Here is a 55480-nt window from a genome sequence, read left to right on the forward strand (position 1 = left end):
CGCGACATCGACCATCATGATGCCATTCTTCTTGACGATGCCGATCAGCATCAGAATGCCGATCACCGCGATCACCGACAGATCCATGCCTGCGAAGCGCAGCGCAACGACGGCGCCAAGCACCGCCGATGGCAGGCCGGTGAGAATGGTGAGCGGGTGGATGAAGCTCTCATAAAGAATGCCGAGCACGATATAAATGGTCAGGATCGCGCCGCCGATCAGCATGCCCTGATTTGCAAGCGAGTCCTGGAAGGTCTTGGCCGTACCGGCAAAGGTCGTCGAGATCGCCGTCGGCATGCCGATCTGCTCTTTGAGCGCGTTGATACGGGTCACGCTGTCGCCGAGCGCCACGCCTTGCGGCAGATTGTAGGAGATGGTCACGGCCGGAAGCTGGCCGAGCTGGTTGACCGTCAAGGCGCCGGCCGTGCGGTCGACCCGGGCGAAGGCGCCGAGCGGAACCAGACTGCCGCTCGCCGTCCTCATCTGGATGGCGAGCATCCGCTCGGGCGACCATTCGATCTTGGGATCGAGCTCGGTGATGACTTCGTAGCTGTCGGCCGAACCGAAGATTGTCGAAACCTGGTCGGTACCGAACCCGCCATAGAGGGCGGAGCGCAGCGTGTCGGTATCGATGCCGAGCTGGGCGGCTTTATCGCGATCCACCACCAGCGTCGCCTGCAGCGCATTGTTCTGCAGGTCGCTGGTGACATCGGCGAAGGTCGCATGGTCGGCCGCCATCGCGTCATTCATCTTCTGCGCCCAGATATCGGTCTGGCCGGTATCGAGGCCCTGAACCACGAGCTGGTAGGCGCTGGCGGAGGAGCGCGAGCCAAGCCGCAGGTTCTGCACCGGCTGCATGTAGGTCTCGATACCCGCCACGCCGGCCAGTTGTCGCCTTAGATCCGAAAGCACCTTCTCGATATCGGGACGCTGGTCCTTCCCCTTGAGCTGGACGAAGAGCTGCCCCTGGTTGAGCGCATTGTTACCGCTGCCCGCCGACCACGCCACATGGTCGACATAGGGCGAATGGGAGAAGACATTGGCCACCTGCCCTTGCAGCTTCACCATGGCGTCAAACGATATGTCCTGGCGCGCGATGGTCGTCACCGATATCTGGCCGATATCCTCCTGCGGGAAGAAACCCTTCGGCGAGACCTGGATCAGCCACACCGACGCTGCTGCGGTGCCGACAAAGACGAGGAACACCAGGAAGGTGTGCCGCAGGCAGAAGCTCAAGATCCGGTCATAGCTGCGTGTGACGAGGTCCTGCTTATGGCCAGGGCCATGCTTGTCGCGATCGGCCTTCGTGACCGACAGCAAACGCGAGCACAGCATCGGTGTCAGCGTCAGCGACACGAACATCGACGCCAGGATGGCGACCGTCACCACGACGGCGAACTCGTTGAAGATGCGTCCGATGACGCCGCCCATCAGAAGCACGGGGATAAACACGGCCACCAGCGAAATCGAGATCGAGATGATGGTGAAGCCGATTTCGCGCGCGCCCTTCAGCGACGCATCGAAAGCCGACAACCCGTCCTCCTCCATATGGCGGAAGATGTTTTCCAGCATCACGATGGCATCGTCGACGACAAGGCCGACCGCAAGCGTCAGGCCCATCAGCGATATGTTGTCGATGGAAAAGCCGAACAGGAACATCGCGCCAAGCGTGGCAATCAGCGAGATCGGCACCGCCACGGCCGGAATAATGGTCGCCGTCACCCGGCGCAGGAACACGAAGATCACCATGACCACCAGCGCGATGGTCAACAGCAGCGTGAACTGCACGTCATCGACGGCCTGACGGATCGAGGTCGAACGGTCGTTGAGCAGCTTGATCGAGGCGGCGGCCGGCATCTGGTCCTGGAAGGACGGCAGCATCGCCTTGACCTTGTCGACGACATCGACAGTGTTGGCGTCGGGCTGGCGCTGCACCGCCATGATGATGGCGCGGGTGCCGTCATACCAGCTCGCCGTCGTCGTGGTCTGCACCGAATCGACAACGCGGGTCACCTCGCCCAGCCGTACCGGGTGACCGTTTTTGGTGGCGATGATGAGGTTGGAAAAGCCGGCGGCGTTGTCGAGCTGCGTGTTGGCGGTGATAGTGAGCTGCTGCTTGTCATTCTGGAGCACGCCGAGCGGCGTGTTGCTGTTTGCAGACGCGATCGCCGCCTGCAGCTGATCGATCGAGATGCCGCGCGCCGCAAGCGCGGTCGGATCGATCTGGATGCGCACGGCATATTTCTGCTGTCCGAAGATCGAGACCTGCGCCACCCCATCGATGGTCGACAGCGAAGGCGAGATGACGTTTTCCGCGAAAGCGTCGAGGTCGGTCAACGGAACCGTGTCGCTGACCAGCGACATCAGCAGGATCGGCGCATCGGCCGGATTGACCTTGCGATAGCTCGGCGGCGCCGTCATCTGCGGCGGCAGTGATTTCTGCGTGCGCGCGATCGCCGCCTGCACGTCGGCCGCGGCCGCGTCGATATCCCGGTTGAGCACGAACTGGATGGCGATCGAGGTCGAACCGAGCGAGTTCGTGGTCGAGATCGAATCGATGCCGGCGATGGTGGCGAACTGCTTGATCAGTGGCGTCGCCACCGATGTGGCCATGGTTTCCGGCGAGGCGCCGGGCAACTGGGCCGAGACGTTGACCACCGGGAATTCGGCGCTCGGCAATGCTGCCACCGGCAGGAACTTGTAGGCGAACAACCCGCCCAGCACGAGGGCGAACGACATGAGAAGCGTGGCGACGGGCCTGCGGATGCAGAATTCGGAAATCATTTGGCGGCCTCGCCGGTAGTGGTGGCCTCAGCCACCTTGGGAGCGGCTTGACCGCCGCCATCGGCCGGGGTCTTTCCTTCGTGCACTGCAGCGCCATTCTTCAGCCTTGTCTGGCCCTCGACGACGACACGCTCGCCGCTTTTCAGCCCCTGGCTGATGGCGCTGTTTTCGCCTTCGGTCAGCGCCACCTGCACCGGCCGCATCTCGACCGTGTTGTCGGGCTTGACCACATAGACGAACGGCCCCTTCTGGCTGGGCTGCACCGCGACCGTGGGAACGGATGTCATCTGCGGCATGATGCCGGCGTCGAGCACGACATTCACATACTGGCCCGGCCATAGCGACAGATCGGCATTCGGCACGCTCGCCCGCGTCGCGATCGTACCGGAAGCGGTGTCGACGCTGGAATCGACGAAATCGAGCGTACCCTTGCCGATCGGCGTCGGATCGCCGTCCTTGGTCAGCGTCACGGCACCCTGCTGCGGCGCGGCAAGCGCCTTATGCAGAAGCGCCAGGTTACTTTCCGGCAGATTGAAGTTCACCTGCAACGGGTCGATCTGGGTGATGGTCACCAGCGGGGTCGCCGTGCTGCTGTTGTTGCCACTGCTGGTGGTGACGAGGTCGCCGACCGCGACACTGACGGCGCCAAGCCGGCCGGAAATCGGCGCCGTGATCGTGGCAAAGCCAAGCTGGACGTTGTCGGCGTCGATTGTCGCCTTGTCGGCATCGACGGTCGCTGCCGCCGCCTTTTGCGCCGCCACCGCCTGATCATAGGTCTGCTGCGTGCCGGCCTGCTTGGCGACGAGGTCCTTGGCGCGCTGGAGATCGGAATTCGAGCTGGCGAGCATCGCCTGGTCCTTGGCCAGCGTCGCCTGGTCCTTGGCGAGCTGCGCCTTCAACGCGCGGTCGTCCAGCGAAAACAGAACGTCGCCGGTCTTCACCATCTGCCCGTCCTTGACGTCGATCGATACGATCTGGCTGGATACCCGTGCATTGATGCTGACGACGGCCGGAGACGAGACGAAACCGATCGCATAGCGCCGGACCGGGAAATCGGCCGTCGAAGCGACGGCCGAGAGGATGGATGCGGAGCGCGCCGCGCTGGCACCCTTCTTGTCCGAAGCGGAGGCCGAGGCCGCAGCCGGTTGGTCCGCAGCGGCAACCTGCTTTTGGCCGATGATCTGTTCAACCTTGCCCAGCGCGTCAGGCGAAAGATAAAGCCAGGCAGCCCCGCCCAGGCAAGCGACGGCTAGCAACGAAAGAACGACTTTTCCACGCATGGTCAAAAGGCCCTCTCCACCCGACACGCCGTGGTCCGATGGTCATATTCTAGCGCAAATCACGGCCGTTGCCGCGGTTTCGCCGAATAGATAGGACACGCCTTTGTCGGAAAAGGGCCAAAACACGGCATTACGAAGATTTAATGTGCACTGCACAATGGATGTGCAGCCGACTAAGGTGGGGCGAGATTCAGGTCAGGCCGGCACCACCTGAATGTCGACACACCTAGCGGAGCATGGGCCACAGCGTCGCCGCCAGCAGCACGCCCATAGCGATGTTGAACCATTTCAGGCGCACCGGGTCCGACAGGAAACCGCGCAGCGCGGTGCCGAAACCCGCCCACACCGAGACGCTCGGCAAATTGACGACGGTGAAGGCTACCGAGATCAACACCACCGATAGGAACGGATGCTCCGGATTGGTGTAGACGGCCATGGCGGTGATCGCCATCACCCATGCCTTGGGATTGACCCACTGGAAAGCCGCAGCATCGATGAAGCGCATCGGCTGCCCCTTCGTCTCGCCCTTGCCGGTCAACGTGCGCGACATGGCGATCTTCCACGCGAGATACAGCAGATAGGCGCCACCGGCGATCTTCAATCCCGCGTGCAGCACCGGAAACGCTGTCAGCACCGCACCAAGGCCAAGGCCCACGGCCACCAGCAGCACCAGGAAACCGATGCTGATGCCAAGCATGTGCGGAACCGTTCTGACGATGCCGAAATTCACCCCCGATGCCAGAAGCATGAGATTGTTCGGCCCCGGCGTGATCGACGTCACCAAAGCGTAGACAAGCAGGGCAAGGAACGCATCGAGCGACATGATATCCTCCCGAATGCATGTTGTTCGGTGCCAGCGGTTTTGGGTCGGCGACATGCACAGATAAGTCAGCACTATTGTCTTGTTATATCAGGACACGCAAAGGCCACGGCTGGCGCGTAGCGGGACCAGAAGCCTAACTCTTCGGAAGGTGCTGATGCGTGCGCCGAAGTCCTACATCGCCTGCGGGCCGCGATTCAAAGCCGCCACGCCGGTGCGGCAGATTTCGACCAGGCCGAGCGGCTTCATGATGGCGATGAACTGGTCGATCTTGGTGCCCTTGCCGGTGATTTCGAAGATAAAATGCTCGGTGTTGGCGTCGATGACGCTGGCGCGGAACGCGTCGGCCAGCCGCAGCGCCTCGACGCGGGCCTCGCCGGTGCCCGCCACCTTGACCAGCGCCAGCTCCCGCTCCAGCGGCCGCTCCTGGCCGGATTCATGCGAACGCACGGTCAGGTCGACCACGCGGTGGACCGGCACGATGCGCTCGAGCTGGTGCTTGATCTGCTCCAGCACATGCGGCGTGCCGCGCGTCACGATGGTGATGCGCGACAGGTGCTTCTCGTGCTCGGTCTCGGAAACGGTCAGGCTCTCGATGTTGTAGCCGCGCCCGGAGAACAGGCCGATGACACGGGCAAGCACGCCCGGCTCGTTGTCGACCAGCACGGAAAGCGTGTGGTTCTCCGGCTTTTCCGTTTCCTTGGCGATGAAGTAGGCGGAGCCGGTCGGTTGTAGCTGTGCGTTCATGACATGAATCTCGATTTCAAACTTTTAACTAACCATCTGTTTTCGCACGGCTTCTTGCGACAGCCCTGCCTCGACCAGGCGAACTACACCAATTCCCTGCCCTTGGCGTCGATGGCGTTGGCCACCGCCTCGTCGGTCGCCTCGTCCGGCAGCAGCATCTCGTTATGCGCCTTGCCCGACGGGATCATCGGGAAGCAGTTGGCAAGGGTCGCCACGCGGCAATCGAACAGCACCGGCTTCCTGACCGAGATCATCTCCTTGATCGCGTCGTCCAGCTCGTCCGGCTTCTCGCAGCGTATGCCGTGGCCGCCATAGGCCTCGGCCAGCTTGACGAAGTCCGGCATCGCCTCGGTGTAGGAATGCGACAGCCGGTTGCCGTGCAGCAGCTGCTGCCACTGCCGCACCATGCCCATATACTGGTTGTTGAGGATGAAGATCTTGATCGGCGCGTCGTGCTGCACGGCCGCGCTCATCTCCTGCATCGTCATCTGCACCGAGGCGTCGCCGGCGATGTCGATGACCAGCGCGTCGGGATGCGCGATCTGCACGCCGAGTGCCGCCGGCAGGCCGTAGCCCATCGTGCCCAGCCCGCCTGACGTCATCCAGCGGTTCGGCTTCTCGAAATGATAGTGCTGCGCCGCCCACATCTGGTGCTGGCCGACCTCGGTGGTGATGTAGGTGTCCATACCCTTGGTCAGTTCGTAGAGCCGCTGGATGGCATATTGCGGCATGATCACGTCGTTGTTCATCTTGAAGGCCAGTGAATCGCGCGCACGCCATTTGGCGATCTGCTCCCACCAGGGGTAGAGCGCCTTCTTGTCGGTCTTGGCGGTCGCCCGCCACAGCCGCACCATATCCTCCAGCACCCGGCCGACATCGCCAATGATCGGCACTTCGATGTGAACGTTCTTGTTGATCGACGACGGATCGATGTCGATGTGGATCTTCTTCGAGTTCGGCGAGAACGCGGTCAGCCGCCCGGTGATGCGGTCGTCGAAACGCGCGCCGATGCAGATCATCACGTCGCAATCATGCATGGCCATGTTGGCTTCATAAGTGCCGTGCATGCCCAGCATGCCCATCCAGTTCTTGCCCGATGCCGGATAGGCGCCGAGCCCCATCAGCGTCGAGGTGATCGGGAAACCGGTGAGATCGACCAGTTCGCGCAGCAAATGGCTTGCTTCCGGACCCGAATTGATCACGCCGCCGCCGCTGTAGATGATCGGCTTCTTGGCGCTGGCCATCAGTTCGACCGCTGCCTTGATCTTTTCCAGGTCGCCCTGGACCTTCGGCTGGTAGCTGGTGCGCGGTGCGATCTGTGGCGAGACGTAAAAACCCCTGGCGAACTGCACGTCCTTCGGGATGTCGACCACGACCGGACCGGGACGGCCGGTGGTCGCGACATGAAAGGCCTCGTGGATGGTCGCGGCGAGCTCGTTGACGTCCTTCACCAGCCAGTTGTGCTTGGTGCAGGGGCGCGTGATGCCGACCGTGTCGCACTCCTGGAAAGCGTCGGAGCCGATCAGCGAGGTCGGCACCTGCCCGGTCAGGCAGACCAGCGGGATCGAATCCATCAACGCGTCCTGCAGCGGCGTCACCGCATTGGTGGCACCGGGTCCCGACGTCACCAGCATGACACCGGCCTTGCCGGTCGAGCGCGCATAGCCTTCGGCCGCATGGCCGGCGCCCTGCTCGTGGCGCACCAGAATATGCTCGACCTCGTCCTGCTGGAAGATTTCGTCGTAGATCGGGAGAACCGCGCCGCCCGGATAGCCGAAGACATGCTTGACGCCATTGTCCTTCAGCGCCTGCACCACCATTTCGGCGCCCGTCATTTCGCGCCGCTCACTCTGTCCGTTGCTCATCGGTCTGGTCCCGTACTGTCCGCCATCTGGCGATTGCTGGTCGTTTAGTCGTGTTTCAGGCAATAAAAAAGGCCCCCGAGGGAGCCTGTGTGTGCGCATGGGGGGTTTTCGCCCGGCGGTTACACCGCCTTGCCCACGCGCTTTCCTACGAGAATGAGTGCCGTTTTCATGGTGGCGGACACTAAGGGCGGGAAAGGCAGCCTGTCAACGGGAAAAATCGCGCCAACACGCGGAGCATGCCGGCGCGACTCTGGTGGTCAGCCCGGCGCCTTGCAGCGAGAAACGTGCGGATCACATTTTGACACCTTCCTGGCCTGCATCTTTGCCGCCGGGTGGTGAGGCGCGACCTTCGCCGGACCATTGTGCTGGGACATGCGCATTGCCAGCGCCTGCTGATGCGGCTTTTGCGGCCCGCCCCCGCGTGCGAGACGCTGCCCGGAAATCGACTTGGGCGGAACGGAGTTGGGCGACGACTTTACGACGACATGCCCGTTGCCTGCGGTCTTGTTGGCATGGACCTTGAGTGCATCGGCCTTCACGCCGTTGCTGGCGACCATCCGCTTGCGTACACCTGGCTTCACAACAGCAGGATTACCCGCTGTCACAGCACCCGGGGAAATCGCCTTGTTGCCGGTCAGCGCCTTCGGACCATGGCCCGAAACGGTCGGTCCGCTCGCATTGGCCGCCGTCACGTTCGGCGCTCCATTGCCGGCCAGCTTCTTGATCTCCGCGCCCCTCGACGTATCGAGCCGCGCAATGGCGATCACACCTTTGCGAGGCGGAGCCAATTTTGCTGCCTTGATCGAGGCTACCACGGGCTTGGGGAACTGTTGCAGCCTGGGTCCGGCATTGATCGCGACGACCTGGTTGCCGAGCCGCACATGTGGCGCATTGTTGACCACAGTCTGGTTGATGATCGTCGTGTTGCGCACGATCACGACATTCTCAGTGGCAGGCCGCACCACCCTGACCAGATCGACCGCGCCGATCGCCGCCACCGGCACGAAACACCACCAGGCATCGTCGAAGGCGACGTCGACATCGGGCGGCGCCGGCGCCCAGCCGACATCGTCGCCACCCTGGCGCCAGACCACCCAGGCTGGCGCCCATTGGTCGCCGGCGATCCACACCCAGCCGAAATCGGGATCATAGGCCCAGCGGCCGTAGTGGTAGACGACATCGCCGAACGGCTCGGCGGATTCCCAGTACCAGCCGTCGTCGGTCCAGACCCATCGGCCTTCGGTGTAGGGCCGCCACTCGGCACGGACCGTCGGAACCCAGACCTCGCCAAAGCGGTTGGAGGTCCGCCATCCGCCATAGGTTGAAAGCCTCTCGCGGATGGTCACGGAAATCTCCGCCGCATGCGCGGCCTGGATTCCCGGCAACACCAGCGGGCTGGTCAAGGTCGCGCTCAGGGCCATGACCAGAGCCATTGCCGCGGCGCGTCCGCGCCGGCCTACACAGTGACGTAAAAACGCTTGTTTAACGGGCATAACGGGCTCCAGAGTTCCGCATCCAGAAAATCCCCGGGGAACCGCCCTGTTGCCCGCCACCGCTTCCCGGCTTCTCTCCGACCGGTTGTCCTCAGCCTCCGTGACCGCATTGCGGCATATGACCATCACGTTTGCGCGACCGGCGCAGCACCGGCGCGGCATTGTCCCAACGCCCTCCGTCAGGACGTTCCGAAACCGGCCTGGTGACCTCAATTCCCGGACAAACCATTGAAACCACTGGAAACTATGGTGGGGCGTGACGAAGGCCGTCATCTCTGCCGATACTTCATCGTCCGGCCGGCACGTCCGGCGGAGCCACCATGACGATCTGGATTTCACGGGAGGAAAGCTGATGCTCGACAAGGGCCCAAACAAGAAACTGTCCGACCTGCTCGACCAATTCGGCGCCGCCCTGGCCGCCAATGACATCGAGAAGGCGGTCGATTGCTTTCAGGAGGACTGTTACTGGCGCGACCTCGTCACCTTCACCTGGAACATCAAGACCATGGAGGGTCGCGACCAGGTCCGCGACATGCTGAAAAGCCAGTTGTCGAAGACCAACCCCTCCCACTTTGCCATCGCCAAGGGTGAGGACGCGACCGAGAGCGGCGGGCTGATCGACGGCTGGATCAGTTTTGAGACAGAGGTGGCGCGTGGCTTCGGCCATGTCAGGCTGAAGGACGGCAAGATCTGGACGCTGCTGACCACCATGGTCGAGCTGAAGGGTCACGAGGAGCCGGCGGGTTTCGTGCGACCGATGGGCGCCAAACATGGCTCGGGCAAGAACCGCCCGACATGGAAGGAAGAACGCGAGAAGGAAGCCGCCGAACTCGGCTTCAAGACGCAGCCTTATACGGTCATTATCGGCGGCGGCCAGGGCGGCATCGCGCTCGGCGCGCGGCTGCGGCAGCTCGGCGTTCCCACGATCATCATCGAGAAGAACGAACGGGCCGGCGACAGCTGGCGCAAGCGCTACAAGTCGCTCTGCCTGCATGATCCGGTCTGGTACGACCATCTGCCCTATATCGATTTTCCGAAGAACTGGCCGGTCTTCTCGCCCAAGGACAAGATCGGCGACTGGCTGGAAATGTACACCAAGGTGATGGAGCTGAATTACTGGCCCTCGACCGAGGCCAGGAGCGCCTCCTATGACGACAAAGCGAAGGAATGGACCGTCGTCGTCCACCGCGACGGCAAGGACATCACGCTGAAGCCCAAGCATCTGGTTCTGGCCACGGGACAATCCGGCAAGGCCAATGTGCCGAAATTCAAAGGCATGGAAAACTTCAAGGGCGATCAGCATCACTCCTCGAAGCATCCCGGCCCCGATGCCTATGCCGGCAAGAAAGCCGTTGTCGTCGGCTCGAACAATTCCGCCCACGACATAGCCGCCGCACTTTGGGAAGCAGGGGGTGATGTCACCATGGTTCAGCGGTCGACCACGCATATCGTCAAGTCCGACACGTTGATGGAAATCGGCCTTGGCGCGCTCTATTCGGAGCAGGCGGTGCAGAGCGGCATGACCACCGCCAAGGCCGATCTTGCCTTTGCCTCCCTGCCCTACAAGATCCTGCACGAATTTCAGATCCCGGCTTACGCCGAGATGAAGAAGCGCGATGCAAAATTCTACACGGGTCTGGAGAAGGCCGGTTTCATGCTCGACTGGGGCGATGACGATTCAGGCCTGTTCATGAAGTATCTGCGGCGTGGCTCGGGCTACTACATCGACGTCGGCGCTTCCGACCTGATCATCGATGGCTCGATCAAGCTGAAAAGCGGTGTCGACGTGACAGAGATCAAGGAGCATTCGGTGCTGCTCAGCGACGGGTCGGAATTACCCGCCGATGTCATCGTCTATGCCACCGGCTACGGCTCGATGAATGGCTGGGCGGCCGACCTGATCTCCAGGGACGTCGCCGACAAGGTTGGAAAATGCTGGGGCCTCGGCTCGAACACCACCAAGGACCCCGGTCCATGGGAGGGCGAATTGCGCAACATGTGGAAACCGACGCAGCAGGAGGCGCTGTGGTTCCATGGCGGCAATCTGCACCAGTCACGCCACTATTCGCAGTTCCTGTCGCTGCAACTGAAGGCCAGACAGGCGGGACTGCCGACGCCAGTCTACGGGCTGCAAAAAGTCCACCACAAGGGATAGTCAATTAGGGCACCAAGCGAGGTGCGGCTGATGCCGCACCTCCAGCCCATATCGTTGTCAATTGCGAATGGGCAAAGCTTCGACCCGTTCGGGCTTACTGGCCGCATCGAGACGACGTGGCTCGCCGGGAGAGGCGCTCAGCGACGCTGCAGGAGCGCCTGCTGTATGCCCGCGCTCCCAACATTTGTCGGACTTATGTGGGGTCACCGCACCTTGCCCGTCGAAACAGAAACACATCTGTGCCTCCCGGTAGGCGCCGCAGTCAGGCGCGATCGCGAAAGTCGCGAACGACCCGTTGCAGCAGCGGCACGTAATCGCGGAACGTCCGTGTCTTCATGTTGGCGATCTTGCCGCTCTCGTCCCAGATGCGGACCCGGACCGCCTCCTCGTGGAAGGGATTCTTGCGGAACTCGGCCACCTCATCGGCGCTCATCGGCCCGCCTTGAAGCGACAGCGTATGCACCGAGGCCTGCGAAAGCTTGCCGAAATAGCTCGGGTCGGTGGCGCAGAGATAGCGCTTGGCCGAGACATGCAGCCTGACGCATTCGACGATGACCGGCGGAAAGAACGGCGCCAGCACCTCGCCTCCGGCTTCGTCATGATGCTTGTCCTCGACATCCTCGGGCGAATAGGTGCCGAACTCGCTGGTGTAGTGGCCGATGTCGTGCAGCAGGGCCGCCGCCACCAGCTCGTCCGGCGCGCCGTCCTGCTCCGCGAACCACGCGCCCTGCAGCATATGCTCCGACATGGTGACGGGCTCGCCGAGATAGGATTCCGCGCCCCGGCGCTCAAAAATATCGGCGATGAACTCGACGATGTTATCCGTGTTCAGGTCCTGACCGCTCATTCCGCCGCCTCCTTGAAACCGTGTTCGATCGCCGCGAGCGTCGACAGTAGGCCGTCCTTGTCGGCGTAGCAGCCCTGCAGCCAACGCTTGCCGGTGCCGGAAAACGCCTTGCGCGCATGCATGACGCGCGTGTTGTCGACAATGAACGCCTGCCCGGCTTCGAGCTTGAAGGTCACTTCGAAGGATGTATCCTCGATCAGCTCGGCAAACCGGCGGTAGGCGGCATAGTACGCCTCCATGTCGGCGAACGGCACGTCGACTGTCGGCGCCAGCGAGCGGTTGTTGAAGCGGATGCAGATCAGTTCGCCATCGGGCCCGAGCTCGATCATCGGACGCTTCGCCTGCAGCCGCACGCCCGACGAGCCGGCATATTCGAAACGCGCCGGGCATGAACTCAAAAGCCGGAAGCCTTCGGGGTTCTCAGCTTGCAAGGCGGCCGCGACGGCAAACCCGTCGACAACGCTGGACTCGCCACCCTCCACCGTATTTTCGATGCAGGACAGGATTTGCAGCGTCGGCACCGGATCGCGATAGGGATTGTCGGTGTGCGCCTGGAGGCCGAGATTGGTGTAGGCGAGATTGCTGGGATTGACCTCGGCCCGCACTTCGAACCAGCGCCCGTAATTGGTCTCCCTGATATAGCCGAACAGATCGGACACTTTGCAGAGCGCCCCGGATTCGGTCGGCAGATCGTCCATCACCGCGAAGCCATAGGCTTTCACCGCCAACAGCCATTGCCGCAACACCGCGCGATCGCGGCTGGCAGCAGGGTAACCGGCGCGCGGCAAAGAATTCTGCATCGTCGCCTTGGTCCACCGAACAATGTCCTCGCCTGTCCAGCCAGCTTGGCGGGCCGCAGCGCGATCATAGGCATTGGCGCTCAGCCAAGTTGCGGGAAAGCTCACCGTCTTCCCTTCCGGCACGAAGCTGACCTCAAGGGCGTCGCCCTTGATCGACGCCGCGCCGATCTTGGTCTCGGCGGGTATGTCGAGGATGGTGATGAGCCGCTGGCCATTGCCGGCGCTGCGCGTCTTGTCGTCCAGCGCATTGTCGCGCAGCCACATGGCGTGAAAGCGGGTGCGCGTCCCGTCCTTCCAGCCAAGTTCGATTGTTCTGCCTTCGTCGCCAATCAGCGCGTGGGTAAGCATGGAGATCCGTTCCTGTTCGTTTTGTTCCCACGGCCCGGCCCGCGGGTTTCGATTGCATGTTGACCGCGCGACAGGCATAATTCAAATTATCCTTTTTTGGCCAATGACCTTAAAAAACTAATGGCTCGAACAATCCCGCCCTTGCCTCCGCTTGACTGGCTGCGCAGTTTCGAGGCCGCGGCGCGGCTGTCGAATTTCACCGCCGCGGCAGCCGAGCTTGGCCTGACCCAGGCGGCGATCAGCCAGCACATCCGGCTTCTCGAGGAACGGCTGAAGACGCGTCTATTCTCCAGGCTGGCGCGTGGCGTCGCGCTGGCGCCGGAAGGTGCGGCTTACCTGCCCCACATCCAGTCGGCTTTCGCCACCATCGGCAGCAGCACCGCGGAACTGTTCGAGCCACGCGCCGTCCAGACCGTGACCATTCGAGCGCCGATCTCCTTTGCCTTGCTGATGCTCGTTCCGGCACTGCCCGATCTGGCAAAGGCGCTGCCGCGCATCCAGCTCGACCTCGTGACGATCCACCGACCGACCGACTACGACCTGCCGGGCTCGGCGCTCGACATCCGTTTCGGCAACGGGGCCTTTCCCGGCCGCGAAGCCGACAGGCTGACCGCCGAACGGCTCGTGCCGGTGGCCGCCCCCGGCCTGGCGAGCGGCGCCGACTGGACCTCCCTGCCGCTGCTTCTGGTTGCCGGCGCGCGCGAGATGTGGGCGGAATGGTTCGCGGCCTCAGGATCGGCCGGCCACCCCAGGCGATCGCATCGCTTCGACAGTTTCGTCGCCGCCATGGAGGCGGCGAGCGCCGGCGCCGGCGTGCTGCTGGGCTCACGGCCTTTGGTCGATGCGGCGCTCGACAGTAAGACCCTGGTCCGGCTTTCCGCCTTCGAACTCTCCAGCACTTCGGGGCATTTCCTGACCAAGGCCTCGACCGCGCGCCTGACCAGCGCCGAGCAGGATTTCCGCCAGTGGCTGCTGTCGCGCCACTCCGGTTCAGGGTCGGCGTGACTGGTTACGAGGTTGGCCCGATGCGCTTCCAGTAGATGAGCGTACCGGTCAGCCCGCCATGCGGCTTCAGGGCATAGTCCGGTATCTCGCCTGCCAGCGTGAAACCGAGCTTCTCGTAGAGGCCTGAAGCACCCTCCGTCGCCGTATCGAGAACCAGCAGCGTGCGGCCCTTCTCGACGGCCAGGCTTTCGGCGATCCGCATCAAGCGCGTTCCCACACCCCTGCCCCGGTAATCGAAGCGGGTCATCAGCTTGGCGATCTCGGCCCGGTGCGGCTGGTTGGGCGGACAGTCGAGCAACAGGGTGACAGTACCGACCAGGACCTCGCCGTGCCAGGCTCCAAGCACCGCCCTTTCCCCTCTTGCCGCCGCTGCCAGCGATTTCTGCCAGAACGCGCTTGCCGCGTCCGGTGCCAGCGGATGCATGAAACTGACCGATCCACCGGCCGCTACCGTTGCGACCAGCAATTCGGCCAGCATCTCCTGGTCTCAGCAGCCGGGGTCAGTGTTCCGATCTCGATCGAGTTCATGCGCGTGATGTCCCGTGATTGTGATGGCACGGCTGATGCAAGCACATCGCCGTCAGTCCAGATGGCGCACGCGGCGGCGCTTTCGTGCCGCCTTGATGGCGCCGATGCGTTCGGTGTCTTCTTCCCTGAGATGCCGCCCGCGCTCCAGAATCTCGAGCGTGTATTCCTCATAGGTCAGGCCCAGCCGCTCGGCCTTGTCCATGCGCAGCAGCATGACCTCGCGGCTTGGTGCCTTCCACGCCTTGGCATGAGCGGCCTGCCAGGCAAGGAAGATGTAGGGATCGCCGTTGCCCCACGGCGGCCCCTTGTACTCATCGAGAGGCGGCCCCCCATTGTGGGAGCGCTTTGGTCGTCTGGCCATGAGTTCAACCCCTGACCAGCGCGACGAGATAGTCGGCACCGGGCTCAAGGGCATGGAAGGTGCAGTCCGACGGTGCGCCGAGCGCCAGGCAATCGCCGGGTTCGAGCCTGTGCACCACATCGCCCTCGGCGAAGTCGAGTCGCCCCGAAATCAGCCATATCTGCTGCTTGATGAAGGCATAGGACGCGGCGGGAAAACTGACCCTGGCGTCCGCCGGCAACTGGACCCTGATCAGTTCCAGCGGCATGTCCGAGGCGGGCGACAGATGCCGCCTGACATAGCCGGTATCGGGATCGCGCCACACCGGTTGATCGGCTTCGCGCAGCAGCCCGCCGCCTTGCAATTCGGCGCGCGCGATGAGCGTCGACAGCGTCATGCCGAAGGCCGCCGCGATGCGCACCAGAAGCGCCGCCGTCGGGCTGGTCTTGCCACGCTCTATCGTGCTCAGCATCGCCTTCGACACCGCGGACCGCTCCGCAAGCTCGGCCAGCGACCAGTCCCGCATGATCCTCTCGGCATGGATTCTTCTGCCGATGGTCGAGGAAATATCGTTCGCTATATCATCCATACGTCCATTATAGCGAAATTCTGGCGATGGAGAAGAGCCGTCTCGCGACAATTTTCAAGGGTCGCTTAATCCTCTCTACACCATCCGACCTCACCCCGCCTTAACCCCGTTCCTGTAGGTTGATGCTCCAGGGGAAATGGGGATTGGCCTGTCCATGTATGTCGAACGCGAAGCCTCCGTTGGAGAACCGACATCGCAGGAGCGCCGCACCGCAGAGCAGAACGACAGGCGCATTCTGGGCAATGTCGTGCAATGCGATGGTGCGCGCGCCACCATCAGCGCCTATGCGGACGATGTTGACGGCGCGGTGACCGGCCTGTGGACGGTCGGCAAGATGATTTCCATCAATCTCGGATCCACGCGAACCGTCGGCCTGGTTTACGGGATCGGCAAGTCGGACCGCGCCTGGAGTAATGAAGGCCAAAACCCGATCGAGGTCAGCATCGAACTGATCGGCGAAGTCCGCGACGCAGCAGAGCCGGGCGCCAAGCCGATCTTCGATCGCGGCATCACCACCTATCCGCATATCGGCGCCATCGCCCATCGCATCCGCACCCGCGATCTGCAGGCGGTCTATGATCTGGCCGGGCGTCATTCGATCACTATCGGCACACTCTCGCAGGACGAGACGATCGCCGCCAACATCGCCATCGACGATACGCTGGCGCGTCACTTCGCCATTGTCGGTACCACCGGTGTCGGCAAATCCACCGCCGTCTCGTTGCTGCTGCGCAAGTCGATCGCGGCGCGGCCGGACCTGCGCATCCTGATCCTCGATCCGCACAACGAGTTCGCCGCGTCGCTCCCCGAATATTGCGTCAGGGTCGATTCCAAGACGCTCGACCTTCCGTTCTGGATGTTCAGGCTGGATGAGTTCGCCGAGGTGCTGTTCCGCGGCCGCGAGACGGTGCCGGAAGAGATCGACGCCTTGCGCGACCTAATCCCTGCCGCCAAGAACCTTTACCGCAACCCGAATTCGGGCAGCTACATCAGGCGCGGCAGCGATGCGCTGACCGCCGATACGCCGGTGCCTTACCGCATCGCCGACCTCATCAAGCAGATCGACGAGCGTATGGGCATGCTCGAGAGCAAGACCGATCGCCCGACGCTGAAATCCCTGAAGACGCGCGTCGAATCGGCGGCGGCCGATCCACGCTACCGCTTCATGTTCAACTCGCGCCTGATCGAGGACACCATCCACGAGACGATCGGCAACCTCTTCCGCGTGCCGCATCATGGTCGCCCGGTGACCTGCTTCGAGATGGCCGGCATGCCGTCCGAAGTGGTCAATTCCGTCTGTTCGGTGCTGGCGCGCCTGGCCTTCGACCTCGCTTTGTGGAGCGAGGGCAAGCTGCAGCTTCTGCTTTTGTGCGAAGAAGCGCACCGCTACATGCCGGCCGATCCGCGTCTCGGCTTCGCGCCGACAAGGCACGCGCTGTCGCGCATCGCCAAGGAGGGCCGCAAATATGGCTGCTATCTCGGCGTCGTCACCCAGCGACCGGGCGAGCTCGACCCGACCATCCTGTCGCAATGCTCGACCTTCTTCGCCATGCGACTTGCCAATGAGCAGGACCAGGCGATCATCCGCTCGGCGATTGCCGACTCCTCGGCCTCGACGCTGGCTTTCCTGTCGTCCATGGGTCAGCGCGAAGCCATTGCCTTCGGCGAAGGCGTGGCGACGACCATGCGGCTGAAGTTCGAAAAACTGTCCTCGGAATTGCTCCCCGGCGCAGCCAAGCGCGAAGAGGCCGCGTCATCGAAGTCAGGCGACGATATCGACCTGGTGGCGATCGTCGAGCGGCTGCGCAACGTGCCGAAACCGACACCGCAGGCGATGGCCTTCGCCGAAGTCGTCGATTCCGGCCGCCAGGCCGGCGATCCCGACTACCGCAAGCCGCCAGCCACCACCCGGGTGCAATCGGACGACGATTTCGACATGCGCTACGGCCTCAAGCCCGCGTCCTTCGGTCTACGCCCGCAAAACGATTGAGCTTGCAGCCTTACGCCGTTCCGCCGACCGACCGAGAAGCCGGAGCGGAGCGGACATTTAGTCCGTGAGCACCGGAAGTCGAGAAAGTTGCGTCAGGCGACCGGCCTCATGAATTCTTCTTCGGGATTTTAGGCGCAGACGCGGTTGCGGCCTTGCCTCTTCGCCTCATAGAGCTGGCGGTCGGCGCGGCGATAGAACGCCTCCGCCGTTTCCTTGCGGTCCCAGACGGCCAGACCGACGCTGGTGGTGATCTTGAGGCGGACATTGCCTGACAGAACCGACATGTTGGCGATCGCCTTGCGGATGCGCTCGGCAAACTTGCCCAGCAGTTCAGCGTCCATGTTGGGCGTGACCACGGCGAACTCCTCGCCGCCCAATCGCGCCACCACGTCGTGATAGCGTGTCATGTCCTTGAGGCAGCTCGCGACCGCCTTGAGCACCTCATCGCCGACATCATGGCCATGGGTGTCGTTGACCTGCTTGAAATGGTCGAGGTCGAGGATCATCAGCCCGACTGGCTTTTCGATGCGCCGGAACTCCTCGAGATATTCCTTCAGTGCATCGTCGAAATAGCGCCGGTTCTGCATGCCGGTCAGGCCATCGGTCAGCGCGGCGTGCTCAAGCGTCTCCGAGCGGGCGCTGAGCGAAACCGTCATGGCGCGCAGTTTGCCTTCCTCCGTCGCCTGTTTGCGGATCAGCGGATAGATGAAGAAAATGCCGAAGAACAGCGCCGTGGCCAAAAGCACGCCGGTCGCGAACAGCAGCTTGTTGAGATAGATGACCTTGTCCATACCCGAAGCCGTATGCAGCTCGGTGGCGAAGGATTGCAGTAGCCCATAGGCATGTAGCGTCACCAGGCCCGCGGCCAGGATCACGAAGATAAAGACGAAAAATGCTGATTCCGCCTTGTGGAAACGCATCTGCTCCCCGATGGAAAAGTGCCCACTGACCTTATGGCATGGGCGGGCTTACGGAGGGTTAATTTGGACAACCACAACGGGAACCTTTCCTTGCATATCAACTTTGCAGGTTGCAATGGAAACAGGCGATCAGATCGTGGTTTCCAGATCATCACCGAGGCGCAATCTTTGCCATTCCGGCCCCAATTGATGCCTGAACCAGGTCGTTTGCCGCTTGGCATATTGCCTGGTTGCGATCTTGGCGCGCTCGATCGCCTCGGGAAAGCCAATCTCTCCGGCCATCGCGGCCTGCAGTTCGCGAACGCCGATCGCTTTCATCGCCGGTAATTCGGGATCGAGGCCTAGCGCCGATAGTCGCTTGACCTCGTCCAGCGCTCCCTTGTCCAACATCTGGTCGAAGCGTTTTTCGATACGGTCGACCAGTGCCGCCCGGTCCGGTTCGATCACGAAGAAACGCGCGCTCTGCCTGTCGATGAGCGGCCGGCCGCGCTCCGCCTGCCATTCCCGAATCGAACGGCCCGATGCGTCGAGCACCTCCAGTGCCCGCACGATGCGCTGGCTGTCGGTCGGCTTCAGCATCATGGCTGACGCCGAATCCTCGCGCAGCAGCAGGCTGTGCAGCTTGACGGCGCCCTGCTCCTTCAGCTCATAGCGCCAGCGGTCACGGACCCGCTGCGGAATGTCGGGCATTTCCGAAATGCCCTCGGCAAGCGCACGAAAGTAGAGCCCGGTGCCACCGACAAAAATAACAGGCCGTTCGAAGGACGTGCCATCAGGTCGCCCGGAGAGCGCACCGTCGTCGATCAGCTTCATCACGTCGCGCAGCCAGGCACCGGTGGAATAGGCTGTGGCCGGGTGGACATGGCCATAGAGAAAATGCGGCGCGTGGGCGAGGTCGGCCGCCCCCGGCCGGGCGGTCAGCACGTCGAGCACCGAATAGCCCTGCATGGAATCGGTGTTGACGATGACGGCGCCCTTGCGCTCGGCCAGTTCGAGCGCCAACCCCGACTTGCCGCTGGCGGTCGGTCCGGCTATCAGGATCGCGTTCTTCACGCGGCCCTCGCCCGCCTGTCCGCCGGAATCTTCCATGCCGCTCATCGCCACGCTTGTTTCCCGTCCCGCCGATCGCGCATTGTCCCTGTCGCTTGCGAATATGGCGTCACGGTCGGTCGGCGCAAGCGCTGTTGTCTGGCTTGCCGACGGGATTGCCTGCGATCTTGCCTTGCCGCAGGAGGCTGACGCCGCCGAGACGAGTGCCGCCTTGCGCACCGCACTCGCTACTGAACCGGTCGACGTGATCGTCCAGCAGGCGGAAACCCGCCGCAAGAAGATCCTCATAGCCGACATGGATTCGACCATGATCGACCAGGAATGCATCGACGAGTTGGCCGACGAGATCGGCGTCAAGGATCATGTTGCGGCCATCACCGCGCGATCGATGAACGGCGAGATCGCGTTTGAACCGGCCTTGCGCGAGCGGGTGGCGTTGTTGAGGGGCCTCGACGCCGCCGTGGTCGACCGCATCGTCGCCAATCGCCTGACGCTGGCCGCGGGCGGCAGCGTGCTGGTGCGGACCATGCGGGCCAATGGCGCCTGGACGGCGCTGGTGTCTGGGGGGTTCGAGGTGTTCACGACGCGCATTGCTGCCATGCTTGGCTTCCAGGAGAACCGCGCCAATCGCCTGCTCGAACAGGACGGCCGCTTCACCGGGCTGGTCGGCGAACCGATACTCGGCCGCGCCGCCAAGGCCGATGCGCTGATCGAGATTTCGACACGCCTCGGCCTGACGCCGACTGACGCCATTGCCGTCGGCGACGGCGCCAATGATCTCGACATGATCCGGCTGGCCGGCACCGGCGTCGCCCTCCATGCCAAGCCGACCGTGGCGGCACAGGCAAAGGTTCGCATCGACCATGGCGACCTGACCGCATTGCTCTATGTGCAGGGCTACAGGCAAGAAGAGTTTGTGCAATGAAACCAATGCGTACCGAGCGCCTGATCCTGCGCAACTGGGAGGATCGCGATCGCGAACTGTTCCACCGGATCAATTCCGACGAACAGGTCATGGAATTCTTTCCCTTCCGCCGCGACCGCGCGCAGGCGGACGCTAAGATGGACGAAGTCCGTGCTTGGGTCGATGAGGATGGTCATGGCTTTGCCGCGGTCGAGATTGCGGCCACTGGGGAGTGCATCGGCTTTGTCGGAATAACCGGAACAGAAGATATTGACGTCCTATCTGCCGGCACGATCGAGATCGGCTGGCGTCTTGCTCCGGAATTCTGGGGCAAGGGCTACGTCACCGAGGCGGCCGAGGCCTGGCTGGCCTACGGTTTCGAAACGCTTGGCCTGGACGAAATCGTGTCTTTCGCGGTCTACGACAACCATCGCTCCACCGCCGTCATGAAACGCCTCGGCATGAGCGCGGACCCGGCCAGCGATTTCGACCATCCTGAGGTCCCTGACAGCCATCCTCATCTCAAACGGCATGTCCTCTACAGGCTGTCGCGCCAGGACTGGCAGGCACGAAAAAGGGCGGCTCGCTAGCCGCCCTTTTCATTGAAGATCAATCGATTGCCAGGCTTTCCGGACCTCAGTCCATCCGGATCGTCACGAACCTGAGTTCTCCGGTCTTCGACGCCAGCATCAGCAGCGCGTTCTTGCGCCCCTGCTCCTTCAAGGCGCCGATCCGGTCCATGACGTCCTTGGGCGTGGCGACCGATTCCTGCGCGATCTCGGTGATCACCTCGCCGGGCTGGATGCCGCGCTCGGCGGCAGCCGAGTCCTTGGTGACATCGGTGATGACGACACCGGAGACGTCGGCGGCAATGCTGAACTTCTTGCGCGTCTCGTCGTTCAGTTCACCGACGGTCATGCCGAGCACCGAAGCCGTCGAGACGGCCGGAGCCTTGTCACCCTTGTCCTGGTCGGTGTTGCTGCCATCCTCGCCGCTGGCGAGCTTTTCGCCATCCTCGAGCCGGCCGAGCGTCACCTTCACGGTCTGCTCGACGCCCTTGCGCACGATCAGCACATCGACCGCCTTGCCGACCGGGCTTTCGGCGACCACGCGCGGCAGGTCGCGCATTTCATGGATGTCCTTGCCGTCGAATTTGATGATGACGTCGCCGGCCTGGATGGTGCCGTTGTCGACAGGTCCGCCCTTGATGACGCCGGCGACCAGCGCGCCCTTGGCTGTGGCCATGCCGAGGCTCTCGGCAATGTCATCGGTCACCGGCTGGATGCGCACGCCGAGCCAGCCGCGCCGCGTCTCGCCGAACTGGCGCAACTGGTCGACGACGCCGGAGGCGAGCTGCGAGGGAATGGAGAAGCCGATGCCGATCGAACCGCCTGACGGCGAAATGATCGCGGTGTTGATGCCGATGACCTCGCCGGCGCTGTTGAACAGCGGGCCGCCGGAATTGCCGCGGTTGATCGCGGCGTCGGTCTGGATGAAGTCGTCATAGGGACCGGAATTGATGTCGCGGTTGCGGGCCGAAACGATGCCGACCGTCACCGTGCCGCCGAGGCCGAACGGATTGCCGATCGCCATCACCCAGTCGCCGACGCGCATCTTGGTGGAATCGCCGAACTTCACCGCCGTCAGCTTGTGGCCCTTCGGGTCGACCTTCAGCACCGCGACATCGGTCTTGGTGTCGGTGCCGACCAGCGTCGCCTTCAAGGTAATGCCGTCGGAGAAATTGACCTCGATGTCGTCGGCATCGGCGATCACGTGGTTGTTGGTGACGACGATGCCTTGCTCCGCGTCGATGACGAAGCCGGAACCCAGCGACTGCACTTTCTGCCCGCCATTATCCTTGTCGCCGCCACGGTTCTTGAAGAAATCGTCGAAGAAATCCTGGAAGGGCGAACCCTCGGGCAACTGCGGCATCGGCACCGCGCCTGGACCTTCGGTACCCTTCACCGTCTGCGAGGTCGAGATGTTGACCACCGCGCCAAGCAGGCCTTCCGCCAGATCGGCGACCGAAGCAGGCCCGTCGGCGGCAAATGTCGGCGTCATGAAGGATGGGACAGCGGCGGCGCTGACAAGAAGTGCTGCCGCGCCGGCGATGAACGTCCGCCGTGCCGCGCGCAAAAGGAAATTGGATGTCATCGAGAAGCCTCCCGGTATTCCTGAAAGAAAAGCGCTTCGACGAAAACGCCGCGTCGCGCCATGTTGGCAAAAAATACGGCACGTTTGCGGCTATGACTATCGGCAGAGGATAAATCATCCGTTATCCCGAGGATCGAACCTCGTATCCCAGAGATCGAACCTCGTATCCCGAAAACCGAAGCTCGCCGCCCTCACCCGCTTCGCACCAGCCAGACGATGCCGACACCGATGGCAATCGCCGCCAGCCCCGCGATCCGCAACGCATTCTCGGGCAGCGACAGCACTTCAGTGGCCAACTTCCTGGCAAGGCCGGGAAAGCCGCCATAGACCAGACCTTCTATCACAAGGACGAGGCCCATGGCGGCGATAAAATCCTGCACAGACCGCTACTGGCCGGTGCTGGGCTGTGCCGCCGGCGCGGCAGGTGCCGTCGCCGGAGCGGTTGGCGCAGGCGAAACCGGCTTAGCCGGCCCCTCCTTGCCGTCGGGGTCGCGGAAGAAGCGGAAGAACTCCGAGTTCGGCGACAGCACCATGGTCGTCCCGGAGTTGTCCAGCGCCGTACCGTAAGCGTTCATCGACCGGTAGAAGTCGAAGAAGGCCGGATCGCGCTGATACGCTTCCGCGAAGGTGGCACTGCGCTGGGCTTCGCCCTCGCCTCGCAGGATTTCCGACTCTTTCTGCGCTTCCGCGACAATCTCGACCACTTCACGATCGGCGCGAGCCGTGATGCGCTGTGCCGCTTCGTTGCCGCGTGCCCTCAGCCGGGCAGCCTCTGCCAGGCGTTCCGCCTTCATGCGGTCGAAGGTCTGCTGCGAGACCTCGGCCGTGAGGTCCGTGCGGCGGATGCGGACATCCTCGATCTGCAGGCCGAGCGACGTAGCGTCGGGCCGGAGCTGATCGCGGACTTCGCGCATCATCACGGCGCGCTGTTCGGAGAGTGCGGCCTCGAAATCGCGCAGACCGTAGACACGGCGCAAGGCAGCGTCGAGACGCGTCCTGAGCCGCGCTTCGGCCAGTTCGATCTGGCCGGACACGGCGGCACGGAAGACGCGCGGATCCGAGATGCGATAGGCGATGAAGGCATCGACCTCGTAGAACTTGCCGCCCGACACCTGGACGCGGATGTTGTCGAGGTCGAAGCGCAGCACCCGGTTCTCGATCAGTTGCACCGTATCGGCGTCGAAGAACGAGAACGGCGCCTTGAAGTAGATGCCGGGCTCGCTCTTGACGTCGACGATCTCGCCGAACCTGAGCACAAGAGCTTGCTGGCGCGCATTGACCACGAAGACCGACGAATAGAGCAGGAACAGGATGACGGCCGCTGCGACGACGATGATGGGAAGACGGTTGGCCATCACTGGTTACCTCCCATAACCGCAGCAGGGGCGGCCGGCGCCGCCGCTTTCGGCTGCAATGCCGGCAGCGGCAGATAGGGGACGACCCCTTGCCCGTTGCCCTGCTCGACGATCACCTTGTTCGAATCTTTCAGAACCCTCTCCATGGTTTCCAGATAGAGGCGCTTGCGTGTCACATCCGGCGCCTTGGCATATTCGTCATAGACCGAGATGAAGCGCTGCGCCTCACCTTCGGCTTCCTGCACGACCCGGTTCTTGTAGGCGGCCGCGTCTTCGCGGACCTGTGCGGCCTCGCCGCGTGCCTGGCCGAGCTTCTGGTTGGAGTACTGGTTGGCCTGCTCGACGAACTTGTCCTCGTCCTGCTCGGCGCGCTGCACCTCGTCGAACGCATCGGCCACCTCGCGTGGCGGTGCTGCATCCTCGATCGAAACGGCGTTGACGTTGAGGCCGGCCTTGTAGCCGTCCAGCGTCGTCTGGATGATTTCGCGAACCGAGGCAGCGATGCCCTGGCGGTCATCGCGGAAGATGTCCTGCGCCGGCCGGCGGCCGACGGCTTCACGCATGGCGCTTTCGGCAACCTGTCGCAGCATGCCGTCAGGATCGGAGACGTCGAACAGATAGGCCCGGGGGTCGGAGACCTGATAGGCCACCGAGAACTGGACGTTGACGATGTTCTGGTCGCCCGAAAGCATCAGGCCGTTGCCGCTGGTATTGCCGCCGCCAATGTCGACGAGCTGTTCGGAAATCTTGGCGGTCTCGACGGTTTCGAGCGGCCACCAATGGAAATGCAGGCCGGGCTGCGACAGTTCGGCCTTCGGCTTGCCGAAGCGCAGTTCAACCGCAACCTCGTCGGGCTGCACGGTGTAAACCGCCTGGAACGCCCACAGCACCACGAGTGCTGCCGCGATCAGCGCGAAAACAGCCGGGCTTGCGCCACCGCCACCCGGCAGTGCGCGCCGCAGCCTGTCCTGGCCGCGGCGAATGATGTCTTCAAGATCGGGAGGCGAGCCCTGCGGGCCGCTCGGTCCCTTTGGCCCCTGCCCCCAGGGTCCCTGATTGTTGCCGCCGCCGCCCCATGGGCCGCCGCCACCGCCGCTCTTGTCGTTCCAGGGCATGAATGTCCTTTCGCTTGGAATTCCCTCAAGCGCCGGTATTACGGCGCGAAATCCAGTGTGTTACTTCTATAGGGACGCCGCGAGGCGCTTTCAACGCGATGCGTTGCCGACTTCGTCCGATTTGGTCCGGTCGCGACCCTTTGTCGTCTTTCAATGCACGTCGCGGCGGCGCTCGTAAACCGAATAGCGCGTCGCGTGGCTATCCTTTTCCCCGGCTGGAACCTCCTGTGAGCTGACCATACGCCAGGAATTGGGATCGATCGGCAGGAAATGCGCATCGCCGTCGACCGTTGCCAGCACATGGGTGACGTGCAGCCGGTCGGCCAGCGGCAGCGCCTGGGCGTAGATTTCGCCGCCGCCGATGACGCAGACCTCGTCCACACCGGCCATGCAGCGCCCGCGCACCGTCGCCAGCTGAATCGCGGCTTCGAGCGAATGCGCGACCTCGACGCCCTCGGCGCGCCAGGCCTTGTCGCGGGTGACCACGATGTTCAGCCTGCCCGGCAGCGGCCGGCCAATGCCTTCATAGGTCTTGCGGCCCATGATGATCGGCTTGCCCATCGTGTCGGCCTTGAAGCGCTTGAGATCGGTGGACAGCCGCCAGGGCAGCCCGCCATCCCGTCCGATCACGCCGTTCTCGGCAATAGCGACATAGATTGCGACGTGCATCAGTTAGCGGCCCCACCATTGCTGTCTAACGGTTCGAGCAACAGGATATCGATGTCGTGCTCGGGATAGAAATCGTCCGCCGTCATCTCGAAAGTCGTCGGTCCGACCTTTTTGACATTGTCGCCGCAGAACGAGACCAGGGCTTTCGGATTGCCCTTGTCGACCGTCAGCTTGAACTTGCCGATGGTGCCCGCCGCCCAATTACCGCCGGTGGTCAGGATATAGGCGATGCGGCTTTCGTTGTACCTCGGGTAGCCGTCGGGATCGTCCTTCGCCGCCTTGCGCACCGCGTTCTCGAACGTGTCGTCCATGCAGTAGCGGGTCTTGTAGGTGGCGTATTGGCCCTGGAACTTGCCGTCAAAGAAAAAGCTGACCGAAGACGTGCCGCCGACGCTTGGCTTGTAGCGGTGCGAGACATGAACGTCCTTGTTGGCCGGAAAGGTCGAGCGCCACCAATAGGTCGAGCGCAACTGCCAGAACGGCGCATAGTTGGGTTTCGCGCCGCCGCTGTCGTCAATCGTGTCCTCGATGATGATGCCGCGGTTGACCCAGTCATCGGCCACCGCTTGCGGCAGCTTTGCCAATGCGGCCTTTGCCGCGTCGCCGAACGGGTTGAACGGCACATTCTGCGCCTTGAGGTCGGCACCGATGTCGATGCCGAGCGCGAACACCCTCTGCTCGAGCTGCGGCTTGGCGGCGACACCGTCGATGGTCACCTCGAAGCCGAGAAAATTGTCGCTCTGATCTTCCGGGATCGCCGGCATTTCTTCGGGATCGCCAGAAATATCGGGCATCGGGAAGGCGACGATCGCGTCGACGTCCTTGTCGATGTTGTTGTGGAAGACGTAGTCGACCGTCACCTTTTCCGGCGAGATGAAGAGGTCCTCGCTTTGCATCGACACGGCATCGCTGCGCGACAGGATCAGGCCGCCAGTGCCGAGCTCGGCAACCGAATCATTGGCGAATGCAGGCGCGGCCGACAGGGCCAGCACGGCGGTCAGAACATATCGCATCATGGAAGCCCCCCTCGGCTAGAATGCCCACGTGACCCTAGCCGTTTCAATGTGGCGTTTCAAAGCCCTTCCGCATCCGCGGGCGCGCCCAAGCGGTCTGGACTAACAGGTTCCGATCGGGCAGGAGATCGTTTCATGCGCAAGCTTCTCGTCATCGGCATCGGCGCCGGCAATCCCGACCATATGACCGTTCAGGCCATAAACGGCCTCAACCGCGCCGACGTGCTGTTCATCCCCGACAAGGGCGCGAAGAAGAACGACCTTGCCGACTTGCGCCGCCAGATCTGCGACCGCTTTGTCACCAACCCGAAGTCGCGCCGCGTCGAATTCGACGTGCCGGTGCGCGCCGAGCCGGCGCCCTCCTACCGCTCGACGGTCGACGACTGGCACGAGGCCATCGCCGCCATCTACGAAGCCCTGATCCGCGACGAGATTGCGCAAAATGGCTGCGGCGCCTTTCTGATCTGGGGCGATCCCTCGCTCTACGACAGTGCGCTGCGCATCCTCGAGCGCGTGCGCCTGAGAGGCAATGTCGCGTTCGAACTGGAGGTCATTCCAGGCATCACCGCTATCCAGGCGCTTGCCGCCAGCCATGCCATGGCGTTGAACCGCATCGGCGATTCCGTCCTGATCACCACCGGCCGCCGCCTCACCCAGGAGGGCTTGGCCAACAATGCCGGCAGCACCGTCGTCATGCTGGACGGGAAATGCGCCTTCAACACGCTTGCCGACAAGGATGTCGTTATCCATTGGGGCGCTTATCTCGGCACGCCGGACGAGATTATTCTCTCGGGCCGGATCGGTGATATCGGCCCGGAGATCGAGAGGGTCCGCGAGGAAGCCCGCCGGCATAAGGGCTGGATCATGGATACGTATCTGCTGCGCAAGCCTGGCGAGCCTGAGGATGATCGGTGAATTCTAAGAATCGCTGCGCCGAATCTCGATCCGCACCAAAGTCTCAGCCTGCAGAAGTCCGTCGCTTCAAGATTGCGCAGAATTCAAAGGTGTTGTGCGGCGTGGAATAGACTTGCTCCACGTCCAGCCCAATGAGACCAAGATTGGAAAGTGCCTCTATTCCCGAGCGGAAACTTTGGGGTGTAAATTGCCACGCGTGCACATCGATGTAGGCCCCGCCGGAATTGTCATACGCACCCATAGCCGAGGAAACAGTCGTCAGGTCATGCCGAAATTTTGGTACCCCGTGATCGCCGATCCAATGGCGAACCGGGTCATTATGCGTGGTTAGAGCTATGTGTTCGATGACGCTCTTTGCGCTGTGAACCCTGTTGCCCCGAGCGTTGATGAAATCTGCAATTGAACTCTCTGGGATGAAATGGTCGAAGCAGTAGCGCTTGTCCGGGATAATCAGGAGGTATCTGCCCGTCGGCACAAGAATCCTCGCGACCTGGTTCAGATGGCGGATCAGGTCTGGTTGATGCTCGATACAGTGACTGCTCAGGCAACAATCAAACGTCTCGTCTACGATGCTCAAGTCGCCAGTGCCGGAGACATAGTGGATATCGACGGGGCTGGAGTAAACATAGCCGATCGCATCCGCCCGCTTGATCAGTCCCTTTTTGTCCATGACTTCGAAATATTTTACATGTGGACCGCGCAGGGTTGGATTCGTGAAAGGCCCCACCTCAAGGGTTGATTTGTGACCAACAAGGGAAGCGAGATCGTTTCGGTTGAACTCTGGCGGAGCGGCGTCCATCTCAAGTTCCTTTACTGGTCGCATGAGTGAAATTGTGAGACCGGCTACCAATCATGGTCGGTCATGGGAATCAATCGCGACCTGGGGATTGCGCTGACGGTGTGGACGGTGCCCTGGCGGCATCTGGTTCGCGTGGTGACCTGCGCCAGGATGGACGCTCCTACCCGGCGTCGATTTCAGCCTGTAACGCCTCCATATGCGTCGCTGCCGCGGCAGAAGCCGCACGCTCGATGGCGCGGAAGCGGCTGACCACCGCAAGGCCCACCGACGTCAGTTGCGCGCCGCCGCCTTTGCGACCACCGGTCTGTGCCGCCACCAGTGGCTTGCCGAACACCCGGTTCATGTCCTCGACCAGGTCCCAGGCGTGCTTGTAGGACATTTCCATGCCACGCGCGGCGGCAGAGATCGAGCCGAAGGCGGCGATCTGCTCCAGAAGCTCGACTTTGCCCGGTCCGATGCGGCCGTCGGGGTCGAGATTTATCCGCAAGCTCAGCGACGGCATTTTTCTCCTCCGCGGTCACGTCCGATCCCATACTAGAAGCTCTTCAGCGATACCGCTATTCCAAAAAAACATAGCGATGGTCAACCATCCGCTTCGACGGGCAGGCCGGCGCCGGTGTTTGCCCGGTCGAAGCTCACCGTCTTGACCACCGCGAAAACCTTCCCGCCGAGCTGAAGCTTCAGCCCCTGCCGCGACTGCTCGGTGATACGGGCAAGCACGGTTGCGCCGTTGCAGTCGATGCCGACCTCAACTGTGGCGCCCTCGCCCGGGCTGATGGCGACGATCGTGCCCGGCAGAATGTTGAGCGCGCTGAGGCCTGTCGGTTTCTCCGTTGCGATCATCACGTCGCGGGCGCGGATGCGGATGCGCACACGCGCTCCTGTCTTCATCGCCAACCGCGGCACCCGGATCTCTCCGGCGGCCGAGCCGAGCACGGTCATGCCAAAAATCTCGTCATGCCGCAGCACCTTCGTGTCCAGCACGGCGCCGCCCTCGCCGCGCTCCTCCGCCGGCAACAGGTCGAGCCTTTGCATCACCGCTTCGGTCGGGCCGCTGGCGATGACATTGCCTTGCGCCAGCGTCACCACGTCGCTGGCCAGCCGCGCCACCTCGGCAACCGAATGGCTGACATAGACGATCGGGATTTTCGTCTCGTCGCGCAGCCGCTCGATATAGGGCAGGATCTCGGCCTTGCGCGCCTCGTCGAGCGAGGCCAGCGGTTCGTCCATGAGCAGCAATCTGGGGCTGGCCAGCAACGCCCGGCCGATCGCCACGCGCTGCTTCTCGCCGCCCGAGAGCTTTGCCGGTCGCCTGTCCAGCAGCGGGCCAATGCCGAGCAATTCGACAACGGCATCCATCTCGGCGTAGCGCTCCGTTGCAGGCGTGAACCAGCGGCCATAGCGCAAATTGCTGGCCACGCTCATATGCGGAAACAGGCGCGCATCCTGGAACACCATGCCGATGCGGCGCTTGTGCTTCGGCACGAAAATGCCAGCGCCCGTGTTGACCAGCACCCGGCCATCGACCTCGATACGCCCTTTGCCGGGCTGGATCAGCCCGGCGATCATATTGATCAGCGTCGTCTTGCCGGACCCGGAGGGTCCGAACAAGGCCGTCAGCCGCCCGGCGCTCTCGAAGCGCACGTCGAGGCTGAAATCGCCGAGGCGATGGCTGATGTCGACGAGGACGGTCATTCAATGTCCATCCGCCGGCCGACACGCCGTGCCAGCACCTCCGACGCGACCAGTGCGGCCATCGAGATGACAATGGAGATCAGCGTCAGCCTGAGCGCGCCTTCATCACCGCCCGGCACTTGCGTGAAGGTGTAGATCGCCGACGGCAGCGTCTGCGTCTCGTTGGGGATGTTGGACACGAAGGTGATGGTCGCGCCGAACTCGCCCATCGCCTTGGCGAAGGACAGGATGGCGCCGGCGATCAGCCCGGGCAGGATCAGCGGCAGCGTGATGGTAGCGAACACCCAATAGGGATTTGCGCCGAGCGTTCCCGCCGCCGCTTCCATCTTGCGATCCACCGCCTCGATCGACAGCCGGATCGCCCGCACCATCAGGGGAAAGCCCATGACGCCGCAAGCCAGCGCCGCCCCCGTCCAGCGAAACGAGAAGACAATGCCGAAATGCTCGGCCAGGAAGGCGCCGGCCGGGCCACGCTTGCCAAAGGTCAGCAGCAGCAGATAGCCCGTCACCACCGGCGGCAGGATCAGTGGCAGATGCACCAGGCCATTGAGCAACGTCTTGCCCCAGAATTGTCCTCGGGCAAGCAGCAGCGCGATCAATATGCCTGGCGGCAGGCTGGCGAGCATCGCCACCGTCGCAACCTTAATGGACAGCCGGACCGCATTCCATTCGTCGGGAGTGAGGTCCAGCAGCCAGTTCATGCGTTGGTTTCGTACCTCAATTGCTCGGCGTCAGGACAGTAAAACCCTGCTCCTTGAACAGCGCACCGGCCTTGGCCGACTGCAGGCATTTCAGGAAAGCCGACGTATCCTTGTCCTTCGAATCGGCGGTCTGGGCAACCGGATAGATGATCGGCGGATGCGAATCCTCCGGGAAGGTGCCGACCACCTTGACGCCCTTTTCGGCATGCGCGTCGGTGGCGTAGACAATGCCGAGCGGGGCTTCGCCGGTCGAAACCAGCTTCAGCGCCGCGCGCACATTCTCGGCCTGCGCCACCTTGCCTTCGACCGACGACCAGACGCCAAGCGATTCAAGCGCGGCCTTGCCGTATTTGCCGGCCGGCACAGCCTTGAAGTCGCCCATGGCCAGCTTGCCGTCGCCAATCAGCTTGGCAAGGTCAAAACCCTTCTCGATCTTGGTTTCAACTGTCGAGTCCTTCGGCGCCACCAGCACGATCTCGTTGCCGAGCAGCTTCACTTCGGTATCTGGCTTGGTCAGCTTCTTGTCGGAGAGATACTTCATCCAGTCGAGGTCGGCCGAAATGAAGACGTCGGCAGGTGCGCCGCCCTCGATCTGCTTGGCCAGCGCCGAGCTTGCGGCGTAAGAGACGGTCGCGGCTTCGCCGACATCGGCCTCGCATGCCTTGTTCACCGCATCGAGCGCGTCCTTGAGGCTGGCCGCGGCAAACACCACCACCTTGTCTTCCGCATGCGCGGCCGGCACTGCCGCCATCACCGTCGCCGCAAAACCGCCAATGGCGATCGCCCTCAATCCGAAACCTTTGCGCGTCATGGAAAACTCTCCCTGGGTTTGAAATCCGATCGGCTCGAAGCCTGTCGACCGATATATCCGCATGAATATAACAAGGGAAGGCCCGGTACCCCTGTGCGACATCGATTGTTCTGGTAAGACGGGCAAAGAAACCTTGGAAAGGAACTCCGATGAAGATCAGCGCCCGCAACATCCTCAAGGGAACGATCACCGAGATCGTCAAGGGAGCCACCACCTCGCATGTCAGGATCGACATCGGTGGCGGCGCTGTCGTCACAGCCTCGATCACCAACGAGGCCGTCGCCGATCTCAAGCTCGAAAAGGGCAAGCAGGCCTATGCCGTGGTCAAGGCTTCGGACGTGATGGTCGGCATCGACTGATCGGTGCCAATGTCGAGGTTGGGTAAAGCGCTGGCTCAGACCGCGATGGGCGCCTTGATCGATGCATCGGCGACGTAGTTTTCCAGCCGGAAATCCTCGAAGCGGAAGGCGAAGAGGTCCTTCACCTCGGGATTGATCCACATCGTCGGCAGCGCCCTCGGCGTGCGCCGCAACTGTTCGCGCGCCTGTTCGAAATGGTTCGAGTAAAGATGCGCGTCACCGAGCGTGTGGACGAAGTCACCTGGCTTCAGCCCGGTCACCTGCGCCACCATCAGCGTCAGCAGAGCATAGGAAGCGATGTTGAACGGCACGCCGAGGAAGATATCGGCTGAGCGCTGGTAGAGCTGGCAGGAAAGCCGCCCTTCCGAAACGTAGAACTGGAACAGGCAATGGCATGGCGGCAATGCCATGGCTTCCACCTCAGCCGGATTCCAGGCCGAAACGATCAACCGCCGCGATTGAGGATTGCGGCGTATCTCCTTCAAAAGATTCGCTATCTGGTCGATGGAACCGCCATGGCCATCCGGCCACGAGCGCCACTGCTTGCCGTAGACCGGGCCGAGATCACCATTCTCGTCGGCCCATTCGTCCCAGATCGAAACGCCATGGTCGGTGAGGTACTTGATGTTGGTGTCGCCGGCCAGGAACCACAGGAGTTCATGGATGATCGACTTGAGATGCAGCTTCTTGGTGGTGGTGACGGGAAAGCCGCGCGCCAGATCGAAACGCATCTGGTAGCCGAACACGGAGCGCGTGCCGGTGCCGGTGCGGTCGCCGCGATCGTCACCATTGTCCAGTACATGCTGCAAGAGGTCGAGATATTGGCGCATCGGTTTCCGGCTCGAATCGAGATTTCACCAATCATAGCGCATGTGCGCGCTGACGCCACGCTTGTCTGAAATCTTCCCCGGCGAAGAGACCTTTTCAGAATTCGCTCTGGCGAGTCGAATAGCGTGGTTTTCGAGAACCGGAGCGGAGCGTACTTAAAGTACGTGAGCACCGCGCATGACCCCGAAAAATCGATTTTCGGAAAGGATCATGCGCAAAATCAAGAAGTGCTACAGCGTACTTTGCGCGTCCGAAAGGGCGCGCGGCGCTGTAGTAAGCGCAGAAAAACCGCGCTAGTCGGCCGCTAGAGTAGAACTATCAGAGGTCTCAGAGGGAGCCGAGCTTGCCCAGATCCTTGGCAACCAGGTAATAGAAAGTCACCCGGTTCTTGGTGTTGTCAGCGGCCATCGCCTTGCAGACCTTTTCGATCGACGCGTCAGCCTTCTTGTCGTCTGATATGCCAAGCTTCTTCGACACCCAGCCCGCCTTGACGCGGTCGAGTTCCTTCGGGTCGGTGCAGGACACCAGCGAGGAATCGCGGTTCCTGAGCGCAATGCCCAGGTGCTTCACGATCTTGTCGACCACGTCGGCGCTTGCCGCGGCGTCGTATTTCTTCACGTCTGCAAGATAGTCGGCCATCAAAATTCCCCTCGTCGGCGCCACGGTTCCGATCGATGAGGGCTGTGGCGCGCTGCTGCAACTTGTGCGCTAGGTCGGTAACTCCTCACCGTCGCAAAGCTTCGGTTGAGACCGCGTCCAAGTCAACCCTTGGCGACGTGGTTTTGGCGTGGGGACAAAGTGCCATTGCGGCCTTTCATTTCTTGCGATGGCCCCCTATATTCGTTTTGTCGGCTTGACCGACTATGGCGATAAATGGGCGATGAAATAAGCCGTTCGGACCCGGGGGCGGTACCCGGCGCCTCCACCAAAAGCCGCTGTTGAGAACAGGGCGGTTTTTGCTGGGGGCGAAATAGGATCGACGAAGGTGTAAAGATCGTACTTTTGCCCGGCATGGTACCACCGTCATCGGGCTAAACCTGTAGTTGCAAATGACAACTATGCGGAAGCACGTCTCGCCGCGTAAGCGGTGCGATAGCTTCAATTCAAGCCCTAGGGGTTCGCACTTCTAGGCGGGGTTCGGAGGTACCTGGCAACAGAAACCTCCACTTCTCCCCTCCTTCAATATGCGTCACGCGCAACGGCAGTTCCCGTTGGCTAGACCTTCGCACGGCTTTCGGCCGCGAAGGCACCGCTGAGTGCACCCCCTCTCCATGGACAAAAGATGCAAAACGATTCCGATCGATTCTTCGTGCTGACCGGCGGTCCCGGTTCCGGCAAGACCACCTTGATCGAAGCCCTGCGCCAGGCAGGCTTTGCCGCCTCGGTCGAAACCGGTCGCGGCATCATCCGCGATCAGTCCGCCATAGGCGGGACTGCCCTGCCCTGGCACGATCGCGCGCTGTTTGCCGAGTTGATGCTGTCGTGGGAGATGCGCTCCTATCAGGTCGCGTGCGAACAGACGGGCCCGGTCTTTTTCGATCGCGGCGTGCCGGACACGCTTGGTTATTTGCGCCTGACCGACCTGCCAGTTCCCGAGCACGTCATGCATGCCGCCGAACGCTTCCGCTATGCCAGCCGCGTCTTCATCGCACCGCCGTGGCAGGAGATCTTTACGCAGGATGCCGAACGAAAGCAGACGCTCGACGAGGCCGAGCGCACCTATCATGCGCTGGTCAATACCTACACCGAACTGGGCTATGAACTGGTTCCGCTGCCTTTGGCGCCGGTTGAGGTTCGGCTGCGCTTTGTTCTGGCCGAGGCAGGATTGACATAAAAAGGCCGGGGCGAACCCGGCCTTTTTGTATCTGTAGAGCTGCTTATTCCGCTTTCTATCTGTAGAGCTGCTTATTCCGCCGGTGCCTCGACGGCTTCGCGCGAGCGGCCGAGCGTGACCTTGGCAAGCGTGAAAGAGATCACCGCGCAGAGCGTGATGCCGGCCACCATCGGCAGCGGCGTGCCGTCGAAGAACACGCCGGCGACGCCCATGGCGATCGCGCCAATGGCGAAGTGCAGCGTGCCCATCAACGCCGAAGCCGTGCCGGCGATCTCGCCATGCTCTTCCATGGCCAGCACCGAGGTGGTCGGAATGACCAGACCGAGGAAGCCGTAGCCGACGAACAGCAGCGCCGCCATCACGTCGAGCCGGTCGATGCCTGTCGCCATCACCGCGAACAGCACCACCATCGTCGTCGCATAGCCGGTCACCGCGACGCGCACCACGCGCCGCAGCCCGAAGCGCTCGGCCAGCAGACCCGTCAGCTGCGACATGCCGATGAAGGCGACCGCGTTGATCGAGAAGAACACGCTGTAGACCGAAGGCGACAGCCCGTAATGGTCGATCAGGATGAACGACGAGCTCGACAGATAGACGAAGAAGCTCGCAATGCCGAAACCGGCGATCGCCACCAGACCGAGGAAGTTACGGTCACCCATCAGGAAGCGGTAACCGGAAAGCGCGGTTCCGAACGAGGAACCGGCGCGGTCTTCCACCGGCCGCGTCTCCTTGAGCGAGGTCGCCAAAAGAATGGTGGCAAGAACTGCAGCACCCGTCACCGTCCAGAACACGGCGCGCCAGCCGAAATTCTCGATGATCTGGCTGCCGGTCAGCGGCGCCAGGATCGGCGACACCGAAAACACCAGCATCAGCAGCGACATCAGCTTGGCAGCCTCATTGCCGGTGTGCAGGTCACGCACGATGGCGCGTGGAATGGCCATGCCGGCGCTGGCGCCGAGGCCCTGCAGAAAGCGGAAAGCGATCAGCCATTCGATGGTCGGCGCCATTGCCGAACCGATGCCGCCGACCATGAACAGCGCAAGGCCGCCATAGAGAGGCAGCTTGCGGCCGACCATGTCGGAGATCGGTCCGACGACGATCTGGCCAAACCCCATCGACAGGAAGAAGATCAACAGGCTCATCTGCACGGCAGCGGTGCCGGCGTGCAGATCGGCGCCGATCGAAGGTAGCGCGGGCAGATACATGTCGATGGCGAACGGGCCGATGGCGGACAACAGGCCAAGCACGACCGCGATGCGGAGGAATTTGGGACTCATGATAAAGGCTTCTTTCGAATCTGGTTGCCGCCGCAGGCCGGCGGGTAACCCAAGGACGTTCCATCCCCTGAAATTCCGACTCTCCGAGAGCGAATTCTCTTCGTCTCTCCGGGGCCAAATCTCTTCGTGTCGTGTCCATAAATTTAGACACTCTTGTCTAATTCGTCAATCACCTCTATATAGATTTTTATGAAGCTGCACGTTTCTCCTGACACTTTCCCGCCACGCGGCCATGAGGCCAAGCGCATATCGATCGTCGATGCCGCCGCTGGGGTGTTCTGCCGTGAAGGTTTTGCCGGCGCCAACATCGACCTGATCGCCGCCGAAGCGGGTGTCTCGCGCCAGACCGTCTACAACCATCATGGCGACAAGGAAAAATTGTTCGTCGCCGTCGTGCGCGATCTGACCGAGCGCTGCAATACCGGCATTTTCGCCACCATTGCCACCTTCCCCGATCAGCCGAAGGACCTCGAAGCCGATCTGATCGGGTTTGCCGTGCGCTTGAACCAGAACTGCATCTGCAACCGCGATGGAAAATTCCTGCGCAAGCTGATCCAGACCGAAGGCGAGCGCTATCCCGAACTGTTTGCCGAGTGGCGCGAACAGGGCCCGGGCCGGACATGGCCGGCAATCGCCGCCCGCTTCGCAAGGCTGGCCTATGGCGGTTACCTCGCGATCGAAGATCCCGACGTGGCGGCGCGTCAGTTCCTTGGCCTCGTCAATGCCGAATTGCAGACGACCTTCATGCTCGGCGGCACGCCGCGCGAGGACGAGGTGTTGCAATCGGCGACAAATGGCGTTCGTACCTTCCTGCGCGCCTTCGGCAAGCGCCGGTCCGCGACATCAGTGGAAAAGCAGGCCGCGCTGGCCAGCGCCTGAGCGATCAAATCGTTGGCAATAGTGCTCGCCTCAGTGCGGTGGCGATCTATATGCGGTTTACGCCGCCCTCAAGCTTGATTACAGCTATGCGGACGATTCAACGGAACCCGACCGCCACATGGCCGACGACCACATCCGCTACGACATTCTGGCCCAGGAGGCGTTGCGCGGCGTCATGCGCAAGGTCCTGGCCGAAGTCGCGCGCACCGGCCTCCCCGGCAACCATCATTTCTTCATCACATTCCTGACCGGCGCGCCGGGCGTGCGCGTGTCGTCGCGGCTGCGCGAGCGCTATCCCGAGCAGATGACCATCGTCATCCAGTTCCAGTATTGGGACCTGAAGGTGACCGACACCGGCTTCGAGGTCGGCCTGTCCTTCTCCGATGTGCCGGAGAAGCTCGAAATCCCATTCTCGGCCGTACGCGGCTTCTATGATCCGTCGGTTAATTTCGAGCTCGAATTCGACGTGAGGACGGACGGTGCGGCTGCCGAGGAACCAGCCGCTCAAGCCTCGCCCGAGCCGTTGACCATCGTCTCCGAGAAAAAGCCGAAGGCCGAGAAGAAGGCCGCCGCAGAGCCGGAGAAGAAGCCCGCTGCGGCCGACGCCGCCACCAAGGGCGCCGATGTGGTCTCGCTCGACGCCTTCCGCAAGAAATAGTCCACGCTTCGCGCCATGGCCGACATCGTCAATCTCCGCCAGGCCCGCAAGCAGAAGGTGCGGGACGAGAAGGTGCGCGTCGCAGAACAGAACCGGGCACTGCACGGCCGTTCCAAGGCCGAAAAGGAACGCGACCGCCTGATCGCAGACAAGAGCGACAAATTCGTCGCCGGCCACCGCCGCGAACCCCTTGGCGACAAAGACAGCCAGAGCATCGGACCGAAAAGTGCGCAGCGGTTTTCGGATGAATCCGATGCTTAGAGCAAAATGAGCGCTCTGCAATGAGCGCGGTCGAAAAGCGCTCGGTGACCATTCGCGGCCACCGCACCAGCTATTCGCTCGAAAAGCCCTTCTATGACGATCTCATCGCTATCGCGGCGACCAGAAAGCTGACGCTTGCCGCTCTTGTCGCCGAAGTCGACGAAACGCGGTCCCGCGACACCAACCTGTCTTCGGCTCTCCGGCTCTTTGTTCTGGAGTGGGCAAAGCGCGGCGCCGGCACCTGACCACCAGGGTTTATTTCCCGACACCCGAATCCTTTGGCTTCACCGTGGCGTCTCGGACATGAGCGCCCTGCAGGACGCAGGACAGCCAAAGGAACAAACGCGATGAAACACCATTTGATACGCTACAAGACGAAACCCGAGCTGGCCGACGAGAATGAGCGGCTGGTGAAGGCCGTGTTCCAGCAACTGCGGGACAAATCGCCTGAAGGCGTTCGCTACATGACATGGCGGTCCGGCGACGGTACCTTTGTCCATCTGGTCGAAACGGAAACCGAGGGCCATGCCGACCTCATCACCGGGCTGGCGGCATTCGAGGCCTTTCAGAGTGGCATCCGGGACCGCTGCATCGAACCTCCGCATCGCGAGGTGATGACCGTGGTGGGCAATTATCGGATGCTGGACGAGTAATCGCGGATAGAGGCGCATGAACATATCTGGCGAGACCCGCGAGCCGTTCGATCGCCTGTTCGGGGAATTGCGCCCCAAGCTGCACCGATACTGCGCCCGCATGACGGGCTCGGCCATCGACGGTGAGGACGTGCTGCAGGAAGCCCTGGCCAAGGCGTTCGAGGCTCTGCCCAACGCCGGCCCGATTGCAAATCCGGAGGGTTGGCTGTTCCGCATCGCCCACAATGCGGCGCTTGATTTCCTGCGCCGTCGCGTCCGTGAAAGGGCCTTTTCCGATGAGGATCCGGACATGATCGTCGACCCGGCCAACCCCACCGTCGACCGTCAGGCCGCGGCCGCCGGCCTGCACACCTTCATGCGCCTTCCCGTCGCTCAACGAAGCAGCGTCATCATGATGGACGTCCTGGGTTACTCGCTGCAGGAGATCAGCAGCATGCTCGACACCGGCATCCCGGCCATCAAGGCAGCGCTGCATCGTGGCCGTGGCCGCCTGCGCCAGATCGCCGATGAACCCGAGGATCGCCCTTCCCCCAGGCTGAGTGCGTCCGAACGCCTGCTCCTCGACGCCTACATCGATCGCTTCAACGCCCGCGATTTCGACGCGGTGCGCGACATGCTGGCGGACGAGGTGCGGCTGGAGCTGGTGGCCAGGGGGCGGCTGAATGGTCGCAAGCAAGTGGGCACCTACTTCCACAATTATTCAAGGGTCCAGGATTGGCGTTTCGTGCCGGGTTTCGTCGAAGGCAAGCCGGCAGTCCTAGTCTGCGATCCCGGCAATCCGGCGGCGCGGCCTTCCTACTTTGTGCTGCTGGGATGGCAGGAGGGCAGGCTTGCCGCCATTCGCGATTTTCGTCACGCTCGCTACGTCGCCGACAGCGCCGAGATGTCCCTTCTTTGAATCGATTGCCCCTTCGGATTGAGCGACAGGAAGGTGTCCCCTACTGCCCTACTGCCCTACTGCCCTACTGCCCTACTGCCCTACTGCCCTACTGCCCTACTGCCCTACTGCCCTACTGCCCTACTGCAACGACCTCAGCAGATTGTCGATGGTGAACGGATTGGACTTCGGCTTGGCCGGCGGCGGATTGTCGTTGGCCTCCGGCAGCGGCGCACGCTCCACATTCGGAGCCTGCTGCGCGGCCTTGCGTTCGGCCTCGAGCCTTGCCTTTTCCTGCGAAGCGATACGCATCGCTTCTTCCGCCTTCCGCCGCTCCTGCTCGTCGGCTTGCGCCTTGGCCGCCTCGTCGGCAGCCTGCTGCTCGGCCGCAGCCTTGGCATCGGCATCGGCCTTGGCATCCGCGTCCGCCTTGGCTTGCGCTTCGGCATCGGCTTTCGCCTTTGCGTCCGCTTCAGCCTGGGCCTGCGCGTCCGCTTCGGCCTTTGCCCTGGCATCGGCCTCGGCTTTCAGGCGCGCTGCTTCCTCCTGCTTGCGCAATTCCTCGGCCGCCTTGTCGCGTTCATCCTGCAGCGCCGCGTAGTAGCGCACCTCGCGCCGCAGCCGCTGCTTTTCGAGCAGCGCCGCCTGCATCGCCTCGACGCGCTGCTGTTCCCGCTCCAGCGCGCGCTGGGTCAGGAACTGCGCCAGCGGCTCGCTGTCGAACTGCCGTTTCACGGCGCCGAACGGCCCCTCGGCGGTGAAATTCATCACCGGGTCGGAGCCGACCAGCGCCTCATCGCCGGGCCGATAGGTGATCGCGCCCTTGGCGGAAACCATGGCTGCGTTGAGGTCGGCCGTGATGTCTGCGGACAAGGTCGCCGCCGGATTCTCCAGGCTGATCGGTGGTGCCCTGAGCATACCGCCGGCAATCGTGAAGGCGATGTCGGTATCCTTGGCGGCAAAACTGCCATCGGCGGCGATCTGCGGCGCGAAGCCGGCGGTCTTGGCCGCATCGATGTCGCGCCCGATCGCATCCGCCTTGGTGAGAAACGCATTGAACGCATCGGGATTGACGCCGGCGACCTGCAAGCCTTTCAGCGTCGCCGTGCCGGAGCCGGACAGCTCGGCCACCATCGCATCGACCGACTTACCGCTGGTCGACAGCGCCGTCGAGAAATCGCCCTTGCCGCTGATACCGGCATCGGGCAGCACGGTCGCCAGATCGGCGCCCGCCAGTTTCAGCTGGCCGGTGAAAAGTCCGGTGCCGTCATTGTTCTTCAGTTCGAACAGGCCCGTCAGTGCACCATTGAGGAATTTCGCCTTGAGATCCGAAACCCGGATGCCTTCTTGGTCGAGCTTGAGTGAAAAGCTGGCGTCATAGGCGGTGGCGAACGGGCCGGCCGCAAGTGCCGCCGTCGTCAGGTCGAGGTCGGCGGTGAACGGCAGGCTGGATTTCTGGCTGAACGGAGCGGCCGGCCAGCCACCATTCTTGTCGCTGAGGAAAGCGGAATCGCCGAACAACGCCACCGCCATCGGGTCGAGATCGAGTTCGTCGAGCGCCAGCGCGCCGGCCAGATGCGGCACGCCGTCCTTGACATCGACATTGACGTCGCCGGACACCGCCGCCTCGTTGAGGGCGCCGCTGAGATCGCCCAGCACCAGCAGGCCGTTGCCATAGTCGCCCTGCGCCGTGAGCGACGCCGACCTGCCGGCACCCATGCCCGGCAGGCCGATGCCGGTCGTCATCAGCCATGGCTCGATGTCGGCGGCATCGAGGCTGACCTTGCCTTTGGCGGTAGCCCCTTGCGGCGTATCTGCAACGGTTCCTTCGAAATCGGCCTTGAAGTCGTTGCCGGCAAGGCTGAAAGTCGTCGTCAGGCCGCCGCCAAACGTGCCCTTGGCCTGAACGTCCGTGCTTGCCTCGCCCAGCATGCCGAGCGGCAGCGCCGGCAGGCCGTAGAGCGCCAGCAGTGCGGTGGCATCGGGATTCCTGGCGTTGAAGGTCAGCGTCACCGGCGCTTCGAGAAGCTTGTCCACCGCCCCCTTCCCCGACAGCGACGCCGAAAAGGCCGAGCCGCCGGCCTTGCCTTGACCGCTCACCGCCAGCCCCGTGGTGCCGTCGCCATTGTCGGCAGCACTCGCCACAAGGTCGACGCGCGCGTCCTGGAACAGCTCGGGATAGGCCGCTGCACGGCTCGCCAGCCCCTTCAGCACGGAATTGTCGGGATAGTGCTGGGCGGCGACGTCGATCAGCGGCTTCAGATCGACGGCAACCACCGAAGCGTCGAGCTTGCCTGTCGGGCTCACTGGGAAATCCTTGATCCGGCCGGTGGCGCTGATCGAGGCGCCGGCCAACCCGCCCAACGACAACCGGTCGATTTCAAGCAGCCCGTCGCGCAGCCTGAGCGCCGTGTCGACCGTGTCGGCGGTCAGGCCGCCGGCGCTGACCGGCCCGGCCTTGATCTGGAAATCGAGGTCGCGGTCGGCAAAGCGGTTGGCGCCCTTGTCGCTAACGAAGATCGAGGCGAAGGCCGCCAGCCCGTCGACATCGAGCTCGCCGCCTTCGAGCCGCATCAGCACCGACGGTTTGGCGTCGTCGGGCTGGCTGGAATCGATGCGGCCGGAAAACTTCGCCTTGCCAAGGATCAGTTCGAGATCGCTGAAGGCCTGGCGCTTTTCCGAGAGATCGACCTTGGCCTTGAAGCCGGCGGCGGGCAGACGGCGGATCGCCTCATCGACATCCTTCGACAGCCAGGCGGCAAAGCCGGACGGTTGCGCAACGGCGAGCAGCAGCGAGCCGGTGAAGCCGAAATGATCCTCGACGCTGAGCATGCCATTGGCTTCCAGCGTGGTGCGGCCCGGCAGTGTCGCGGCGAGCGATTTCACCAACCAGCCGCCATCGGTCGGTTCGGCGGAAAGATGGACGTCGCGCACCGTGGTGTCGCCGGCGACCACCGCCGGCAGCTTGACCTCGACGGTGCCGGGTATGGTCGGTTTCGGCAGCTCGTGCAGCGCTTGCTCGAGCGCCGCGATGCGCTGGTCGAGCGTCGCGCCGGCGCCGGCCTCGGCGCCCACCGCCTCGTCGAACTGCACCTGCGCGCCACTGGCTTCGATGGCGAAGCTCGGCTTCAGACCCAGATCGACCGAGGCCTTGCCATCGGCGGTGTAGGGATTGTCGAGCGGTCCGGTCTCGAAGCGGAATTCGTCGGCACCGAGCTTCTGGTGGTCGAGGGAAAACTTGCCATTCAGCCGAAAGCCCGGATCGGGCTTGCCGGCCGAGACCTTCACCGTCTCGCCATCGGTGCCGCGCAGCGCGGCGCTGTTCTTGTCGGCACCGGAAATCTTGAACTGGCCGGAATAGACGGCTGCACCGTTGACGATGCCGGCATTGCCGTCGGTCTCGATGACCAGCGGATAGGCATCGGGATCGGCCTTCAGCCGAAGCCGCATCTGCCCATTGCCTTCGGCCTTGCCGGTGGAGGCATCGACCGTGGTGCGAAGACCGTCGAGCCGCAGCGTGCCGTCCATGCGCCACGGGCCGGCCAGCGACTTGGCCGAGATGGTCGAATTGATCTCAGAGATGAGATGGCTGCGCCCGCCGGCGGCATGGCGCAGTTCGATCTGCCCTTCCGTCACCGTCAGCTTTTCGATCGAGATCTGGTTGAGGTCGAAGGGCGAGGACGGCCGCATCGCCCAGTCGACCGTGCCGTTGTTGGCAATATCGATGGTCGCTTTCGGCCGCACCAGCCGCATGTCGAAGATCAGCACCTCGCCGCGCAGGAAGGGCGCCAGCTCCGCATCCATCGAGAACGTCTCGACGGTCATGGCCGGCTGGCCATTCGGGCCACCGGCGACGGCGACATTGGAAAAGGTCACCGAGGGGAACGGCAACAGTCGCGCCGTGGCATCTCCCTGCACGGTCACCTTGCGGCCGAGAATGGCGCTGGCCTCGCGCTCGAATTCAGCGCGGTAGCCGGTCCAGTCGACAAAATACGGCACCACCAGCGCCGCACACAGCACCAGCACAAACAGGCCACCAAAAATCACGAACAGGCGTGCGAGCATCAGCTCCGAACGGGTTGATTGAAATTCTGCCGCACTCTACCTGCATCCGCGTGTCGATAAAGAGGCAATTCATCCAGTGTTGTGCGATGTCGGACGATCTGAAACAAATCCTGGAAAAGCGGAGATTTTCGGATGTCAGGGAAGAACTGGGACCGCGTGCCGATCGATGCACAGAGCGTCGACGCTCCACTGTCGTTGTCGGCGGTCTTTCTTGTTGTCACCGTCGCCAGCGAGCAGAGCGCGCTCGCCAAGGTCGCCGCCGTGCTCGGCGGGCTCGACGATCTCGTCAAGACTGTCGGATTCCGCGACCTTTCCGGCCGCCTGTCGTGTATTGCCGGCATTGGCCGCGAGCTCTGGGATCGTCTCTCTCCGAACCGGCGGCCGCTGGAACTGAAACCGTTTGCGCCGATCAAGGGCGCGGTTCATTCGGCGCCGTCGACAGCGGGCGACCTTCTCTTCCATATCCGGTCCGAACGGCCCGACATGTGCTTCGAGTTCGAACGCATTCTGCTCGACAGTCTCGGTGACGGCGTGACGGTCGTCGACGAGGTCTCGGGGTTTCGCTATTTCGATGCGCGTGACCTGCTCGGCTTTGTCGACGGCACGGCCAACCCGACCGGCCTCGATCTGCCCGCCTCGGCGCTGGTTGGCGACGAGGATGCCGACTTCGCCGGTGGCAGCTATGTCGTCGTCCAGAAATATCTGCACGATCTCAATGCGTGGGCGCGAACACCAACGCCCCTCCAGGAAGAGATCATCGGCCGCACCAAGATCGACAACATCGAAATCGACGACGACGACGCGCCGCGCAAATCGCACAAGTCGCTGGCCACCATCGAGGATGCCGATGGCAACGAATACGACATCCTGCGCGACAACATGCCCTTCGGCCAGCCGGGGCGACGGGAGTTCGGAACCTATTTTATCGGCTATTCCCGTTATCTCTGGGTGATCGAGAAGATGCTGCAGCGAATGTACATCGGTGACCCGCCGGGCGCTTACGACCGTCTGCTCGATTTCTCCACGCCGCACAGCGGCACGACGTTCTTCGCGCCAACCCGCCCCATGCTGCAAACACTCGTCGAAAGCGCTCAGGAGAAGCCTGCGGCCGCACGGTAGGCCGGCGTCCTCGACGGTTTCAGCCCGCGATCACCGGGAACTTCAGCGTGCGTCGCGCTTTGCTTGCGCCACTTTGGCCGCCTTGCGCTGCCGGCCGAGTTCCATCGGCCGGACCAGGTCCGGCGCCCTCTGGTTTGCGACCGACCGCATGCCCTTGCGCGCGGTGCGCGAGTTGAAGGCGGGACCGTCCGACGCGGCACCTTGTTTCATGGCAAATGCCTTGCGTGCATTTTCGATCAGCGAAACGCTCGCCGCCAGCTGCCGGCGCCGTTCGGCCTCGCTATTCAGTCGCCGCATCGCCATGGCCAGCACCGCAAGTTTCAACTGCGAGCCGCCATCGGCTTTCGAGGCGACAGCCCCTTTTGGCGCGCCCTTGCCGCGGATTTCACGGCGACGGCGATGCGCTTCGGCCTGCGCCTTGTCGCGCCGCTCCCGCAACAGCTTGACCAGACCGGCAAGGTCGGCGTCGGAAAGGTCCTGCACCGCTGGATGGTGCGATTTTTCCACCAGATCCTGTTCGTCGGCGCTCAGCGCGCGCCCCTCTTCCTTGCGTGAAATCGCCATGACACTTCTCCTCCGCTAGCGCCTGTCTGTTTCAGGCCTCGCTGCGCGGCACGAGTCTCGGTCCGAATGGTGGCATGGTCAAGACGAGCCGCCTGCGAACTGACGTCGGGGACCGGCCTAGTTTCCAGGCAATATCTTGCCGGGGTTCATGATATCAAGCGGATCGAGCGCCTGCTTGATGGTGCGCATGATGTCGACGCCGTGGCCGAGCTCGTGGCGCAGGAAGCCGATCTTGCCCTGGCCGATGCCGTGCTCGCCGGTGCAGCTGCCATCCATCGCGATCGCCCGCATGTTGAGCCGCGCGACGAATTTTTCCGACAGCGCGATCTCCTTCGGATCGTTCACGTCCATCAGCACCAGCACGTGGAAATTGCCGTCGCCGGCATGGCCGACGATCGGCGCGATCAGCCCCATTTCGGCGATATCGGCTTCGGTTTCCATGACGCATTCGGCAAAGCGCGAGATCGGCACGCAGACATCGGTCGACAGCCCCTTGGCGCCCGGCCGCAGCGTCAGCGACGACCAGTAGGCGTCGTGCCTCGCCTTCCACAGTTTCGTCCGCTCCTCGGCGACGCTGGTCCACAGGAACGGCCCGCCGCCATTCTCCTCGGCAATCATACCGAAGGTCTCGGCCTGCTCGGCAACGCCGGCATCGCTGCCGTGGAATTCGACGAACAGGCACGGGCTCTCGGGATAATCGAGCTTCGAATAGTTCTTCATCGCCCGCATCTGCAGCGCGTTGACCAGTTCGATGCGCGCCACCGGAATGCCCATCTGGATCGTCGCGATGACCGCGTTGCAGGCCGCCTCGACGCTCGGAAACGGGCAGACGCCGCCGGAGATCGCTTGCGGAATGCCTTGCAGTTTCAAGGTCAGTGACGTGATGATGCCGAGCGTGCCTTCAGAGCCGATCAGCAGCCGCGTCAAATCGTAGCCGGCCGAGCTCTTTTTCGCGCGCTTGCCGGTCGTCACCGTCTCGCCGTCGGCCATCACGGCGGTCAGCGACAGCACGTTCTCGCGCATCGTGCCGTAGCGCACCGCATTGGTGCCGGATGCCCGCGTTGCCGCCATGCCGCCGAGCGAGGCATTGGCGCCCGGATCGATCGGAAAGAACAGGCCGGTGTCGCGCAGATGCCGGTTCAAATCCTCGCGGGTGACGCCGGGTTCGACCGTGCAGTCGAGATCCTGCGGATTGACCGCCAGGATGCGGTTCATCCGCGAGGTGTCGACCGAGATGCCGCCGCCCGGTGCATTGGTGTGGCCTTCCAGCGATGAGCCGACGCCGAAGGCGATCATCGGCACGCGGTGCGCAGCGCAGGCACGCACGATCTCCTGCACCTCGGCCGTCGTCTCCGGGAAGGCGACGCCATCCGGCGCCTGCGTCGGGATATAGGTGGTGGTGTGCGCGTGCTGCGAGCGGATGGCCTGGCCGGTCTGGAAGCGCTCGCCCAGCCGCTGCTTGAGGATGCCGAGCACCGCCGCGATGCCTTCCTCGTTGCGTTCGACCGGATTGAGGTCGCTCAGGGCCATGAATTCCTCCGCGAATGGACCAGCGCCCACCCCTGTTATGCATCTATGGATGATGCCCACGGCAATTCCAGTGTGAAGCGATTTTCCGCCCGGAATTGCGTCAAACAAAGAGATAGAGCGGTTCGGCGTTTCCGAGAAACGATGAACCGATCTAGTCTCACCGGCCACGCTCTGTCCAGACCAGCCCGCTGTGTCCCAGCACCAGAACAAGGAAGTTTCGATGCCCATCCCCGCCCCCTTCGTCTCCCAACCCATGGACATCGAGAAGGACTGGATCGATTACAACGGCCATCTCAACATGGCCTATTACAACGTGCTATTCGACCGCTGCTCGGACGACGCCTTCGAGGCGATGGGCATGGGGCCGAACTACGCCAGGGACCGCCGCCTCACCATCTACACGGCGGAAGTCCATGTCTGCTACGTGCAGGAGCTGCATCTCGAGCACAAGGTCACGGTCACCTTCCAGCTGATCGACCATGACGACAAGCGGCTGCGGGTCTACCAGGAAATCCGCCACGTCGATGGCTGGCTCGCCGCCACCTCCGAATCGCTTTCGCTGCATGTCGACATGTCCGGGCCGAAGGTGGCGCCCTTCCCCGCCGATGTGCTTGCCAAGGTCGAAGCCATGCGCGCCGCCCATTCGGCACTGCCCATGCCGGAGCGCGCCGGCCGTTCGATCGGGATTCGTCGCAAGACCGCTTGAAGCGACTCGGCGCCCGCGTTAACCTTACTGAGGATTTAACGGGAACAAGCCAATTGGGCCATTGAACGACTCAGCGGAGCGGTCGAAAACGATCCTCATGGGTTGCGATACGGGCGGCGGGGCGAAGCCGGTTCGAGGGACGTGCATGAAAACCGACATCAAGGTCGAGGTGGACAGGCTGGCCGCCGATCTGCGCATCACCGACTATGATTTCTGGCGTTCGCTCAAGAACGTCAACAACGAGATCTTCCACATCGCCAACAACAACGAGCCGATCCCGTTCGACATGATCCGCTGGCGCGCCATCCTGAAGCAGGCGCGCATGAAGCGCGGCCACGCTTAAAGCCTTCGAACCGACATCCTCGCCCTCAAGACTGGCGCTTCACCGCTCCCAGCGGCGAGCGCGCCACCACCGGCGACGACTGGATGATCGCCGTGTTGGTCATCGCGTAGGGAATGATGCGGTCGATCACCCGTTCGAGCTCGGCCACCGAGCCGACATGCGCCAGCGCTATGAAACAGTCCTCGCCGGTCACCCGATCGCATTGCGCGATCTCCGGCAGCTCGCGGATGATCTCGGCCACGACTGCCAGTTGCCCCGGCACCGGCCGGATGCGCAGCCATGCCGATAGCGGCAGGCCAAGGGCGGCAGGGTTCATCCTGACCGAATAGGCCTCGATCACGCCGCTCTCCTGCAGCCGCTTGACGCGCTCGGCGACACTCGGCGCCGACAGGCCGACCGAGCGTGCAAGCTCCGCCGTGCTGATGCGCGCGTCCTTTTCCAGCAGGCGCAGGATCTTCATATCCGCCGCATCGAGGTCGGCGCTTTCAGTTCGAAGGCGTTTCAAGGAAATCTCCTTGCTTCCAGGCGAAAGATAGCCAGACGAGCCGATCATCGCCCATATAAATCGACGAAACTGCCTGCGATACTGATCCAATGGATGATCAAACGCAAGCTCTCGCGGCAGGCCCTGCCCCTGCTGGCCCCGCCCTCGGCGGGCTGGCGACAAGACTGCCGCCGCATGTCTGGTTCGGCGTCAGCGCCATCTTCCATTATCTCGGGCCGGCCTTCGCCGTGCTGCTGTTCCCGCATGTCGGCGTGCTCGGCATGGCGTGGCTGCGCATCGCCACCGCCGCGCTGATCTTCGCGCCGCTGACCCGTCCATGGCGAACCTTCGCCCGCGCCGATCGCTCGACGCGGCTGCTGTTGCTGGCCTTCGGCGCCTGCCTGGCGGTGATGAACTGTTCGTTCTACCTCGCGCTCGACCGTTTGCCGATCTCGCTGGTGGCGGCAATCGAATTCGTCGGCACCATCGGCATCGCGCTGATCGGCCTCAGGAGCCCGCGCAATCTCGCCGCCCTTGCGGTTGCCGTCACCGGCACTTTGCTGCTCATCAACGTCAAGTGGTCGAGCGATCCCGTCGGGTTGTTCTGGGCCTTCCTCAACGGCGCGCTGTTCGTCGGCTATATCGTGCTCGGTCACCGCGTCGCCCGCGCAGGCGCAGGCGACGGCATCGCCGGCCTCGGTGCCGCCATGGCCATCGCCTTCATCGTCGTGCTGCCGGTCGGCCTCACCGACGCGCTGCCGGCCTTTTTTTCGCCGCCGCTGCTGCTCGCCGCCATCGGCGTCGGTATCTGCTCGTCGGTCATTCCCTACATCTGCGACCAGCTCGCCATGTCGCGGCTGCCGCGCGCGAGCTTTGCGCTGATGCTGTCGCTGCTGCCGGTCACCGCGACGCTGATCGGCGTCATCGTGCTGCGCCAGATTCCGAGCCTGACCGATTGCCTCGGCATTGCGCTGGTGGTCGCCGGCGTTGCCTTCCACAAGCCGGCGCCGGACTGATCCTGTTTGAGTCGAAAACGTTGGCTTCCGAGAACCGGAGCGGAGCGTACTTGCAGTACGTGAGCACGGAAGCCATCGTTTGCAGGCCGGCCTCACCTGAATACCAACACACCTACGCTAATTTCTCCTTGAGGAAAGCGATCGTCCTGCCCCAGGCGAGGTCGGCCGCCTTCTTGTCGTAGCGCGCTGCCGAGGTGTCGTTGTTGAAGGCGTGGTTGGCGCCTTCATAGATATAGACCGTGTATTCGACATGCGCCGCGTCGAGCTCCTTCTTGAAGGCGTCGATGCCGGCATTGGTGCGCTCGTCCAGGCCGGCATAGTGCAGCAGCAACGCAGCCTTGATCTTCGACACATCGGCGGCCTTCGGCTGCATGCCGTAATAGGCGACGGAGGCGCTGAGATCGGGCGCGTTGACGGCTAACATATTTGCCGTACCACCGCCCCAGCAGAAGCCGACGGCGCCGACCTTGCCGTTGCCATCCTTTTCGGCCTTGAGGAAAGCGACTGTTGCCACGCCGTTGGCGACGGTCTGCGCGGAATCCAGTTTGGTGAACATGTCGCGCGCCTTGTCCTCGTCATCAGGCGTGCCGCCGAGCGGCGACAGGAAATCGGGGGCCAGCGCCACGAACCCTTCCAGCGCGACGCGACGCGCCACGTCGCGAATATGCGGGTTGAGCCCCCTGTTCTCGTGGATGACGATGACGGTGCCGAGCTTGCCAGACTGGTTCGCCGGCTTGACCAGATAGCCCTTCATCTCGCCACTGCTGCCGGCGTATGTGATGTCCTCGCCCTTCACGCGTGGATCGTTGTCGGCGACGATTGCCGCCCGCGCCGAATTTGCCGCCAACAGCGGTGCGATCGCGGCCGCGGCAGCACCCGATCCGGCAAGCCGGGTCAGTTGCTCCATGAAGCGGCGGCGGTCGAGCGTCAGGTGGGTGTATTCGTCATAGGCGTCGATCATCGCCTGGGTGATGGCAGGTTTCGTCATGGGCGCGCTCCTTCGATCCCGGTGTCTCGACTTTGGTGTCGTTGCCGTTCGCAAGATAGGGGCGAGGCTCTCATCGTCCAGTCGCGGCTCAGTGACACCTCGTCCTCCCTCGCGATCGGCCTGGAGGCTTCCAACATCATCACATTTTGGTCATCGGCCACAAATCTTGATGGCGCTGCCACAATAGTGGGGGAAACTGATCGACGTCGGCCGCGCTTTGGCGCGGTCACGGTCCTGATCTGAAGGGCCCGATCTGAAAGGAACAGCGCCGATGACCATGCCCTCCCCAATCCTGGCAACCGCCTTCCTGGTTGCCGCGGCCGCCATTCTGGCGCTGCGCGCGACAATCGTTGCCGCAAGCCGAAGGTCCATGGTCAAGGTCCGCAGCCACCAGCGCCATCCGGCAAACACGAAAACCCAGGGTTGAGATGAAATCATGGACGTACAGGACATCGTGAGCACTGTTTCGCAGAAGGCCGGTCTCGACCATGCGACGACGGAAAAGGTCGTCGGCACCATTTTCTCGGTGCTCGAGCACGAAGCGGAAGGCACCAGCGCCTCGTCGTTCTTCGCCAAGATCCCCGGCGCCGATGCCTTGGCCCAGAAGTATGACGTCATGGCCGCCGCCCCGGCCGGCGGCGGCGGTGGCTTCCTGTCGTCGCTGCAGGGTGCGCTTGGCGGCGTTCTCGGCGAAAAGGCCGGCGCGCTGGTCAACGGCGTTGCGGCGCTCAAGGCATCCGGCCTCGACATGGCGCAGATCCAGAAGGCGGGCGCGACGCTGATCCAGCAGGCCGAAGCCGCCGCCGGCCCCGACCTGACCAATGAGGTGCTCGGCTCGGTGCCCAGTCTGAAGAGCCATCTGGGGATCAGCTGAGGCGTCGATCCATCAAGACAATACCGTCTGAAGTAGCCTCCCCCTACTTCGGCAGCGCGTAGGCCATCACATAGTCGCCCGGCTTGGTGCCGACCGAGCCGTGGCCGCCGGCGACGATGACCACGAACTGGCGTCCGTCGGCGACCGTATAGGTCATCGGCGTCGATTGGCCGCCGGCCGGCAACCTGGCCCGCCAGAGCTGCCTGCCCGATGTCAGGTCGTAGGCGCGCAGGTAATCGTCGACCGCGGCACCCAGGAAGGCGACGCCGCCGGCGGTGATCATCGGCCCGCCAATGCCCGGCACGCCAACCTTGAGCGGCAGCGGCAGCGGCGTCATGTCGTAGACGGTGCCGTTGCGATGCTTGTAGGCGATGGTGCCGGTCCGCAGATCCGCGCCCGCGACATAGCCCCAGGGCGGCGCCTGGCACGGGATGCCAAGCGGCGACAGGAACGGTCCCAACACCACCGCATAGGGAGCGCCTTCATTGCGGTTCAGCCCTTGCTCGCTGCCCTTGGTGTTGTCGCCGGGCGGCGGCACGTCCGCGCGCGGAACAAGTCTCGACGTGAAGGCCAGATAGGTCGGCATGCCGAACAGCACTTGCCGCACCGGATCGACCGCCACACCACCCCAGTTGAAGACGCCGAAATTGCCGGGATAGATCAGCGACCCCTGCACCGACGGCGGCGTGTAGCGGCCTTCATAGCGCAATTTGTGGAACGCGATCCGGCATGCCAGCTGATCGAACATGGTGATGCCCCACATGTCGGCATCGGTCAGCGGCTTCGGGTTGAAGGAGAGGTCCGACGCTGGCTGCGTTGGCGACGTGTGATCGCCTTCGACGGCGCCGCCGGGCGCCGGCACTTCCTTGACTGCAACCACCGGCTCGCCGGTGCGCCGGTCAAGCACATAGAGGTCGCCCTGCTTGGTCGGCCCGACCAGCGCCGGCACCACCGTGCCGTCGGCCTTGGTGATGTCGATCAGGCTCGGCTGCGCCGGCACGTCCATGTCCCAAAGGTCGTGATGCACGGTCTGCCGCACCCAGCGCAACTGCCCGGTGTTGAGGTCGAGCGCGGTGATCGACGACGAGAACTTCTCGACATTGTCGCTGCGCCCGGCGCCGAGCTGATCCGGCGTCTGGTTGCCGAGCGGCACGTAGAGCAGCCCGAGCTTCTCGTCGGCGCTCGGCGTCGACCACATGTTGGGCGAGTTGGCGGTATAGGTCTGGCCAGGCGCCAGCGGCGTCGTCTGGTCCGGGTTGCCGGAATCCCAGTTCCACACCAGAGCGCCGGTGTTGACATCATAGGCGCGGATGACGCCGGATGGCTCCTGCGTCGAATAATTGTCGTTGACCGCGCCACCGACGATGATCTTGCTGCCTGATATCAGCGGCGCCGAGGTCGAGTAGTAATAGCCCGACTTCGGATAGGGCATGTTGGTCAACAGGTTCAGCGTGCCGCCCTCGGCGAAGGCGGGACACACCTGCCCGTTGGCGGCGTCGAGCGCGATCAGCCGCGCATCCGAGGTCGGCAGGTAGACGCGTGCCGCACAGGGCTGGCCGGCAATGCCGGCAGCATCGGCATAATAGGACACGCCGCGGCAGGTCTGGTGCTGGCGGTCCTTGTCGAGCTTGATCTTGGGATCGTAGCGCCATTTCTCCTTGCCGCTCGCCGCATCGACCGCGATGGCGAAATTGTGCGGCGTGCAGATGTAGAGCGTGTCGCCGATCTTCAGCGGTGTCACCTGATAGGTGGTCTCGCCGATGTCGTCCGGTCCCTTCACGTCGCCGGTGCGATAGGTCCATGCCGGCTGCAGCTTGGCGACATTGTCCGGCGTGATCTGGTCGAGCGGCGAATAGCGTTGGCCAAACTGCGTGCGTCCGTAATAGTGCCACTCGCCGGCCGGGACATCGTTGCCAAGGTTGGCGTTGGGGATCACCTTGTCGGTATCGAGTTGGCCGGCGATGTCCTTGGGATCCGCCGTCATTGAATAACCAGCCACCGCCAGCGACGCCAGCACGGCCAGGATCAGCGGTGCGCGCGCGTCAGAGCCGGTAACCCCCCGCCTCGCCCACGGCGTCAGCAGCCACAGCGCAACCAGCACGATGATGCCGCCGCGCGGACCAAGTTCCCACCAGTCGAAGCCGGTTTCCCAGACAGCCCAGGCCAGCGTGCCGATCACGATCGCCGCGTAGAGCCACAGCGCGGTGGAGCGACGCCGATAGAGCAGCCAGGCGGCGATCAGGAAGGCGAGACCGGCGATAATATAGTACCAGCTGCCGCCCAGCGAAGCTAAGCGGATACCGCCGCCACCAAGCACCAGACCGATGAGGAAAAGAATGAGGGAGGTGATGGTGACAGCCAAGATGATACTCCTTCGACTGTTGCGCTTTGAGACGCTCCAAGGACAGCCCGACGCACCGTTCCTGCCCTGAGCACAACTTTCTCCCGCCTGCCCTGCCTGTCAAGCTGGCCACACGCCAAGGTGGCAATCCATCTTGCCTGCAGTCGGGTTTTCCAGCAGTCTCCATCATCTCTCCGCAGGAGCAAGCAAATGACGCCATTCGTTCCGCCGCTGACGCGCCTGGCATTCGCGCTCTGCTGCCTTGTCTCTCTCACCGTGGCCGCGCCTGCGCAGACGCTTCATGAGATCAACAAGGCGAACGGCTTTCACGAGATGCTGGTGGCTATCGGCCCGGGTTTCATCACAGCCGTGAAATCGGCGCCGGAAACGCCGCCGCAAAAAGTTCAGGACGCCCTGGCGGCCGCCTTGGAAGGCGCCTTTGACGCGGACCAGATGGAAGCAGCCATCGAAACGCGAATGGCGGACAAACTGCCCGCCAAGGACCTGGCCGACCTGGCCTCGTTCTATGCGTCGCCCCTTGGCAAACAGGTTACGGCGCTGGAGATTCAGGCCTCCACTCCGGAAGAAAGGCAACGCAAGGCGATCGAAGGTCCCAAAATCCTGGGCGAACTTCCGTCCAGGGATCCGGCTCGGCTCGCACTCTACAAGAAGATCGTGGATGATCTCAGCGCTATCGACACCGGAGAAGCCGTAGCCTTGAACATGGGCTACGCAATGCTTTCCGAGATGCTGGGAGCGGCCGGAAAGGCCCTGCCCGACGACCAGATCATGGCCCTGCTGCGTCAGCGATCCGAAGGCCTTCGCCGTGACATCGAAACGGACGTCATGGACGCAACAGCCTACATCTACCGGGATTTGCCATTGGAGGATCTCAAGCTTTATGAGACCTTCCTGGTGTCACCCGCCGGCCGCCACTATTACGACCAGATGCAGGTCGCCCTCGGCGCCGTGATGACGGACGAAGCGCGCTCGTTCGGACATCGATTTTTCGTCGCCCTCGGTTACCGCAAGGCCTGAACGCCCATATCGGGCACTTTAGCGGAACAAAACGTAGACACTTCTGGCCTTTCGCCGCCGAATCACTACATTCGGGGGGAAGATGTCCGGCTTTTCCGAAGACATGCCCTTTTTCGACGAACCCAATGCGCGGCCCACGGCCCCGTCGGGCATTGCCGCGCGCGCCATGGCTGCCCGCAGCGGCCACAACAATGCGCCCGACTATCTGAAGGGGCTGAACCCCGAGCAGCGGCTGGCGGTGGAAACCACCGAGGGCCCGGTTCTGGTGCTGGCCGGCGCCGGCACCGGCAAGACGCGCGTGCTGACCACCCGCATCGCCCACATCCTCGCCACCGGCAAGGCCTTCCCCTCGCAGATCCTCGCCGTCACCTTCACCAACAAGGCCGCGCGCGAGATGAAGCAGCGCATCGGCATCCTGATCGGCGAAGGCAATGTCGAAGGCATGCCGTGGCTCGGCACCTTCCACTCGATCGGCGTCAAGCTCTTACGCCGCCATGCCGAACTTGCCGGTTTGCGCTCCGACTTCACCATCCTCGACACCGACGATGTCGTGCGGCTGATCAAGCAGTTGATCCAGGCCGAGGGGCTGGACGACAAGCGCTGGCCGGCCAAGCAGTTCGCCCAGGTGATCGACGGCTGGAAGAACAAGGGACAAGGCCCGGCCGATATCGCCGAGGGCGATGCCCGCGCCTTCGCCAACGGCAAGGGCCGCGAACTCTACAAGGCCTATCAGGCGCGGTTGCAGACGCTGAACGCCTGCGACTTCGGGGACCTTTTATGCCATCCGATCCGCATCTTCCGTGCCAATCCGGATGTGCTGAAGGAATACCACAAGCGCTTCAAATACATCCTCGTCGACGAGTATCAGGACACCAACACCGCCCAATACATGTGGCTGCGCCTCCTGGCGCAGCGGCCCGATGCCGGACGCCCTTCAACATCGACAGATCTGCGATCGGCCGAAGGCCGCAAGCCCGAACGGGCGTCGGCCGGTCAGGCCGCCCCCGCGGAGGCCAGCGAGCGAAGCTCGCGTGCGGCCGTGAGCGACAACAAAGTCAACATCTGCTGCGTCGGCGACGACGATCAATCCATCT

At 63.1% G+C, this 55480-nt stretch carries 54 protein-coding genes, 1 other RNA gene and 1 pseudogene (2 of these 56 cut by a window edge); 23 read left to right on the forward strand and 33 right to left on the reverse strand.

The window, feature by feature from the left end; genetic code table 11:
* The 6 genes from ACFFNA_RS02120 to ACFFNA_RS02145 all read right to left on the reverse strand — a co-directional run.
* Positions 1–2784, reverse strand: the 5' portion of a protein-coding gene (locus tag ACFFNA_RS02120; RefSeq protein WP_378915224.1) for an efflux RND transporter permease subunit. 375 nt of this gene lie to the left of the window's left edge; the window shows 2784 of its 3159 coding nt (coding positions 1–2784); it begins with the start codon at positions 2782–2784; the stop codon falls past the left edge of the window.
* Positions 2781–4064 (reverse strand): efflux RND transporter periplasmic adaptor subunit, encoded by a 1284-nt coding sequence (locus tag ACFFNA_RS02125; protein WP_378915628.1) that lies wholly within the window; start codon positions 4062–4064, stop codon positions 2781–2783. The genes ACFFNA_RS02120 and ACFFNA_RS02125 overlap by 4 nt, the downstream gene beginning before the upstream one ends.
* Positions 4065–4290: 226 nt before the next feature.
* On the reverse strand, positions 4291–4887 hold the full coding sequence (locus ACFFNA_RS02130) for a LysE family translocator (protein WP_378915226.1): 597 nt from the start codon (positions 4885–4887) through the stop codon (positions 4291–4293).
* A gap of 171 nt (positions 4888–5058) precedes the next feature.
* Complete coding sequence (gene ilvN / locus ACFFNA_RS02135) at positions 5059–5631, reverse strand: acetolactate synthase small subunit (protein WP_027044849.1); 573 nt, start codon at positions 5629–5631, stop codon at positions 5059–5061.
* 83 nt (positions 5632–5714) lie between these two features.
* The gene (locus tag ACFFNA_RS02140) at positions 5715–7496 is read right to left on the reverse strand and encodes an acetolactate synthase 3 large subunit (RefSeq protein ID WP_378915228.1); all 1782 of its coding nucleotides are present in this window, start codon (positions 7494–7496) and stop codon (positions 5715–5717) included.
* A 257-nt stretch (positions 7497–7753) separates the two neighbouring features.
* Positions 7754–8917 (reverse strand): DUF6600 domain-containing protein, encoded by a 1164-nt coding sequence (locus tag ACFFNA_RS02145; protein WP_378915230.1) that lies wholly within the window; start codon positions 8915–8917, stop codon positions 7754–7756.
* Between the two features lie 424 nt (positions 8918–9341).
* On the opposite strand from ACFFNA_RS02145, the gene ACFFNA_RS02150 reads away from it, so the two are divergent.
* Complete coding sequence (locus ACFFNA_RS02150; protein WP_378915232.1) at positions 9342–11144, forward strand: NAD(P)/FAD-dependent oxidoreductase; 1803 nt, start codon at positions 9342–9344, stop codon at positions 11142–11144.
* Between the two features lie 262 nt (positions 11145–11406).
* On the opposite strand, the gene tmpB is transcribed toward ACFFNA_RS02150, so the two are convergent.
* Both tmpB and tmpA read right to left on the reverse strand, forming a co-directional pair.
* Positions 11407–11991, reverse strand: coding sequence for a (R)-1-hydroxy-2-trimethylaminoethylphosphonate oxygenase (tmpB, locus tag ACFFNA_RS02155; protein ID WP_378915234.1), 585 nt, complete (start codon positions 11989–11991; stop codon positions 11407–11409).
* Positions 11988–13139, reverse strand: a complete 1152-nt coding sequence (tmpA, locus tag ACFFNA_RS02160) for a 2-trimethylaminoethylphosphonate dioxygenase (RefSeq protein ID WP_378915236.1) — start codon at positions 13137–13139, stop codon at positions 11988–11990. The genes tmpB and tmpA overlap by 4 nt, the downstream gene beginning before the upstream one ends.
* Positions 13140–13259: 120 nt before the next feature.
* Here tmpA and ACFFNA_RS02165 point away from each other — a divergent pair, with 120 nt between their 5' ends.
* Positions 13260–14144, forward strand: a complete 885-nt coding sequence (locus ACFFNA_RS02165) for a LysR substrate-binding domain-containing protein (RefSeq protein ID WP_378915238.1) — start codon at positions 13260–13262, stop codon at positions 14142–14144.
* A gap of 4 nt (positions 14145–14148) precedes the next feature.
* Here the strand turns inward: ACFFNA_RS02165 and ACFFNA_RS02170 are convergent.
* The 3 genes and pseudogenes from ACFFNA_RS02170 to ACFFNA_RS02180 all read right to left on the reverse strand — a co-directional run bounded on the left by ACFFNA_RS02170 (position 14149) and on the right by ACFFNA_RS02180 (position 15601).
* Positions 14149–14672, reverse strand: a pseudogene (locus ACFFNA_RS02170) (GNAT family N-acetyltransferase).
* 52 nt (positions 14673–14724) lie between these two features.
* On the reverse strand, positions 14725–15033 hold the full coding sequence (locus ACFFNA_RS02175; protein ID WP_111547613.1) for a hypothetical protein: 309 nt from the start codon (positions 15031–15033) through the stop codon (positions 14725–14727).
* A gap of 4 nt (positions 15034–15037) precedes the next feature.
* Entirely contained in the window at positions 15038–15601 is a 564-nt protein-coding gene (locus tag ACFFNA_RS02180; protein WP_111547614.1) for an XRE family transcriptional regulator, read from the reverse strand.
* 154 nt (positions 15602–15755) lie between these two features.
* On the opposite strand from ACFFNA_RS02180, the gene ACFFNA_RS02185 reads away from it, so the two are divergent.
* Positions 15756–17591 carry an ATP-binding protein gene (locus ACFFNA_RS02185; protein WP_378915240.1) on the forward strand — a complete coding sequence of 612 codons (1836 nt, stop codon included), beginning with the start codon at positions 15756–15758 and terminating at the stop codon, positions 17589–17591.
* A gap of 128 nt (positions 17592–17719) precedes the next feature.
* Here the strand turns inward: ACFFNA_RS02185 and ACFFNA_RS02190 are convergent, their stop codons facing one another.
* Together ACFFNA_RS02190 and miaA are read right to left on the reverse strand one after the other, a co-directional pair.
* Positions 17720–18511, reverse strand: coding sequence for a GGDEF domain-containing protein (locus tag ACFFNA_RS02190; protein WP_378915242.1), 792 nt, complete (start codon positions 18509–18511; stop codon positions 17720–17722).
* Between the two features lie 129 nt (positions 18512–18640).
* Complete coding sequence (gene miaA / locus ACFFNA_RS02195; RefSeq protein ID WP_378915244.1) at positions 18641–19609, reverse strand: tRNA (adenosine(37)-N6)-dimethylallyltransferase MiaA; 969 nt, start codon at positions 19607–19609, stop codon at positions 18641–18643.
* Between miaA and serB the strand changes: the two genes are divergently transcribed.
* Together serB and ACFFNA_RS02205 are read left to right on the forward strand one after the other, a co-directional pair.
* Positions 19599–20486: a phosphoserine phosphatase SerB gene (gene serB, locus ACFFNA_RS02200; protein WP_378915245.1), complete on the forward strand. Its 888-nt coding sequence runs from the start codon at positions 19599–19601 to the stop codon at positions 20484–20486. The two genes, miaA and serB, sit on opposite strands and share 11 nt — an antisense overlap.
* Positions 20483–21055 carry a GNAT family N-acetyltransferase gene (locus ACFFNA_RS02205; protein WP_111547617.1) on the forward strand — a complete coding sequence of 191 codons (573 nt, stop codon included), beginning with the start codon at positions 20483–20485 and terminating at the stop codon, positions 21053–21055. Before serB ends, ACFFNA_RS02205 begins: the two co-directional genes overlap by 4 nt.
* A gap of 46 nt (positions 21056–21101) precedes the next feature.
* Here the strand turns inward: ACFFNA_RS02205 and ACFFNA_RS02210 are convergent, their stop codons facing one another.
* From ACFFNA_RS02210 to ACFFNA_RS02235, 6 genes are all read right to left on the reverse strand, one after another.
* The gene (locus ACFFNA_RS02210) at positions 21102–22619 is read right to left on the reverse strand and encodes a DegQ family serine endoprotease (RefSeq protein WP_378915248.1); all 1518 of its coding nucleotides are present in this window, start codon (positions 22617–22619) and stop codon (positions 21102–21104) included.
* Between the two features lie 191 nt (positions 22620–22810).
* The gene (locus tag ACFFNA_RS02215; RefSeq protein ID WP_378915250.1) at positions 22811–22999 is read right to left on the reverse strand and encodes a DUF2065 domain-containing protein; all 189 of its coding nucleotides are present in this window, start codon (positions 22997–22999) and stop codon (positions 22811–22813) included.
* Positions 23000–23005: 6 nt separating this feature from the next.
* Complete coding sequence (gene hflC, locus ACFFNA_RS02220; protein ID WP_111547618.1) at positions 23006–23974, reverse strand: protease modulator HflC; 969 nt, start codon at positions 23972–23974, stop codon at positions 23006–23008.
* The gene (hflK, locus tag ACFFNA_RS02225; protein ID WP_378915252.1) at positions 23974–25089 is read right to left on the reverse strand and encodes an FtsH protease activity modulator HflK; all 1116 of its coding nucleotides are present in this window, start codon (positions 25087–25089) and stop codon (positions 23974–23976) included. The genes hflC and hflK overlap by 1 nt, the downstream gene beginning before the upstream one ends.
* 150 nt (positions 25090–25239) lie before the next feature.
* Positions 25240–25758, reverse strand: coding sequence for a dihydrofolate reductase (locus ACFFNA_RS02230; RefSeq protein ID WP_111547620.1), 519 nt, complete (start codon positions 25756–25758; stop codon positions 25240–25242).
* Positions 25758–26774: a DUF4424 domain-containing protein gene (locus ACFFNA_RS02235; RefSeq protein WP_378915254.1), complete on the reverse strand. Its 1017-nt coding sequence runs from the start codon at positions 26772–26774 to the stop codon at positions 25758–25760. Before ACFFNA_RS02235 ends, ACFFNA_RS02230 begins: the two co-directional genes overlap by 1 nt.
* Positions 26775–26906: 132 nt before the next feature.
* Between ACFFNA_RS02235 and cobF the strand changes: the two genes are divergently transcribed.
* Positions 26907–27686 carry a precorrin-6A synthase (deacetylating) gene (gene cobF / locus ACFFNA_RS02240; protein WP_378915256.1) on the forward strand — a complete coding sequence of 260 codons (780 nt, stop codon included), beginning with the start codon at positions 26907–26909 and terminating at the stop codon, positions 27684–27686.
* 43 nt (positions 27687–27729) lie between these two features.
* On the opposite strand, the gene ACFFNA_RS02245 is transcribed toward cobF, so the two are convergent.
* From ACFFNA_RS02245 to modA, 5 genes are all read right to left on the reverse strand, one after another.
* Entirely contained in the window at positions 27730–28485 is a 756-nt protein-coding gene (locus tag ACFFNA_RS02245; protein ID WP_378915258.1) for a methyltransferase domain-containing protein, read from the reverse strand.
* Between the two features lie 160 nt (positions 28486–28645).
* Positions 28646–28987 (reverse strand): winged helix-turn-helix domain-containing protein, encoded by a 342-nt coding sequence (locus ACFFNA_RS02250; RefSeq protein ID WP_111547265.1) that lies wholly within the window; start codon positions 28985–28987, stop codon positions 28646–28648.
* A gap of 80 nt (positions 28988–29067) precedes the next feature.
* Positions 29068–30180: a molybdenum ABC transporter ATP-binding protein gene (modC, locus tag ACFFNA_RS02255; RefSeq protein ID WP_378915260.1), complete on the reverse strand. Its 1113-nt coding sequence runs from the start codon at positions 30178–30180 to the stop codon at positions 29068–29070.
* Positions 30177–30881, reverse strand: coding sequence for a molybdate ABC transporter permease subunit (modB, locus tag ACFFNA_RS02260; RefSeq protein ID WP_378915262.1), 705 nt, complete (start codon positions 30879–30881; stop codon positions 30177–30179). Before modB ends, modC begins: the two co-directional genes overlap by 4 nt.
* A 16-nt stretch (positions 30882–30897) precedes the next feature.
* Positions 30898–31692: a molybdate ABC transporter substrate-binding protein gene (gene modA / locus ACFFNA_RS02265; RefSeq protein WP_378915264.1), complete on the reverse strand. Its 795-nt coding sequence runs from the start codon at positions 31690–31692 to the stop codon at positions 30898–30900.
* A gap of 149 nt (positions 31693–31841) precedes the next feature.
* On the opposite strand from modA, the gene ACFFNA_RS02270 reads away from it, so the two are divergent.
* Positions 31842–32051 carry a TOBE domain-containing protein gene (locus ACFFNA_RS02270; RefSeq protein ID WP_111547261.1) on the forward strand — a complete coding sequence of 70 codons (210 nt, stop codon included), beginning with the start codon at positions 31842–31844 and terminating at the stop codon, positions 32049–32051.
* Between the two features lie 35 nt (positions 32052–32086).
* On the opposite strand, the gene ACFFNA_RS02275 is transcribed toward ACFFNA_RS02270, so the two are convergent.
* Together ACFFNA_RS02275 and ACFFNA_RS02280 are read right to left on the reverse strand one after the other, a co-directional pair.
* A complete protein-coding gene (locus tag ACFFNA_RS02275; RefSeq protein ID WP_378915266.1) occupies positions 32087–32881 on the reverse strand; it encodes a thymidylate synthase in 795 nt (264 codons plus the stop codon).
* A 325-nt stretch (positions 32882–33206) separates the two neighbouring features.
* Positions 33207–33518 carry a DUF2853 family protein gene (locus tag ACFFNA_RS02280; RefSeq protein WP_095087099.1) on the reverse strand — a complete coding sequence of 104 codons (312 nt, stop codon included), beginning with the start codon at positions 33516–33518 and terminating at the stop codon, positions 33207–33209.
* A 169-nt stretch (positions 33519–33687) separates the two neighbouring features.
* Between ACFFNA_RS02280 and ssrA the strand changes: the two genes are divergently transcribed.
* Both ssrA and ACFFNA_RS02290 read left to right on the forward strand, forming a co-directional pair.
* Positions 33688–34047, forward strand: a transfer-messenger RNA (tmRNA) gene (ssrA, locus tag ACFFNA_RS02285).
* 114 nt (positions 34048–34161) lie between these two features.
* A complete protein-coding gene (locus ACFFNA_RS02290) occupies positions 34162–34713 on the forward strand; it encodes an AAA family ATPase (RefSeq protein WP_378915268.1) in 552 nt (183 codons plus the stop codon).
* Positions 34714–34784: 71 nt separating this feature from the next.
* Here the strand turns inward: ACFFNA_RS02290 and ACFFNA_RS02295 are convergent, their stop codons facing one another.
* Positions 34785–35990, reverse strand: a complete 1206-nt coding sequence (locus ACFFNA_RS02295) for a multidrug effflux MFS transporter (RefSeq protein WP_111547258.1) — start codon at positions 35988–35990, stop codon at positions 34785–34787.
* 189 nt (positions 35991–36179) lie between these two features.
* On the opposite strand from ACFFNA_RS02295, the gene ACFFNA_RS02300 reads away from it, so the two are divergent.
* The 6 genes from ACFFNA_RS02300 (at position 36180) to ACFFNA_RS02325 (ending at position 39339) form a co-directional block, all read left to right on the forward strand.
* Complete coding sequence (locus ACFFNA_RS02300) at positions 36180–36869, forward strand: TetR/AcrR family transcriptional regulator (protein ID WP_111547257.1); 690 nt, start codon at positions 36180–36182, stop codon at positions 36867–36869.
* Positions 36870–36987: 118 nt separating this feature from the next.
* Positions 36988–37527: an SspB family protein gene (locus ACFFNA_RS02305; RefSeq protein ID WP_111547256.1), complete on the forward strand. Its 540-nt coding sequence runs from the start codon at positions 36988–36990 to the stop codon at positions 37525–37527.
* Between the two features lie 15 nt (positions 37528–37542).
* Positions 37543–37788: a DUF4169 family protein gene (locus ACFFNA_RS02310; protein ID WP_378915271.1), complete on the forward strand. Its 246-nt coding sequence runs from the start codon at positions 37543–37545 to the stop codon at positions 37786–37788.
* Positions 37789–37808: 20 nt separating this feature from the next.
* Positions 37809–38033, forward strand: coding sequence for a ribbon-helix-helix domain-containing protein (locus tag ACFFNA_RS02315; RefSeq protein WP_111547254.1), 225 nt, complete (start codon positions 37809–37811; stop codon positions 38031–38033).
* 102 nt (positions 38034–38135) lie between these two features.
* The gene (locus ACFFNA_RS02320) at positions 38136–38441 is read left to right on the forward strand and encodes a hypothetical protein (protein WP_378915273.1); all 306 of its coding nucleotides are present in this window, start codon (positions 38136–38138) and stop codon (positions 38439–38441) included.
* 16 nt (positions 38442–38457) lie between these two features.
* The gene (locus ACFFNA_RS02325) at positions 38458–39339 is read left to right on the forward strand and encodes a sigma-70 family RNA polymerase sigma factor (protein ID WP_378915275.1); all 882 of its coding nucleotides are present in this window, start codon (positions 38458–38460) and stop codon (positions 39337–39339) included.
* Positions 39340–39459: 120 nt separating this feature from the next.
* Here the strand turns inward: ACFFNA_RS02325 and ACFFNA_RS02330 are convergent, their stop codons facing one another.
* The gene (locus tag ACFFNA_RS02330; protein ID WP_378915277.1) at positions 39460–43383 is read right to left on the reverse strand and encodes an AsmA family protein; all 3924 of its coding nucleotides are present in this window, start codon (positions 43381–43383) and stop codon (positions 39460–39462) included.
* Between the two features lie 132 nt (positions 43384–43515).
* Here ACFFNA_RS02330 and ACFFNA_RS02335 point away from each other — a divergent pair, with 132 nt between their 5' ends.
* Positions 43516–44502, forward strand: a complete 987-nt coding sequence (locus ACFFNA_RS02335; protein WP_378915279.1) for a Dyp-type peroxidase — start codon at positions 43516–43518, stop codon at positions 44500–44502.
* Between the two features lie 42 nt (positions 44503–44544).
* On the opposite strand, the gene ACFFNA_RS02340 is transcribed toward ACFFNA_RS02335, so the two are convergent.
* Both ACFFNA_RS02340 and ACFFNA_RS02345 read right to left on the reverse strand, forming a co-directional pair.
* Complete coding sequence (locus ACFFNA_RS02340; RefSeq protein ID WP_378915281.1) at positions 44545–45066, reverse strand: hypothetical protein; 522 nt, start codon at positions 45064–45066, stop codon at positions 44545–44547.
* 117 nt (positions 45067–45183) lie between these two features.
* Positions 45184–46596 carry an FAD-binding oxidoreductase gene (locus ACFFNA_RS02345; protein WP_378915283.1) on the reverse strand — a complete coding sequence of 471 codons (1413 nt, stop codon included), beginning with the start codon at positions 46594–46596 and terminating at the stop codon, positions 45184–45186.
* 220 nt (positions 46597–46816) lie between these two features.
* On the opposite strand from ACFFNA_RS02345, the gene ACFFNA_RS02350 reads away from it, so the two are divergent.
* Complete coding sequence (locus ACFFNA_RS02350; RefSeq protein WP_095087065.1) at positions 46817–47302, forward strand: thioesterase family protein; 486 nt, start codon at positions 46817–46819, stop codon at positions 47300–47302.
* Positions 47303–47447: 145 nt separating this feature from the next.
* Positions 47448–47645 (forward strand): hypothetical protein, encoded by a 198-nt coding sequence (locus ACFFNA_RS02355; protein WP_111547248.1) that lies wholly within the window; start codon positions 47448–47450, stop codon positions 47643–47645.
* A gap of 25 nt (positions 47646–47670) precedes the next feature.
* Here ACFFNA_RS02355 and ACFFNA_RS02360 read toward each other — a convergent pair whose 3' ends face one another.
* Entirely contained in the window at positions 47671–48150 is a 480-nt protein-coding gene (locus tag ACFFNA_RS02360) for an Lrp/AsnC family transcriptional regulator (protein ID WP_378915286.1), read from the reverse strand.
* Positions 48151–48239: 89 nt separating this feature from the next.
* On the opposite strand from ACFFNA_RS02360, the gene ACFFNA_RS02365 reads away from it, so the two are divergent.
* Entirely contained in the window at positions 48240–49145 is a 906-nt protein-coding gene (locus ACFFNA_RS02365) for an EamA family transporter (RefSeq protein WP_111547247.1), read from the forward strand.
* A gap of 112 nt (positions 49146–49257) precedes the next feature.
* Here the strand turns inward: ACFFNA_RS02365 and ACFFNA_RS02370 are convergent, their stop codons facing one another.
* Positions 49258–50133 (reverse strand): dienelactone hydrolase family protein, encoded by an 876-nt coding sequence (locus ACFFNA_RS02370; protein ID WP_378915288.1) that lies wholly within the window; start codon positions 50131–50133, stop codon positions 49258–49260.
* Between the two features lie 271 nt (positions 50134–50404).
* Here ACFFNA_RS02370 and ACFFNA_RS02375 point away from each other — a divergent pair, with 271 nt between their 5' ends.
* Complete coding sequence (locus ACFFNA_RS02375; RefSeq protein WP_378915290.1) at positions 50405–50560, forward strand: hypothetical protein; 156 nt, start codon at positions 50405–50407, stop codon at positions 50558–50560.
* A 9-nt stretch (positions 50561–50569) separates the two neighbouring features.
* Positions 50570–51007, forward strand: coding sequence for a hypothetical protein (locus tag ACFFNA_RS02380; protein WP_378915292.1), 438 nt, complete (start codon positions 50570–50572; stop codon positions 51005–51007).
* Positions 51008–51050: 43 nt separating this feature from the next.
* On the opposite strand, the gene ACFFNA_RS02385 is transcribed toward ACFFNA_RS02380, so the two are convergent.
* Complete coding sequence (locus ACFFNA_RS02385; RefSeq protein ID WP_378915293.1) at positions 51051–53369, reverse strand: glucose/quinate/shikimate family membrane-bound PQQ-dependent dehydrogenase; 2319 nt, start codon at positions 53367–53369, stop codon at positions 51051–51053.
* Between the two features lie 120 nt (positions 53370–53489).
* Between ACFFNA_RS02385 and ACFFNA_RS02390 the strand changes: the two genes are divergently transcribed.
* Positions 53490–54386, forward strand: a complete 897-nt coding sequence (locus ACFFNA_RS02390) for a DUF2059 domain-containing protein (RefSeq protein ID WP_378915294.1) — start codon at positions 53490–53492, stop codon at positions 54384–54386.
* 82 nt (positions 54387–54468) lie between these two features.
* A protein-coding gene (locus ACFFNA_RS02395) for an ATP-dependent helicase (protein WP_378915295.1) crosses the window boundary here: on the forward strand, positions 54469–55480 show its beginning. The gene runs 1646 nt beyond the window's last position; the window shows 1012 of its 2658 coding nt (coding positions 1–1012); the start codon lies at positions 54469–54471; its stop codon lies beyond the right edge, outside the window.

The sequence above is a fragment of the Mesorhizobium kowhaii genome (assembly GCF_042431665.1).
Taxonomy (GTDB): domain Bacteria; phylum Pseudomonadota; class Alphaproteobacteria; order Rhizobiales; family Rhizobiaceae; genus Mesorhizobium; species Mesorhizobium kowhaii.

Bases quoted from the DNA above. Each gene is read 5' to 3' on its own strand.
- ACFFNA_RS02150 (WP_378915232.1), top strand. From the start codon at position 9,342: ATGCTCGACAAGGGCCCAAACAAGAAACTGTCCGACCTGCTCGACCAA.
- tmpB (WP_378915234.1), bottom strand. From the start codon at position 11,991: ATGAGCGGTCAGGACCTGAACACGGATAACATCGTCGAGTTCATCGCC.
- ACFFNA_RS02145 (WP_378915230.1), bottom strand. From the start codon at position 8,917: ATGGCCCTGAGCGCGACCTTGACCAGCCCGCTGGTGTTGCCGGGAATC.
- tmpA (WP_378915236.1), bottom strand. From the start codon at position 13,139: ATGCTTACCCACGCGCTGATTGGCGACGAAGGCAGAACAATCGAACTT.
- ACFFNA_RS02330 (WP_378915277.1), bottom strand. From the start codon at position 43,383: ATGCTCGCACGCCTGTTCGTGATTTTTGGTGGCCTGTTTGTGCTGGTG.
- ACFFNA_RS02295 (WP_111547258.1), bottom strand. From the start codon at position 35,990: ATGAGTCCCAAATTCCTCCGCATCGCGGTCGTGCTTGGCCTGTTGTCC.
- ACFFNA_RS02355 (WP_111547248.1), top strand. From the start codon at position 47,448: ATGAAAACCGACATCAAGGTCGAGGTGGACAGGCTGGCCGCCGATCTG.
- ACFFNA_RS02345 (WP_378915283.1), bottom strand. From the start codon at position 46,596: ATGGCCCTGAGCGACCTCAATCCGGTCGAACGCAACGAGGAAGGCATC.
- ACFFNA_RS02375 (WP_378915290.1), top strand. From the start codon at position 50,405: ATGACCATGCCCTCCCCAATCCTGGCAACCGCCTTCCTGGTTGCCGCG.
- ilvN (WP_027044849.1), bottom strand. From the start codon at position 5,631: ATGAACGCACAGCTACAACCGACCGGCTCCGCCTACTTCATCGCCAAG.
- ACFFNA_RS02250 (WP_111547265.1), bottom strand. From the start codon at position 28,987: ATGCCGTCGCTGAGCTTGCGGATAAATCTCGACCCCGACGGCCGCATC.
- ACFFNA_RS02190 (WP_378915242.1), bottom strand. From the start codon at position 18,511: ATGCGTTTCCACAAGGCGGAATCAGCATTTTTCGTCTTTATCTTCGTG.
- ACFFNA_RS02235 (WP_378915254.1), bottom strand. From the start codon at position 26,774: ATGATGCGATATGTTCTGACCGCCGTGCTGGCCCTGTCGGCCGCGCCT.
- modA (WP_378915264.1), bottom strand. From the start codon at position 31,692: ATGACGCGCAAAGGTTTCGGATTGAGGGCGATCGCCATTGGCGGTTTT.
- ACFFNA_RS02290 (WP_378915268.1), top strand. From the start codon at position 34,162: ATGCAAAACGATTCCGATCGATTCTTCGTGCTGACCGGCGGTCCCGGT.
- ACFFNA_RS02180 (WP_111547614.1), bottom strand. From the start codon at position 15,601: ATGGATGATATAGCGAACGATATTTCCTCGACCATCGGCAGAAGAATC.
- ACFFNA_RS02325 (WP_378915275.1), top strand. From the start codon at position 38,458: ATGAACATATCTGGCGAGACCCGCGAGCCGTTCGATCGCCTGTTCGGG.
- ACFFNA_RS02280 (WP_095087099.1), bottom strand. From the start codon at position 33,518: ATGGCCGACTATCTTGCAGACGTGAAGAAATACGACGCCGCGGCAAGC.
- ACFFNA_RS02320 (WP_378915273.1), top strand. From the start codon at position 38,136: ATGAAACACCATTTGATACGCTACAAGACGAAACCCGAGCTGGCCGAC.
- ACFFNA_RS02300 (WP_111547257.1), top strand. From the start codon at position 36,180: ATGAAGCTGCACGTTTCTCCTGACACTTTCCCGCCACGCGGCCATGAG.
- modB (WP_378915262.1), bottom strand. From the start codon at position 30,881: ATGAACTGGCTGCTGGACCTCACTCCCGACGAATGGAATGCGGTCCGG.
- ACFFNA_RS02205 (WP_111547617.1), top strand. From the start codon at position 20,483: ATGAAACCAATGCGTACCGAGCGCCTGATCCTGCGCAACTGGGAGGAT.
- ACFFNA_RS02125 (WP_378915628.1), bottom strand. From the start codon at position 4,064: ATGCGTGGAAAAGTCGTTCTTTCGTTGCTAGCCGTCGCTTGCCTGGGC.
- ACFFNA_RS02340 (WP_378915281.1), bottom strand. From the start codon at position 45,066: ATGGCGATTTCACGCAAGGAAGAGGGGCGCGCGCTGAGCGCCGACGAA.
- hflC (WP_111547618.1), bottom strand. From the start codon at position 23,974: ATGGCCAACCGTCTTCCCATCATCGTCGTCGCAGCGGCCGTCATCCTG.
- miaA (WP_378915244.1), bottom strand. From the start codon at position 19,609: ATGAGCGGCATGGAAGATTCCGGCGGACAGGCGGGCGAGGGCCGCGTG.
- ACFFNA_RS02350 (WP_095087065.1), top strand. From the start codon at position 46,817: ATGCCCATCCCCGCCCCCTTCGTCTCCCAACCCATGGACATCGAGAAG.
- ACFFNA_RS02130 (WP_378915226.1), bottom strand. From the start codon at position 4,887: ATGTCGCTCGATGCGTTCCTTGCCCTGCTTGTCTACGCTTTGGTGACG.
- ACFFNA_RS02185 (WP_378915240.1), top strand. From the start codon at position 15,756: ATGTATGTCGAACGCGAAGCCTCCGTTGGAGAACCGACATCGCAGGAG.
- ACFFNA_RS02210 (WP_378915248.1), bottom strand. From the start codon at position 22,619: ATGACATCCAATTTCCTTTTGCGCGCGGCACGGCGGACGTTCATCGCC.
- ACFFNA_RS02335 (WP_378915279.1), top strand. From the start codon at position 43,516: ATGTCAGGGAAGAACTGGGACCGCGTGCCGATCGATGCACAGAGCGTC.
- ACFFNA_RS02140 (WP_378915228.1), bottom strand. From the start codon at position 7,496: ATGAGCAACGGACAGAGTGAGCGGCGCGAAATGACGGGCGCCGAAATG.
- ACFFNA_RS02270 (WP_111547261.1), top strand. From the start codon at position 31,842: ATGAAGATCAGCGCCCGCAACATCCTCAAGGGAACGATCACCGAGATC.
- ACFFNA_RS02165 (WP_378915238.1), top strand. From the start codon at position 13,260: ATGGCTCGAACAATCCCGCCCTTGCCTCCGCTTGACTGGCTGCGCAGT.
- hflK (WP_378915252.1), bottom strand. From the start codon at position 25,089: ATGCCCTGGAACGACAAGAGCGGCGGTGGCGGCGGCCCATGGGGCGGC.
- ACFFNA_RS02370 (WP_378915288.1), bottom strand. From the start codon at position 50,133: ATGACGAAACCTGCCATCACCCAGGCGATGATCGACGCCTATGACGAA.
- ACFFNA_RS02365 (WP_111547247.1), top strand. From the start codon at position 48,240: ATGGATGATCAAACGCAAGCTCTCGCGGCAGGCCCTGCCCCTGCTGGC.
- ACFFNA_RS02175 (WP_111547613.1), bottom strand. From the start codon at position 15,033: ATGGCCAGACGACCAAAGCGCTCCCACAATGGGGGGCCGCCTCTCGAT.
- ACFFNA_RS02315 (WP_111547254.1), top strand. From the start codon at position 37,809: ATGAGCGCGGTCGAAAAGCGCTCGGTGACCATTCGCGGCCACCGCACC.
- ACFFNA_RS02305 (WP_111547256.1), top strand. From the start codon at position 36,988: ATGGCCGACGACCACATCCGCTACGACATTCTGGCCCAGGAGGCGTTG.
- ACFFNA_RS02310 (WP_378915271.1), top strand. From the start codon at position 37,543: ATGGCCGACATCGTCAATCTCCGCCAGGCCCGCAAGCAGAAGGTGCGG.
- cobF (WP_378915256.1), top strand. From the start codon at position 26,907: ATGCGCAAGCTTCTCGTCATCGGCATCGGCGCCGGCAATCCCGACCAT.
- serB (WP_378915245.1), top strand. From the start codon at position 19,599: ATGCCGCTCATCGCCACGCTTGTTTCCCGTCCCGCCGATCGCGCATTG.
- ACFFNA_RS02275 (WP_378915266.1), bottom strand. From the start codon at position 32,881: ATGCGCCAATATCTCGACCTCTTGCAGCATGTACTGGACAATGGTGAC.
- modC (WP_378915260.1), bottom strand. From the start codon at position 30,180: ATGACCGTCCTCGTCGACATCAGCCATCGCCTCGGCGATTTCAGCCTC.
- ACFFNA_RS02230 (WP_111547620.1), bottom strand. From the start codon at position 25,758: ATGCACGTCGCAATCTATGTCGCTATTGCCGAGAACGGCGTGATCGGA.
- ACFFNA_RS02380 (WP_378915292.1), top strand. From the start codon at position 50,570: ATGGACGTACAGGACATCGTGAGCACTGTTTCGCAGAAGGCCGGTCTC.
- ACFFNA_RS02245 (WP_378915258.1), bottom strand. From the start codon at position 28,485: ATGGACGCCGCTCCGCCAGAGTTCAACCGAAACGATCTCGCTTCCCTT.